Below are 57,671 nucleotides of genomic sequence, written 5' to 3'. Positions count from 1 at the left end.
GACGCTTATCTCGATCTCGATCCGACCTATCGGGACGCTCACGGTCTGCCGCTTCTGCGCATGACGTTCGACTGGCACGACAACGAATACGCCATGCTCGGCTATATCGGCACGCGCATGGAAGAAGTTGCGAAGGCGATGAACCCGGAGAAGTACTTCCGCGCGATCCGCAAGAAGGGGCAGCACTACGACACGCGCGTGTACCAGTCCACGCATACCACCGGCGGCGCGGTGATGGGCAGCTCGCCGGCGACGAGCGTCGTGAACAAGTATCTGCAAAGCTGGGATGTGCCGAACGTGTTCGTGATGGGCGCTTCCGCGTTCCCGCAGAACATGGGCTACAACCCGACCGGTATCGTCGCGGCCCTCGCGTTTCACTCGGCCAAGGCCATTCGCGAGCAATACCTGAAGAACCCGGCTCCGCTGGTCCAGGCATAAGGGAGACGGCAAGCATCATGAGAAAAATCACGTTTGCCATCGCTTCTGCTGTCGTCTTTTCGGCTGCGAGCGCCGGCGTCTTCGCACAATCATCCGCGACGGCATCTCCATCCGCATCGGCCGATACGGACGCGCAGCTGATTCAAAAGGGCCGCTACCTCGCGGCCGCGGGCGACTGCATTGCCTGCCACACGGCAAAGGGCGGCAAGCCGTTCGCGGGTGGCCTCGGCATTGCATCGCCGATCGGCACGATCTACTCGACCAACATCACGCCCGACAAGTCGACCGGCATCGGCAACTACACCTTCGATGACTTCGACCGCGCCGTGCGCCACGGCATCGCGAAGGACGGTTCGACGCTGTATCCCGCCATGCCGTACGTTTCGTATGCGAAGGTCAAGCCCTCGGACGTGAAGGCGCTCTACGCGTATTTCATGCATGGCGTCGAGCCGGTTTCGCAAGGCAACCGCGCGTCCGATATTCCGTGGCCGCTGTCGATGCGCTGGCCGCTGCGCTTCTGGCGCATGGCGTTCGCACCGGAAGCCGTCAGCGACGACAGCCCGCTGCCGAACGACCCGATCGCGCGCGGCCGCTACCTCGTGGAAGGCCTCGCGCACTGCAGCGCATGTCATACGCCCCGCGGCTACGGCCTCGAGGAGAAGTCGCTGACCGATGACGGCAAGCTGTTTCTCTCCGGGGGCGTGGTCGATGGCTACCTTGCGAAGAATCTGCGTGGCGACCGCAAGGACGGTTTGGGCAACTGGAGCGCAGCCGATATCGTTGCGTTCCTGAAGAGCGGCCGCACGGCGCACTCGGCGGCGTTTGGCGGCATGGCGGATGTCGTGCAGGACAGCACACAGCATCTGGGCGACCAGGATCTCGCCGCCATTGCCGCTTACCTCAAGACGCTGGCTCCCGTCGACGCATCCGGCAGCACGCTCTCGCCCGATGCAACCGCGGCAAATGCACTGCGCGCCGGCACGGACCATAGCAACGGCGCGCTGACCTTCGTGGACAACTGCGCGGCGTGCCACCGCACGAGCGGCAGCGGTTACGAGAGCACGTTCCCGACGTTGGCGCTTTCGACGGTCGTGAACACGGACGATCCGACTTCGCTGATTCATATCGTGTTGCAAGGGGGAGAGATGCCGTGGACCAAGGCCGGCCCCACGCACTACGCGATGCCGGGGTTCGCCACGCGGTTGACGGATCGCGACGTAGCGGACGTGCTGACTTTCGTGCGATCCAGTTGGGGCAACCATGCTTCGCCCGTGACGTCCGAGCAGGTCGCCAAGGTGCGCAAGTCGTCCGGGTCTGCTTCTCAGCCTGCACGCGCTGAAAATCCGTAGCGTTTGGCGTTCGCGCTTGCGTGTGGGGTTTATTGGCAGGGTAGCTGGTGTTCTGTTCGTTGTTGACCGATCTATGCTCGCTTGGCATGTTGAGGTCAACGGAACGGGACACCAGTTGCTTTAGACGATTTGAGAAGGCTCGTGCGGTAAGGTTGATGTGTTGGAGTGGGATGGTGAGCCTTGTAAGGCTCGGGCAATCCTGTCAGGGGCGGCTGCGGGTGTCTGACTAATAGAAGTTGGGCCAGGGAATAACGCCGCGATACATTCACATTTACCCGTATTGGCCCGAAAACCGTTCTTCCAGCGATCGACGTAACTCCCCTACACCTGCTCCACCCGCCGGCGAGTCGATATCGCGGAAGCCGTCGAAATCACCAGATCCGCAAATCGCTTCTCATCGCAAACGCAGATTTCGAGCCAAATAACATCGATCAGCTTCCTTGATCTGAAGGCGGGAGGGGCTTGATAAACTGCGGTGATTGTCGACGATTCCTTCGTCGATGCCGCACGACTGCTTCCGACAAAGTGAGCGGAACAAGTACAGTCGGCCAGGAATGGTCATGGCGTTCTTTTCGTGGGATGTCAGTTCCTGGCTCGAGGGCGGCCGGTGAGGTCCGATCGGCGAACAACTGTATTCGTAGGAATGTTGACCTCTGCTCGCCACTCCGCCGAGTCGTTGGGCATCGCAAAATTTGGCGTGGCCTACGGACGGATTTTCATCGAGGCGGGCATCCAATCGCTATGTGCGAAGACTCCCCGATTTCGTCACCGATGTATTTCTGTTTCATGCAGATGCGATTCGCATAAATTCACTGGATATATCGCGATTGAGGCGATCGTATCGCAAGATCTAAAATCGGATGATTATGCTGTCGAATTATAATGGGAGCCATATTGCGAAAGCACGTCAGCAGCCCGCGCATACAGGGAAGGCAAATCCATGAACCCAACTGATCTGCTCCAGATCATCCGTGATGGACTGGTCCAGCAGGATCGTCTGATCAAGGCGGATATTCCTACGCTGCCGGACAACGCGCTCGTGCCGCGTCGTGCAGTGACGTATTCAGAAATCGGTCGCGATTTTAGTGTAACGGTCGATATGGTATCAACCGCCGGCGACATCGAGCTCAAGACGCTCATCGCGAAACCGATGACGTTGTGGATTCAGCAATCGGACAAATCATATCTCCCCATCAACGGATACATCCACACTGCGCGCAGACTTGGCGCCGATGGCAGTTACAGTGGCTATCAGGTCACTTATGCATCGTGGATGCATTTTCTGCGTTTTCGCAGTGATATGCGTTACTGGCAGGACAAGAGTGCGGACGCCATTATTACCGATGTATTCAACATGCATCCGCAGGCGCAGGGACAATTCCAGTTCTCGATTCAAAACCCATTGCTCCAGCGTTCGTACTGCCGTCAGAGCGAAACCGACTGGAACTTTGTCCAGCGCCTGATGGAGGAAGAGGGTCTGTTCGGCTTCTGGCGCCAGACAGAAGACGGCAAATCCCATATATTTGTTGTGACGGACAACATTTACGCCCTTGACGAAGTGGCAACAAATCCGATTCCATTCTCGCGATCGGGAACCGGCAGTGAAGCCGATGCGTTCACGCAATGGTCTGGCATGCGGACGCTACAGAGCACCGTCCACACTACGCGTACTTTCGACTATAAGGCTCCGTCTTCGGTTGCGAATCCCAAAGGCACCACTCTGCCGACGATGTCTGGTCAAGGCGATCTCCCAGAACAAGCGGAGATATACGAATACACGGGCGCCTATACGTATCAGGCTCAAGACCGGGGGGAGCATCTTTCGAAGATGCATCTGGAAGAATGGGAATCGCGGGCCAAGCGATTTTTCGCCGCGGGAAGCGTAAGAGCAATCGACGCCGGGCGGCGCTTCGTTTTGAGCAATCACCCCGAGCATGATCGCGATCAGGCGAGCCAGCGTGAGTTTGCGACAATCCACGTACGCCGGTATATCGAGAACAATCTCCCGGCGTCGACACACGAAGCAACTTTTCCCCATTGTCTCCAGAAAGAACTGGCGCTCGCGAAAACTGAGTACACCAGCAATGCTGCTGCCAGCGTCACGCATCCGGATGGTTCGACTGGCTTCTACATTGTTGAGGTAGAAGCCCAGCGCGTAACCGTTCCATATCGCAGTCCGTTCGAACACAAAAAACCGTCGATGCACTTGGAGACGGCAATCGTTGTCGGCCCTCAGGGTGAGGAGGTCTATACGGACGAACTGAACCGCGTAAAGGTCCTGTTCATCTGGGATCGCCAGAACAGTGGAGATGCGAGCGCTTCCTGCTGGGTCCGTGTTGCACAGTCCGATACAGGCGGGGGTTACGGAAGCGTCCACGTACCCCGCATCGGCGAAGAAGTACTGATTGGCTACGTAGGCGGAGATTGTGACAAGCCAGTTGTCTTGCACCGCGTCTACAACGGAAATGTTCAGCCGCAGTGGCACGGTAACGGCATTTTGTCGGGCTTTCGTTCGAAGGAGTACTCAGGCTCCGGTTATAACGAAATGGTGCTTGATGATGCAACGGGACAGAATCGGGCGAAACTATTCAGCAGTTCGAGCAACAGCCTGTTGCACCTCGGGTATCTGGTCAATCAGAGCGGTAACACCCGGGGTTCGTATCTGGGATCGGGCTTCGACCTAAGAACCGATTCTTACGGCGCGCTGAGAGCAAACAAGGGGCTGCATGTCACTACGCACAGCACGTCCACCGGAAGCCAGCCGTTTGATACATCGAGCACGCAGCAACAGCTATCACGAGCCGAAAGCGTAACGAAAGGCCTTTCCGATGCGGCCAAACAACGAAAGGCCGAAGATCTGCAAGCAGAGGTTGACTCGCTTCGTCAATACTCGGCAGCCGCAAAGCACACCGTATCGGGCGAGTCGTCAGGCGGAAAGACGGCTGGAGGCGGAACCGGTAGCGCGGGTGCACTTCAAGAGCCATTGATCCTGCTAAGCAGCCCTGCGGGTGTTGGCATCTCCTCCGAGAAGTCCACGCGTATTACTACTGATCAGCATCTAAATCTGGTAAGTGGACAAAATACGCACATTGCTTCCGGGAAGTCTCTGATCGCCAGTGTTGCTGAAAAGATCAGTCTGTTTGTCCAGAATGCGGGCATGAAACTCTTCGCCGCCCAAGGGAAAGTCGAAATACAGGCGCAAAGCGACGGGATGGATTTGATCGCGGAGAAGCAATTGCGTGTAACGAGCGCGGATCAAGATGTGCTAATTGCAGCAAGCAAAAAAGTGGTGGTGACCAGTGGTGGTGCCAGCATCACAATTGAAAGTGGCAACGTAGAGATTGTCTGTCCGGGAAAATTCACGGTCAAGGCGGCTTCGCATTCGTTCGAGGGCCCCGCGAGCGTTGATACTCCTCTTCCTGCACTTCCCCAAGGCAATCTGAAGATCAGCAATATCTATAACCTGTCTCGATAACAACGATGATTATCAGCCCCCCTTTCCTGCCCACAGGTGTCAACAACGGGCACGGTCCGGATGACGATGATGATCCGATGATGACTGCTGTGAATGAATTCGAGCTCGCGCACGGCGTCTACCCAATTGCGTTTGACCGGCGTTGGCATACGGGTATCCATCTGATGCCTGCAAACAAAGGCGACCCGGTACGTGCGATTGCTGACGGAGAAGTCGTTGCCTATCGCATTTCGCAGAAAGCCATCGATGGCGGTTCGGGTGCGCTTGATAGCAACACTGGTTTCGTACTTCTGAAGCATCGCACTGAGACGGGTGATGGACGGTCGATCACCTTTTACTCGCTTTATATGCATCTATTAGACTTGGACAGCTATGCCGATGCTGGAGCGACCTCTGTTCTCCAAAGCTTGCCCGGTTTTCTCCAGAGTGCCACGCCCGACGAAGGGGCGGCTGGCAATAGCTCATTGAAGGTGTACCGGAAAGATGTCCTCGGCGTACCAGGCGCTTGTCATGGCCAGCGGCATATTCATTTCGAAATATTTATGTTACAGAATGATTTCAAGGACTATTTCCGAAATACAAAGCTGGGCAATGCGCAGCCCACGACAGCAGTAGGAAATGACTGCTGGGGGCACACTTATTTTGTTATCCCCGCAGGCCAGAATTTCAAGAAATTGCCCGATGGTGCCAATCCAACGACTCACACTCTGAACACGATCAAGTTTGTACCGTTGCAAGATGGAACCAATGACACACCTCTGCACGTTGAAGCTTACTTCCATAGAGGAAACAGATACGTCAAAACGTGGAGCGTTGCTCAAGATGGCACGCGCACGCTGCTCACGTCGCAGTCCGTCGAGGAAAATTCCTTCGAATACGGAATGATTCACCGCGCAATCAAGTTGTACGATAACAATCCCAATAACGGCTACGAACAGCTACGTTTCGGTCGGATTCTGTCCGATGATCCGACTCCGCCGGTTGCTGCTACCGACACGTCGACGACCAGTTCGACCGAGTCGCTGAGCAGTACCGCACAATTGACCAACCAGTTGTACGCAGGTTCGACATGGATGCGTATTGCGTTTTCGCAAGATAGGGAAGGGTACATCGACATCAATCCGAGCAATATCGTCAAGTTGTCGGACGCAGATTTCTCTTTCGTCGCCGGCTGGCAGAAAATCAGTGAAGAAACTTCGCCGTATAGCGATGACGGCATGTGTGACGTCGATCAACTGAACAAGATTTTGGCTGATGCGGCACCTGTGGCGCTCGATTCCAAAGAGTACGTCGACGAGGACGGGTTGTGCCAGTATGTTTTGGGGCACGATGATGTCAGATCGAAGCTCCGGGGATTCATATGTGAAGCGCCCACCGAATGGGACAAGACGGGCAATTCCGAACGCTATAAACGACTGAATGATCCTGACGGCTTTTACGGTAAGCAGCAGACTAATCCAGACGGCTATCACGATTTTTTGCAGCTTCTCGAGAAATTCCAGTTTTGGGATAAAACCGGAATTTCCAGTGAAAAACTATGGTTCTTTCATCCGCTTGAGTTCATCAGGACGTTTAGGAGATGCGGTTGGCTCAGCCAGGAGGAAATGGCAAGGTGTTTTCCACCTAAGTGGCTATACCTGCAGGGAACGCAGTTCGCGCAGACGACCACTAGATGGAGTACTGCGAATAGCCGTGCCCATGAATGGGTTTTACCGTTCAACAAGGGAACCAGAAAATATGGTGTGTCAGCCACGCGCCAGCGCTTGGCCCATTTCTTTGCTCACGTCGTGCCCGAGACAGGCAATCTTCATAGCGTTAAGGAAATTGGTGGGGAGCATAAGCACTATAACCCGTACTACGGACGCGGCCTGATCCAGTTGACGCTTAAGGAAAATTACGAAGCATACGGAAAATTCAGAAAATTTCCAACCGGTAATGCGCCGGCTCAATTTTCCGCAATTGGCTGGGACCCAAACGCCTTGATTGCGCGAAATAACGAAGGCGACCACAATTGCGATAATTGTGTAGACAGTTCCTGCTTCTACGTGGCCAATCGCGCTGGTATGCTTGGCCACATGGATGCGGGCGTCACTCAGAATGATGCGGCCGTGGTCAGCGGGGATGTAAACGGGCACGTAAGCATAGAGAACCTGAATGGCTACGATGTCAGACTTCAGGCTATTCTTTACATGCGAAAGGTATTGCTCGACGACGTATTTCCGGGTAACTCGATTCCTCTGACTTTCGTATGGCGACGTAATAGCGCAAAAGAACCTGTTCTGGATGAGCATGGAAATCCTGTTCCGGAAACGACTGGACATCCGCCACATGTTGTAATGATCGGCAACCCACCTCATCCGAAAATCAAAACGAAATTCTATTCGACGCAACACACGATAACCGCGTCCCTTGAATTGCAAAAACCTTAAAAATAGAGGGCTATATGAAGAGTCTATGCTTTGTGATTTCTTTTCTTTTTTTGCCTGCCATAGGGCACGCGGAAATCAGTCACGACACGTTTTGCTTTAGTTCTGGAGGGGCCAAATCGATAAATTTTGAAATGGGAACGTACTACGATTCTTCCAGCAAGTTGTCGTGGGGATACGTCGAGTACCAGAATGCAAAACAGTCTATTCCCCTGGTACTTGCAGAATCGACTGGGAAAAAGATGGGCGAGGATGTTCCAGATGAAGCCACGACAACATGGATCGAAATCTATGGGAAACAGATCACCGGCGAGTATCAGATGGTGAGCCAGGGGACCATGGTTCCATCGATGGTCTATACCAACAAAAAAAGCGGTAAAAAGGTAGAATTTGGACTCAACCCTGATGCTTCGACTGACAAGGGCGGCTGCGATTGGAAATGACAAGAGCTGCATTCGCGAGAAGACGTTGAGTCGCTATCGCATGTGATCTACAGAATGCTCTCAGATACTAAACGGCAACGAGACTACCGCAAGTGGAACCGTCGTCGCAGCACATACGATGATCCGGTTCGCCGGCAGGGATGTCACTCACGATGGCGTTCGTGTTTGCTGACACGTGAGTGCGATGTCGGAAAACACGAACGAATATCGATCAATAACGACTTTTTCTCTTTCTTCTTTAGTCTTCGTTCACTGCGAATAATCTTTCAATTTGCCGTCGATCAGGCTGGGACGCGGCTGGTGTTTTGGCCCGAAAACCGTTCTTCCAGCGATCGACGTAACCCCCCCACCCCCTACACCTGCTCCACCCGCCGGCGAGTCGATATCGCGGAAGCCGTCGAAATCACCAGATCCGCAAATCGCTTCTCGTCGCGATCCGCCTGCCAGCGCGAACGCGCCACGGCGATATTGACCGCACCGATCCCCCGGCCATGCGCGTTGGTCACGGCCGCCGCCGTGGAGATATCCGCGACAAAGTACTCGTCTTCCGTATGCGCATAACCCTGCTTGCGAATCTGCGTCAAACGCTCCTTGATCTTGCGCGGCTGATACACGGTGGACGACGTGAACGCAACGAGATTCGTGCGCGAGAGGATGTCGTCGACCTCGCCGTCCTGCAAGGTCGCGAGAATCGCGAGACCGGGCGCCGTGCAGTAGGCCGGCAGCCGCGAGCCGGTAATCACGTGAGCATTGAATACGTTGCGGCTGACGATGCGCAGCACGAACACGATATCGGTGTCGTCGAGCACCGTCAGGTTGGTCGCTTCTTCCGTCTCCGAGCCGAGTTGCTGGAGATACGGCGTCGCGCGGCTCACCAGTTCGTTCGAAATCAGATAGTGGTACGTAAAGTCCACCAGTTTCGGCGACAATTCGTATTTGCGGCTGTCCGGGTCTTTGAGCAGGTAGCCGAGCGCCGCGAGCGTGAACGTGAAGCGCTGCGTCGCGCTCATGTCGAAACCGGTTAGCGCGGCGATTTCGGAAAGCGACAGTTGTCGCTTGCTGCCGTCGAACGCGGTCAGCACCTTCATCGCCTTTTCGACGGATTGCACGTACAGTGACGATTCGCTCGGGTCGTCTACTTTTGGGGCGCCACGTGCGGTGCCGGACGTGGCGCCGGATGCGGCACGTTTGCGCGCGGGTTTGGGCTGGGCAGGACTCACGATCGGTAACCGATGTTGCAGACGCTCCCATTATTGCATACCGCTATCAAGCTATCTGATAGCGATAAGTTTGCTTTTCTCCCGCTCCGCACGCGTCAATGCCGCAGACGGTCCCACGCGTCGTCCACCTCGCGCGACAGCAGGTGCTTGCGAATGCGCTCGCTCGCAGTCAGCTCGAACTGCGCGACCGCGCGGTAATAGCGCGGCAACTGAAAACTCGCGAGCCGTTCGCTGGCCCATGCATGCAGCGACTCCCATGGCACCGCGTGGTCCTTGAACTGCACGTTCAGCAGAATGTCCTGTTCGCCGACGGACGATGCCACGCCGATTGCTGCGCTCGCCCGCACCGCCGGATGCGCCGCGAAAATCCGCTCGATTTCCCATGCCGATACGTTCTCGCCGCGCACCCGCATGCTGTCCGTGCGTCGTCCGATGAAGAACAGGTCGCCGTCCGCATCGCGACGCGCGTGGTCGCCGGTATGCAGCTTGCCGTCGCGCAACGCGCTGTGTGTCGCCTCGTCGTTCTTCAGATACATCGGTAGCAGCGCGCCTTCCACCTTGCTGGTCAGCACGATTTCGCCCGGTTTGCCGGGCGCGACCGCGCGCCCCTGCTCGTCGAGCAGTTCGAGATCGAACCACGGCAGCGCCTGGCCGATCGAACCGGGCTTGCCGGTAGAGTTGAGCGTCGCGAAGCTCGAGCATTCGGTCATGCCGTAGCACTCGCGCAACCGCACGCCGAAGCGTTGTTCGATCGCCTGCCACGCCGATGCCGCGATGCCCGCGCCCCATGCGACGCGTAGCGTGTGGTCGTGGGGCTCGCTGCCTGGCGGCAGTTGCATCAGGATATCGAGCATGCCGCCGAGATAATGCAACTGCGTCGCGCCCGCGCGCGCGACTTGCGGCCAGAACTGCGAGGCCGAAAAACGCGCCACGACATGCAGGCTCACCGGCAGCAGGAACGGCACGAGCAGCATCTGCGCACCGCCGATGTGGCACAGCGGCTCCCACATGAAGAGCCGGTCGCTCGCACGCACGTCGGCCACGCGCAATACGGCTTCGCTCGCAATACGCATCATCCGGTGCGTGAAGACAACGCCTTTGGGCGCGCCCGTCGTGCCCGACGTATAGATGATGCAGAGCGGATCGTGAATGCCGATGGCGGGTGTCGCAAGCGAGCGCGGCGCGGCCGTGCCGTCGAACGAGGGTAGCCGCACACGGCGCGCGCCCGCGTAATCGAGGTTCGCGCTGAGCGCGTCGAACTCGGCGTCGATCATGAAGAGTTTCGGCTCCGCGTGTTGCAATACGTATTCGAGGCCAGCCGCGCGCAGCCGCGTATTCACCGGCACCCACACGATGCCGCTAAGCATCAGCGCGTAGATCAGATAGATGTGTTCGGCGGAGTTGCCGAGCATCACGGCCACGCGGTCGCCTTGCACGACACCCTGTTCTTCGAACCATGCCTGCCATTGCGCAATATGCGCGACCGCCTCGCCGCAAGTGATCGCGCGCTCGTCGAATTGAAGGAACGTGCGGAGCGGATCGGCGCTGAGACCGGCCACGAGCAGCGGCACGCAATCGAGTTCGTCGTCGGGATGACGATGCGGAAAATAATTCGGATAGCGATGCATATGTTGTCGTTCTGGAAAGCCGAAAAGCAGCGGGAAATAAACGTGTCAGCGTGAATCCGTCAGCGCGCGCGGCGCTTGAACCATGAAGACACCGCGATCACCAGCGCGATCAGCACGACCAGTGTGGTCGAGACCGCCGCGAGCGTCGGCGTGATCGCCAGTTGAATGTCGTCCCACATCTGCTTGGGCAGCGTGGTATTGATGCCGCCGCTCACGAAGATCGCGATGGTCAGGTCGTCGAACGACACGAGGAAGGCGAACAGAAACGCCGCCGTGACGCTCGCCATCAGCAGCGGCAGCAGCACGGTGCGAATGCGTTGCAATGGCGAGGCGCCCATCACGCGCGCGGCATCGTCGAGCCGCCAGTCGAAACGCTGGAAGCCGGCGGCGAGCGTGACCACTACGTAGGGAATCGCCAGCACCGTATGACCGATGATGAGGCCGGTATTAGTGCCCGTCAGGCCGAAGCGGCTCAGCAGATACAGCAGCCCGACCGCGACCACGATGCGCGGCACGATCAGCGGTGCGACGAGCAGCGCGAAGAGCGGCTTGGTCGCGCGTTGCGGCAGGCGCGTCATCGCGAGCGTCGCGCCGAAACCAAGCGCGAGCGAGAGTACCGCCGTGCCGAAGCCGACTTCGAACGAGCGGATCGTCGCGCTTTGCCACACGGGCGAACCGAGGAACGAGCCGAACCAGCGCAGGCTGAAAAGCTTTGGCGGAAACGCAATGAAGTCGCTCTTCGTGAACGCATACGGCATCACGGAGAGTACCGGCACCACCAGCACGATCAGGATCGCCATCGTGAAGAGGCCGAGCGGGCTGAACACGCGCACGCCGTCGGTGGGCGGCTGCAATCCGCCGCGGCGCCGCACGAGCGGCGCAAAGAGCCGGCCCGCCGACATCAGCACCGCGAGCCGCAGGCCCTGCGCGCGCGAGCCGCGTTGTTTCTCGCTGACTTCGCCGGTCAGCGAGGTCAGGCCAACCACCCGGTCATAGACGAGGAAGATCGCGATCGAGCAGATCAGCAGTACTGTCGACAGCGCGCCCGCGAAGTGCATGTCGAACAGTTCGAGTACCGAAGAGATCACCAGTTGCGCGATCATCGTTTCGCGCGGCGAACCGAGCAACGTGGGCACGATAAAAAAGCCAAGGCTGGAAATGAACACCAGCAGTCCCGCCGCCGCGATGCCTGGAGACGACAGCGGCAGAAACACCGTGAAAAAGCTCGTGCTGCGTTCCGCGCCAAGCGTTTCGGCGGCCTGTGCGAGACGATCGTCGATGCCGCGCATGACCGGCAGCATCGTCATCACGGCGAGCGGCAGCATCGAATGCACCATGCCGATCAGCACGCCGGTCAGCGACGGAATCGTGCCGTTGGTCTCGCGGACCAGACCGAGTGCGAGCGCAAGAGTCGAGAGCACGCCCGTCTTCGAGAGCAGCAGCATCCATGCGTAGGTCTTGACGAGATAGCTGGTCCAGAACGGCAGCATGATCCACAGCAGCCAGCGCTCGCGCACGCGATTCGACACGCGGCTCAGCAGATACGCGACCGGATAGCCGAGCACGATCGAAAACGCGGCGGTGAGAAACGAGATCGCGAACGTGATCCACAATACTTTCGCGTAGACCGGCGTGCGTGCGATGCGCTCGAACTGGGCGAAGCCGATCGAGCCGTCGCTCGACACGAGCCCGCCTTGCAGGATCTCGCCTGCCGGCACGATGAAAAACACCAGCAGGAACAGCAGCGTCGGCACCGCCGGCAGAATGCGCAGCGATGCCGCGAGCCATGCGCCGCGGCGGCCCGAAGCGTCGGCTGGACGGTTCGCGCGTAGAGCGAGAGTCATGAAAAGTCCTTGGCGGCGAAGAGGTCTCGACCGTATATCAGGCCTATATCAGGCGTGCAGCAGCGTCGTGCGATAGGGGTCCCACGTGAGCCCGACCGTGTCGCCCACGCGCGGGCTCAGCGTACGTGCGCAGCGCGCGGTCAGTTCGCTGCCGTCGGGCAGCGACAGTTGCACATGCGTATCGCTGCCGAAGAACACCACGTCGTCGATGCGGCCATCGACGAAGCCGCGGCTCGGTTCGACCAGCTCCAGTGCCTCGGGACGCAGCAGCAGCGTGTGCCGCGCCGCGGCCGCTACCTGCGTCGTGCGCGGCAAGGGGATGCGTGCGCCGGCCGCCAGCAGGATCGGCTCGCCGCCTGCTTCGGTGTCATGCGCGAGCGCGCCTTCCAGCAGGTTCGAATGACCGATGAAGCCGGCTGCGAAGCGCGTCGAGGGCCGGTCGTACAGGTCCGCGGGCGTACCGATCTGTTCGATCTTCGCGTTGTTCATCAGGCAGATGCGATCCGAGAGCGTGAGTGCTTCGTCCTGGTCGTGCGTGACATAGACGAAGGTTGCGCCCAACTCCTTGTGCAGACGACGGATCTCGGCCTGCATATGCTCGCGCAATTTCTTGTCGAGCGCGCCGAGCGGCTCGTCGAGCAGAATCACCGAGGGCCGGTAGGCGAAGCAGCGGGCGAGCGCGATGCGTTGCTGTTGCCCGCCGGAGAGCTCCTTCGGAAAGCGTTTGCCGAACTCGCTCATGCGTACCATCGCGAGCGCACCGTCGACGGCCTCGCGCACTGCGTCGCGCGACTTGCTACGCATGCGCAGGCCGTACGCGACGTTGTCCCATACGCTCATGTGCGGAAACAGCGCATAGCTCTGGAACACCATGCCGATGCCGCGCTTGCCTGGCTCGACGCTCGTGACATCGCGCCCGTCGATCTCGATGCGGCCCGCGCTCGGCGCGACGAGCCCCGAGATCATCTGCAGGAGCGTCGTCTTGCCGGAGCCCGACGGCCCCAGCAGCGTCAGAAACTCGCCCGTTTGCACGGTGAGATCGGTCGGCTCCAGCGCGACGGTTTCGCCGTAACGCTTCGCGAGCCCGATCGCTTCCAGTTTTGCGCTCATGCCAATGCCTCGCGTTTAGTGCGTCATTTAATGCGTCAGGAAATGATCCACGAGTTGAAGCGTTCGGTGACTTTCTGGCGATTGGCCTGCCACCATTGCGGGCTAGGCAGCTTCATCGTCTTGATGTTGTCGGGCGCGGTCGGCAGGAGCGGGGCGCGCTGCGCGGGAATCGATTCGAATGACTTACGATTGGTCGGACCGTACGCGAGCGTTTGCGTGAGCACGGCCTGGCGTTTTGCATCCGCGCAGAAACGCACGAACTGCTTGGCCATTTCCGCGTGCGGCGTGCCCTTCGGAATGCCCCAGCCCTCGATCGAATAGAGGCCCTGATTCCAGACGATTGTCACCGGCGCGCCGGCGTCCTTCGCGGATTGTGCGCGGCCATTCCATAGCGAGATCATGTCGACGTCGCCGCTCTGGATCGCCTGCATCGATTGCGCGCCCGAGGTCCACCAGATCGCGATATGCGGCTTGATCCTGTCGAGACTTTTGAACGCGCGATCGACGTCGAGCGGATAGAGCTTGTCGAGCGGCACGCCGTCGGCGAGCAGCGCCTGTTCGAGCGTGTCGAGCGGACTGCGGCGCAGGCAGCGGCGGCCGGGAAATTTCTTCACGTCCCAGAAGTCGGCCCAGGATTTCGGGCCGTTGTCCTTGAACTTGTCGGCGCGATACGCGAGCACGGTCGAATACACGTCGACGCCGAGCCAGTCGGGCGTAATCGCCTCGGGCATGACGTCGGGGAAGTCCGAGGCCTTCAGGCCGATCGGTTCCATCAGACCTTTTGCTTCGAGGTACGGAATATCGGCGGACAGCGTCAGCGTGGTCACGTCCCACACGTAGTTGTTCGTCTTCACCATCGCTTCGAATTGCGCGACCGGCTGCGATTCGCGCGCCACGCTCACGACCTTGATGCCCGTCGCCTTTTCGAACGGATCGTAGAACGCCTGGCGGTAAGCCGTGGTGTACGGGCCGCCCGGATCGGACACGACAATCTGTTTGTCGTCGGCGCGCACCAGCGCGGGCAGCGTGCCGGCGAGCGCGAGTGCGCCGGCTCCTTGCAACATCCGGCGCCGTTTTTCGTTGAAGTTCTGCGTCATGGCTAAGGTCTCCCGTTCGCTGGCTGGGTCGGTTGGGTACTGGGTGAGGTGGGTGGCGAGCGCGGCTTGCCTGCCGCGCCGGATGGCTTTACTTCGCGCGCTTGCTGAAGAACTCTTCCATCATGCGGGCGGGTTCGCCCGAGTCGTAAGCCTCGCGCTGAATGCGAATACCCGCTTCGATGCAGTCCTGGAAGCCCGGCTCGGTCATTTCGCGGAAGCGCTGCTTGTCGAGGCGCATCGCGACCGGCGGTTTGGCGGCGAGTTCGGTGGCGATCTCCAGCGCCTTTTCGAATACTTTGTCTTGCGCGACGAGGTGATGAATGAGGCCGATGTGCCGGCACTCTTCCGCATCCATCAGACGGCCCGTGAGCGTCAGCTCGATGGTGCGCGACATGCCGAGCATCGCGTTCATGATCCAGGGGCCCGTCGTGCTGGCGATTCCCGCGTTGATTTCCGGCTGCCCCATCCGCACGCCCGGATGGCCGACGCGGATGTCGCCCAGCAGTGCGACCTGGAATGCGGAACCGGCGGCCGTGCCGTTGAGCGCCATCACCAGCGGCTTTTTCAGCCCGCGCAGCACGGCGTAGTAGCGCTGCCACTCCTTGACCCATTCGACCGCGCGCGCGCCGTCGAAATCGTGCGCTTCCGACAGATCCTGCCCCGCCGAGAACGCGCGATCGCCGGCGCCCGTCATGATGATCGCGGCGACGTTGTCGTCGTCGTCGAAGCGCTCGAGTGCTTCGATGATCGCGTTGCGCATCGGCGTGGTCCACGCGTTCAGCTTGTCGGGACGATTCAGCGTAATGACCGCGACGCGGCCGTGATTGGACAACAGGATATCTTCGCTCATTTGTTATTACATAGTAATAGTTAATGGGTGTATTGCAATATAGGTGGGTCAAAAACAGGATGCAAGTAGCAATTGGCCTCATCCACCCCGGTTTTCACGCGGCGTTTACCCCAGGTCGTTTACCCCAGGCTCGGCGGATATGTGTTGTGATGTTTTCGTTGCCGTAGCGTTGATGCGGCGATGGCGGTTTGCAGCGGTTGCCCGGTGGCGGGCGGGAGAGGGCGGAATTCTGGCGCTGGTCTTGCTGTGCGAAGCTTAGGCGAGACCTGTATTGCTGCGAGCCGGCCAAGGCGCTCGGGCCGCGCGGCATGGCGTGATGAGGATCAATGGAGCAGCGACGGCGTTAGTCGTGAGCGAAGGGTTGAGGCAGATCATCAATTTCACGGCCGTTATCGAAAGCGACTGTGGCTTGACGAGCATGGCGAAGTCAGTCGGCGAAAGTCGCTTGCGTGAAATAACGTGTCGTTAGAGCGTGTTAGGCACTGCAAGCAACTGGTCCAATGTATCTACCGCGATGCGGACTTTGCTGCCGCGTTTGCGTTTATAGCCGTCGTAACCGGCGCGAGGCACACTCTCGCAGGTCGATTGCAACATGCCTGAAGTGCCTAACGCGCTCTAACGAGAACGGCATTCCAACCAGCGCGCCGACCCACCGGTTTCACGTCGCCGAATCCTCTTCGCCGCCCAGGCGGTCCGCGATTTCCGCGCCCACGCCGCTCAGCATGCAAGGGGGCACTCCCCCGTCACAAACGGCTTATCGGTCGGTGAAACATCGCAGCTGTGAGCGACGGCTTCAATTCGTCCGCGGTAAGCAGGGGGGATTACTTTTCGTTGGATATGGAGGGGGGCGCGTCCGTAAGCGCGCGCCGGATCCAGGGGGATTCAGAAGAGCCCGATCGATCCTCCGTTCCTCAACCATGCGCGAAACGCCTGCCGGTGCGCTTGTTCCAGCAGCGGGGTGACGGTTTGGCGATCGCCAAACAACATGAAGTTCCCGGTGTTGAGTTGTGGCCAGCGCAACAGGCCCGCACCGTTTGGGTTGCCGGTTTTGATGAAGTTAACCCAATATGCCTGCATCACATGCGAGATCGTTCGATCCTTGTCGGTAAACGGGCGGTTTCCAACATCCAGGGTGGCGAACACGTAAGGGATTTCGCTACTATGGAATGTACCAAATCGCGCTGCTCGCGGTCCGGGTTCAGGGTGGACGAATCGGTAGCCGTAAGCGGGTGCAGCATGCTCGGACCGGCCTTCCGACCACGCAACTACGGCTGCAGTTGACGAATCTGCAAGCAATTCGCGAACCTTCGCGGATGCATCCGCATCATTGCCGACAGGATAGAGCAAAGAAAATTGACTGGCCTGAGATTGATAGCGCTCGTCGAGAAATCGCCGATAAGCTTCTTTAGTTTCTATCATCCAGGCGGGACTAAATGCGCTTGCTTCATCTTGATTGGAACCTAACAGAACGGGTACATTAGAACGCTCAAGTTTTTCCCGAAAAGGGATACCTCCTGCGTCTGCAGGTTGAAAACGTGCGCCCTTCCCCAATCGAGGGTCGGTTTGCAAGGCCACCAACTTGTCGGTCGGCACCTCTCGCAGTGCTTTTACATCGGCAGCATTAGCCAATTCTGCAAGCTTCAAGCCCAAGTCGTCGGCATTCGCTTTCGGAACCAACTCAGTGTCCGACCACGAGTTGCTCTCGGCGATAGCTCCTGAAAAGAGACCCTCCGCAGACGGTGCCGCCAGGAGATGATGCACGGAGATCGCACCCGCTGACTGGCCCTGGACGGTAACCCGAGATGGATCGCCGCCAAAACGCGTAATGTTGGACTTCACCCATCGAAGTGCTGCGACCTGATCCATCAATCCAAAAACGCCCGCGCCATCGTTCTCTGCATCAAGAGAAGGATGTGCGAGGAACCCGAACAGTCCTAAGCGATAGTTTATCGAGACGACAACCACGCCTTGACGGGCCAATTGATCCCCGCGATAAAGAGGGACTTCGCCCGATCCTTGAGCAAATCCGCCTCCATGGATCCAAACCACCACAGGCAGGTTAGCCCGCGCGCTCAACTTCGGTGTCCAGACATTCAGATAAAGGCAGTCCTCGCTAAATGGCGGGTCAGATAGATACTCCGCCGTCCAGGGAATGGCATCTGACGGCTTCCGCTGCGGTTGCGCGCAACTAGACGCAAATTTCGTTGCATCACGCACCCCCTGCCATGACGCAGGCGGGCGTGGCGAATGCCACCTCAGTTCGCCAACCGGAGGTGCAGCATAGGGTATCCCTTTGAAAACGGATACTCCCTGATTTGTTTCGCCACGCAACGCGCCATTGTCAATCTTTACCATGGTAGCGCCCGAAGCAGCCTGAACTGCCATCGCACACGCAAATATTGCGATCATCCTTTTAGGCATCACATCTCCTCCTTTTGAAAGTATTGGCTTGCTTCTCGCCGCGTCTGTGGTGCAATTCCGATGCGCTGATCTGTTACCCTCAACCTTTTGATGATCACGAGCCGATGAGCAAGCTGAAAGACATCGACGGGTTGTTCAATTGACGTCATTTCGACCGCGAAGTGATTATCCTTTGCGTGCGGTAGTACTTGCGCTACAAGCTGAGCTTTCGATATCTCCTCGCGGAAATGATGGCGGAACGCGGTCTTTCCCTGGTCCGCACGACGATCATGCGCTGGGTGAAGCGCTACACGCCGGAGTTCGTCAAACGCTGGAATCGGTTCGCCGTAGCGGCCGGTCAGTCGTGGCGCGTTGACGAAACCTGTGTCAGGGTCCGTGGCAAATGGACCTATCTTTAGCGCGCAGTTGACCGAGCGGGAAAGACGATCGATTTCCGCCTCCGTACCAGGCGCGATGTGGCTGCAGCCAAGGTGTTCTTTGTGAAGGCGATCAAAACTCAAGGGCGTGCTCCTGCGACGATTGCCCTGGACGGCTGCGCGGCATCGCATCGAGTCGTCCGCGAAATGAAGACCGACGAGTCACTGCCCCGACGAACGAAATTGCGGTCCTCGAAATACCTGAACAATCTGATAGAGCAAGATATCCGGGAGACGGCCGGCTTCTCACCCGCCCACCGAATTTGCACCACAACCGCTGTGAGACCCCGACGGCAACCACCTCTCTCAATGCCTAAAAAGTTGACAACACGACCGCGCCTCGACTTCCCAGCTTCGTGAAACTCCGCAAGAATCTGTACGTTACGCCATGGCCATTCAGGACGTTGGCGCCCGACTGTGTCGCCGCTAAAATCGCCTCGCCCAAGGCGCCTGATATCGAACCGCATGCCACCAAAGTCCCGGTCGCGACGCCAGCTTTGCCGACATACAGGGCGAAGGTGCCGAACTGCTCTCGGACCATAAAAAGACTGCCATCTCCGTCCAGAGCGATTTCCAGATACTCGGACAACGTGGCCATTGCCTCTGTTGTTGAAGCATCAGTGTGTTCAGGCATCACTCGGTCACCTTGAGAGAGCTCATTACGTTGTGCGCTACCTGGAGAGAACCCGGGCGTCGTGCCGAAGCCGAGCCACAGGCGAAATACCGCGAGCGAGACGAAATTCCACGACAGACTGGTGGCTGCCGCACCGGCGGTGAACCAGGCAAGCGTAATTAGCAGCGGGATCTTGCGGCCGATCCTGTCGCTCAGGCCGCCGCACGTGAGCCCACCTATCCAGCGCACGCCATAGGTCGCGGCAGCAGAAGGGAGGCTGTGGAGAGGGCGACATTGAACGTGTTCGCGACGTCTTTCAGGACGAACGTGATGGCGGGAAAGTCGAGCGCGTCGTTGACCCCGTCTCCCCACGCAGCGACGAGTACACGCCACTGCGCGCTGGTGATTTCTTGATACCAGCGCTTCGTAGCTTGTCGATTCTGAGTGATGTCCGGGGACATTGTCTCTCCCTGTGCAGATGTGGCGTTGCGGTTAATGTAACCGGTCTCATAACTTGTGATCAAGAGGTTCAGCGCCAAATTGTCACGAACTAGGGAATATACCTAAATGTCTGTATTTACGATAAAAAATGAAGGAAAAATGATAAAAAGTGATTCATCGAAAAATTGAAACCGATTTCAATGAGGTCTGCGAGGGGATCCTGAGTGGGTTCGGGCCTGCGGGTGTTATGTGCAGGGCGGGCCGCTCATCAACGACGTTGCGCGATACGAAGCGGTGCCGGACTGATAGCCGACACCGTGATTTCTACCGGGTTCTTCCTTAACCGATAGCGTTGAGTGAAGTGCTGCTACAGGCATTTGCAAAATGGATTCTTCACGAGCCTCAGGGCTTGGTGCCTTGAAGGCGCGCCTGACTTATCCGCCATCGATCACACCCACAACCGGTACACCCAGAACGATTCGTCCTCTTTGAATCGCCGGGCGAATTCGCTGGGAGAAAAACCCGTGCTGCGTTTTACGGCGCGGCTGAGATGAGCCTGGTCGGCAAAGCCCTCGTCGTGCGCGATCGCCGCCCAATCCAGTGCGTGGCCGGCTTCGGATTGCGCACGCGCATTGAAGAACACGCTTTCCGTTTTGACGAGCGCTTGCCACTCGCGCAACGAGCGCCCGCTATACGCCTTGATACGCCGCTCCACGTGACGTGGGCTATGAGAGCGCCGCCATTCATGAGCTTGCCAGGCAAGCCGCTTGACCCAGTAACGGCCCGCTTCGCGCAGCGACGGCAGAATCGGGCTGGCGCGGTTGACGACGCGCCATCTCGTCGTGAGGTGATGCTGGAGTGCGGCAAGTGCTGCCTCGTCGCTGTCCGAAGCCAGCAGTTCATCGAAAAGCGCGTGCCACTCGTCTCCGAGCAACGCCTTTGCGTCAACGATCACGTCCTGGATCGCGGACAGCTCGATGTCGAAGAGCGCCTGTGCGGCGTGCGCCTCGAAGCAGATCATCCCGGCGCGGCCGCTCGTTTGCGCCCAGCACGTGGAAGGATATGAATGGCTGCCCGAAAGCACGAGCGCCGAATTGAACGGACGCCAGATAAGGCCGCTATCCGTCTGCTCGATACGTCCCGCTTCGACGTCCTGGAACCACGTCAGGTTCACCGTAGGCGTGGCGGGGAAATGCGTCAGACGTTGCGCGTCGTTCAAGGCAAAGCCGCGCGTGTCGCGGCAGAGAACGGCGATAACCGCGCCTTGCAGACCCGGCGGCGCGAGGTGAAGGCGCGTGTGCGGACGCCGGTTGCCCTGCGAAACCCATGGCGCTCGTGCCCGCGGATCGGGACACGTCGAAAGGATAGGCAAGGGCATTGCGTTCATAGCCGCGCAGTATAGGTAAGCTGAATTAGACTGTCGATGTCGTTTGCGTTCAAGCATTGGCGCGGCGACAGGTCCATGATTCGGACAGCCACTGTATTGTTCGAATCCATGCTTATCTAACTCGCCCGACATCATGAACTCGCCATCTCCGCGTCAATGCCCGTTGCATCGGAACCCGTCGCCCGTGACGTCCACTGGCGGCTCACCCGGAGCATGGCCGCCGGGTCCACCGGCCGGTCTCACGGGTTTGCGTCTGCTGGCCACCATGTCGCGCGATTTGCCGCGTGCCTTGGCCACGTGGCAAAAGCAGTATGGCGACATCGTGCATCTGCGCCTCTGGCGAGAACATGATGTGGTCGTGGCCGATCCGCAGCTCGCGCGCGAGTTGCTCGTGTCCCATCACGATGCGCTGGTTCGCTGGGAGCGCGGCATTCGCGTCTTTTCGCAGGTACACGGGCATAGCGTGCTGACTTCCGAGGGAGAGGCCTGGCGTAGCCGCCGTCATGCGCTGGTACCCAGTTTTTCTCCCAAAGCCGTACAAGGTTTTTCGCCGACGATCGTCGAGGCCGCGACGCAGGCATTCTCGACATGGCCAGGCGAAGACGCCAACTGGCCAATAGAAACCGCGCTCACGATGCTGACCATGGAGGTGATTCTCCAGATGGTCTTCTCGAGCAGCATCGGCGAGGACGTGCGCGTGGCCGAGCAGGCCATACGCGTGACGAGCGCGGCGGCCAACGCGGAGTTCTACTGGCCGGCAAGCATGCCGGACTGGATGCCCTGGAAGCGCAGGAAACGGCAGGCGCTAAAGAGTCTGAAGGCGCTGATCGAGCGGCATTTGCAAAGCCGTCTGAATTTACCTCGTGATGCGTGGCCGGACGATCTGCTCACTCGTCTCCTGCAATCCGGCGACGATGGGGCCGCGTTGTCGCTGCAAAACGTGCGCGACGAGTGCATGACTATTTTTCTCGCCGGGCACGAGACCACGGCCGCGACACTGGTGTGGTGGGTATGGTGCATGGCCGCGAATCCGGCATCGCAATGCGCCGCGCGCGATGAAGTTCAGCGCGTCTTGCAAGGCCGCGCTCCCACGGCTGAAACGCTGCCGGCGCTTGGTTATCTGGCGCAAACGATCAAGGAGACGCTGAGGCTTTATCCGGTCGCGCCGCTGCTCATCAGCCGTCGTGCCACGCGTGCGGTGCAACTGGGCAACTGGACATTCCCCGCGCGAACGCTGTTCATGATCCCCGTGCATCTGATGCATCACGACCCGCGCTGGTTTCCTGATCCTCAAGCGTTTCAGCCCGCGCGTTTCGCGTCCGACGCGCCGGAAGTGCCGCGCGGCGCATATATTCCGTTTGGGGTGGGGCCGCGTGTGTGCCTGGGGCAGCATCTGGCAATGAGCGAGATGACGGTGATCGCCGCCATGTTGCTGCAGCGTTTCGCGTTATCGGTCCCGCAAGGCGTGGCGCCGCCACGGCCCGTAATCAACCTGACCCTGCGGCCGGAGCAACCGATGCATCTGGCAATCGCATCGGTCGGTGCATAGGCCACTTGAACGGCGTGTGCAAGTACTCCGTATTGAGAGGAGCAACTCGCTCATCGATTCACGAGTACTTTCACTGGAAATGTTTGTACCAGTCCAGAATATGATTTCGCGCCAGCGACGCGCCGCCGATCGAGTCGCGTCGCCAGTACATATCGAGTATCTCGCGATGATCCTGGTGCGCCTTTTCGCGGCCACCGGCCGAGACGATCTTCGAGCGATAGCGGCTGCTGTTTTTTAAAAGAAGCTCGACGGTCGCGACCGCGCGTTTGCGGCCTGACGGCTCGCACAAAGCGACGTGGAAGCGGCAGTTCAGGTTGGCAAGCCCGCTCATGTCTGAATCGGGAATGGAAGGGAACTCGTCCAGGATGGCGCCGATTTTGCGTATCTGCGCATCGCTGCACTGCTCGATTGCCAGCCGTATCAGGTTCGGTTCGATCCACAGCCGCAAGTCGAGCAAGTCGCGGAGATCATCGGACGATAGTTCGGAAACGCATGCCCGATGATGAGGAAGCAGCGTCACAAGCCCTTCGGCGGCGAGGTGGCGCAGCGCTTCACGAACGGGAATGCGGCTCACCCCCATTTCATTGGCTATCACGTCTTGCCGCAGCACGGCGCCAGCCGGTATCGCTTCCGAGAGAATCCGTTCGCGGATGCGATCGACCACGCTGGCGGCGAGCGTGATGCGCGTCAACGGTTCAACCGGCGCGAAGCTCTTTTCCTCAAGTAACTCTTCCATGTCATCTTGCGCGTGCGCTTGATGTTCCACGTTCAGTCTCCCTTCTCTGGGCCGTCATCCGGGGCCGTTGATCGCTGCGTTTCAAGAATTGTAGTCGATGCGAGTCAGTGGCGTATACGGGATACGGTTTTGATGTCTCAAAATCGACTATTAAAGGTAATAAGGCTAAAAAAAGACAAAATATGGCCATTTATTGCGGGTAAACCACGCCATCAATCCTGATTGACACGGAAATTTTGCATATCCAGTATACGAAAAACGCCTGCTTCAGGGCCAATCCGAGAGGAGAGTTACCTTGCAAGTCGCTACTGTCAATTCGATTGGCCTGTCCAACGATCCGCTTCTGAAGCCGTTTGCGATCAAGGGCGTGACGTTCCGGAATCGGATCATGAGCACGAGCCACGCGTGCGGTCTGGAAAGCGACGGCATGCCCGTCGAGCGTTATCAGCGGTATCACGAAGAGAAAGCCAAAGGCGGACTGGCGCTGACGATGTTTGGCGGCTCGTCCAATGTCTCGCCGGATTCACCGAACGTCTTTCGCCAGTTGAATGTCGGCAACGATGCCATCGTGGCGCACCTGCAGTCTTTCTCGGCGCGTATTCACCAGCACGACACGCGCTTGATGTGCCAGATTACCCATCTCGGGCGGCGCGGCGAATTCTGGGCATCGAACTGGCTGCCGACCATTGGCCCTTCTCCGTTGCGCGAGCCGCTACATCGAAACTTTCCCAAGGAGATGGATCGGCACGATATCGATCGCGTCGTCAAAGACTTCGGCGATGCGGCATGGCGTTGCAAGGAAGGCGGCATCGACGGCATCGAGGTCATGGCCGCCAGCCATCTGATCGGTCAATTCATGTCGCCCTCGACCAATCGAAGGACCGATTCCTTCGGCGGCTCCCTCGAAAATCGCTGCCGCTTCGCACGCATGGTGCTGGAAGAAGTTCGCCGCCGCGTCGGCGATGATTTTCTCGTCGGCATTCGCCACACGGTGGACGAAGGGACCGACGGCTGGCTGACGTTCGACGAATCGCTCGCGGCTATACATCTGCTGGAGCGGGACGGCCTGCTCGATTTCGTCAACGCCATTTATGGCCGGATGGACACCGACGTCGCGCTAACCACGCATAACATGCCGGGCATGGCCTCGCCGATTGCGCCGTGGCTCGAACGAGTGGGCAGTTTCAAGCGCGAAATCGGCGTGCCGGTATTCCATGCCGCGCGTATTTCCGACATCGCCACGGCGCGCCATGCCATTCGGGACGGCCTGCTCGATATGGTAGCCATGACGCGCGCGCACATTGCTGATCCTTATATCGTGCGCAAGCTGGAAGCGGGCGCCGAGCACTCGATCCGACCGTGCGTTGGCGCGACGCAGTGCCAGTCGCCGCTGCGGCCTGCCTGCATTCATAATCCGTCGAGCGGGCGAGAAGCGACGCTGCCTCATCAAATCGAGCGGTCTGCGCAAGCGGGGAAAAAAGTCGTGGTTATCGGTGGCGGGCCGGCGGGATTGGAAGCGGCGCGCGTGAGCGCGTCGCGGGGGCACCGCGTCGTGCTTTTCGAAGCCGGTCCGAAGCTGGGCGGACAGATATTGCTGGCCTCGCGCAGCGGTTGGCGGCGCGACCTCATCGGCATTGTCGACTGGCGCGCGCAGGAACTCGAACGGCTCGAAGTCTCCGTGCGTCTCGATACCTATGCAGACGACGAGGATGTACTTCGTGAGGATCCCGATGTTGTCGTCATCGCGACGGGCGGCACGCCGGATATGGAGTGGATTCCGGGCGCGGATCGTTGCACTTCCGTGTGGGACGTCCTGAGCGGTAACGTTCAGTTGAAGTCCGACGTCGTTATCTATGACGGAACAGGGCGCAATCCCGCTGCACAGGTCGCCGAGATGGCCGCGCTCGCCGGAAGCAAGGTGCGCTTTTTCTCTTCCGACGGCTTTCTCGCGCAGGAGTTGCCCTATGCCGAGCGGGTGATCTGGAAGAAGCGCTTCTACGAGCATGCCATTAGCCCGGTCTTCGACGTCGAGCTGACCGAAGTGTCCAACGCAGGCGGCCGTCTCGCAGGATCGTTTTTCAATATCTATACCGGCGATGTGCAGGTTATCGAGGCCGAGCAATTTATCATCGAACACGGAACGCTGCCATTCGACTCGCTCTACCACGAGTTGCGCGAGTACTCGTCGAATGATGGCGTGACCAGCCTGAATGAACTGCTGGCGGGCAAGCAACAGCCGAACGGCACGGGCGCCGGCAAGTTTCAATTGCACCGGATCGGCGACGCCGTCGCAAGCCGGAATATTCACGCAGCCATCCTCGACGCTGCGCGACTGTGTGGAGCGCTTTGATCGCGGCGCAAGCGCTCGCAACCCACCTGTACGTTTTATCGAAGAGGTGTCTCGATGCTCGACGTCATTGCACGACCGTTTCAGCACATCAGACTTCCGTTAGGACAGTGGGCGGATGCGCTGGTGACCTGGCTCGTGTTGAATTTCCGCTCCGTATTTCAGGAGATTCGTTATCCGGTGCAGTTTCTGCTCGACATGATCCAGCACCAGCTGAGTTCCGTGCATCCGTTCGTCCTGATCGGTGCGCTGATGCTGGTCGGCTGGCAAGTCGCTGGCGGACGGGCAGGAATCGTGATCGGCGTCTGCCTCTTCGCTTTGGGGGCGATAGGCGCATGGGCCGATGCGATGGATACGCTTTCCATTGTCTTCACCGCGATCGTGCTCTGCGCCATGATCGGCATTCCCGTCGGTGTCGTGGCCGGACTCAGCGCGCGATTCAATGCCTGCCTGCGCGTGTTGCTCGACTTCATGCAGAGCATTCCGTCGTTCGTCTATCTGGTTCCTGTCGTGATGCTGTTCGGCATCGGCAATGTTTCGGGGGTACTGGTAACCGTGATCTACGCGATTTCGCCGATCATCCGGCTGACGAGCCTCGGCATCCGCCAGGTGAGACCCGACGTGCTCGAGGCCGGACATGCGTTTGGTTGCTCCCCGCTCAAGATTCTCTTTCGCGTGCGCCTGCCGCTGGCGCGGCCAACCATTATGGCCGGCGTGAACCAGACCGTGATGCTCGCATTGTCGATGGCGGTCGTGGCGGCAATGATCTCCGTCGCCGGGCTCGGGCAGATGGTCTTGCGCGGCATCGGTCAGCTCGACGTCGCGACGGCGACGACGGGCGGTGTCGGTATCGTGCTCCTTGCGATCACGATCGACCGCATCTCGCAGGGCCTCGGCATGTCGTTGCGCGACCACGGAATGCAGCGTTGGTGCGACAGAGGACCGCTCGGTATGTTGAACCGCATTGTCCGGCGTTTCCATCGCGGGAATCGGGATGTACCGCAACCACGAGATCCGCGGCCGACATCATTGGTCGAGCGCGATGCGCAGACCTGAGCACCGCAACGCATCGCCAGCATTCGCGGTAATACCGCGAAAACGCGAACCATCAATAGGAGTATCCCAGGTGTCGACTCGAAATCATGATCCGCGTTTCAAAGAGAAGGCCGACTACTTGACGCAACTCGTCAAAGCACGCCGCACAGGCTACAGTCTCGACGCTCCGTTCTATTTGAGTCAGGACGTGTTCGACCTGGACATGCAACTGATCTTCGGGCGGCACTGGATTTTTGTCGGCGTCGAGGCCGCCATTCCCGAACCCGGCGATTACTTCCTCGCCGATTTCGGACCCTATTCGGTCGTAATAAGCCGAGGGGATGAACTCGAACTCACGGCTTTCCATAACGTATGCCGGCATCGCGGCGCGCGCATCCTGCACGAGCAGCAGGGCGCCTTCGCGAACATTGTGTGTCCGTATCACCAGTGGACATACTCGCCCACGGGCGATCTTCTCCATGCGGAACTGCATGGCGATGTCGACAAGGAATGTTTCCGCCTCAAGCCCGTACACATACGCAGTCTGGGCGGTCTGATTTTCGTCTGCATGGCCGACGAGCCGCCCGGCGATTTCGACGATCTCGTACGCGAGGTCGGTGCCTATGTCGAGCCGCACCGATTGCGCGACTGCAAGGTGGCTTATCAACTCGATATCGTGGAAGAGGGCAACTGGAAGCTCACGATGGAGAACAATCGCGAGTGCTACCACTGCCTCGGGCATCCCGAACTATTGCAGTCCACGTTCGGCGTGTTCGGATATACCGAAGACGACGAAAATCCGAGCCGGCGCGAGGCCGTTCGCGAACACGACGCCGCGCTCGCCGCATTGCGTGAGATCTGGACCAGGCACGGGCTGCCGTACGAACCGGTCGAACATCTCGACGATCGATCCACCGCCTTTCGCATTCAGCGGGTTCCGCTGACGGGGCCAGGGGAATCGATGACGATGGACGGCAAGGCGGCCTCGCGCCGCCTGCTGGCCGACTTTACCGAGGCCCGGCTGGGCCGGCTCCAGTTTCATCTTCAACCCAATTCGTGGCATCACCTGCAGGCGGATCATTCGATTCACTTTTCGGTTCTTCCGATCGACCAGGGCAAGACCCTGGTGCGTACGACCTGGCTCGTTCATCAAGACGCGATCGAGGGGCGCGATTATGACCTCGAGAATCTGCTTCATGTCTGGAAGGCGACGAACGAGCAGGACAAGTTTTATGTCGGCTTGACGCAGCAGGGCGCGGTCAATCCGGCCTACGAACCGGGACCGTATGCGCCATCAGAATGGCAGGTCGAAAAGTTTTGTAGTTGGTATATCGGGCGGCTTACTTCTCAACTGAACCGGCTTTAAGCATTCAATCGGGAGCAAACATGAATCACTCGAAAGGTCGTCGACAGTTCCTGATTCAAGGTGCAATCCTCACCGCCTCGTCATGGGGTGGGCAAAAGCTGTTCGCCGCCGAGTTGCCGGGGACCGGCGTGACGGTCAGGCCGACAGGCCTTACCACGCCGACGGCGCGATTCCAGAGCGTGATTGTCGAGATGGGGCTGCAACAGCTCGGATACACCGTGAAAGACTACGCGCCGGCGGACCCGGCGATCTTTCACGTCGCCGTCGCGCAGGGCGATGCCGATTTCTGCGCGCAGGAGTGGACGCCGCTCTATGAGTCCTATTACCAGAAAGTCGGCGGTGACACCTCGTGCGTGCGCATCGGTAGAACGGTGACGAACTGCGTATTCGGCTATTGCATCGACAGGAAGACGGCCGATAAATACCAGATCAACAACCTCGGTCAGCTGAAGGACCCGAAACTGGCCAGGCTCTTCAACGCCACTGGCGCCGACGGCAAGGCAACGCTGGTGGCCGGCAATCCGGGCTGGGGCGCGGCGCGCGTTATCCAGCATCACATCGAATACTACGGACTGGGTGCGACCGTCTCTCCCACGTTTGGAAACTACGATGCCCTGATGGCCGACGTCATGACGCGCTACAAGGCGGGAGAGCCGGTTCTGTACTACACATGGGTGCCGATGTGGGTCAGCAGCGTGTTGCAGCCCGGGCGCGACGTGGTTTGGCTCAGCGTGCCGTCGCCCGACCCCGCCAATGGAAACAATAATAGCCGCCTGCCGGACGGCCGGGATACCGGATTCCCGATCTACGAAATGAAGGTGCTCGCGAATCGGGAATTCGTTCAGAAGAATCCCGCCGCGAAGAAGTGGTTCGAGCTGGTGACGATTCCGGCAGCCGACATTAGTGCCGAGAATCTTCTCATGCAACAAGGCCAGAACAAGATCGAGGATATTCGCGGGCATGCGAAGCATTGGATTGCGCAAAACCAGAAGCTGTTCGATTCGTGGATTCAGCAATCGATTGCCGCGGCGCATGCCTGAGATTCGAAGCCCAAGACCTGTTCGCTGATCGGCGTTTTATATCAGCGTTTTATGCGAGAGCCCATGATGCCAGAACCGTCCATTCTCCGGCCCGTCCATGCGAATGCGAAACCTGTTATACGGTCCACGCCATCTGCTGTGGCGCAGCAAGGCGAAACCGTCATCGAGTGCCGCGACATCTGGAAATTGTATGGGCGCCGTGCAAAAGAAGCGCTGGCGTCGATAAAACGCGAGGGTATCGACAAGGACGAAGTGAAGCGCCGCTTCGACTGCGTGGTCGGTGTGGCTGGCGTCAGCTTCACGGTCAGCCGGGGGGAAACGCTGTGCATCATGGGCTTGTCCGGATGCGGTAAATCGACTTTGCTGCGCCACATTAACCGCCTGATCGATCCGACCGCTGGGGAAATCTGGATCGAAGGCGAGCAGACGGCCAACCTGAAAGCCAAACCGCTGCGGGAATTGCGCGCGAAGCGCTTTGGCATGGTGTTTCAGAACATGGCGCTCTGGCCGCATTTCACCGTTCTGGAGAACGTGCTGTTCGTTCTTCAGGGCCGGGGACTATCGCGCTCCGCACAACTGGATGCTGCTCGAAGCGCGCTCGCGGCGGTTCGACTGTCGGGCTGGGAACATCACTATCCGGATCAGTTGTCGGGCGGCATGCAGCAACGTGTCGGACTTGCCCGGGCACTCTCGACCGACCCGGACATCCTGCTGATGGACGAGCCTTTCAGCGCATTGGACCCCATCGTACGTCGCGAACTCGCCGAGCAGTTCGTCGAAGTCTCGCGCCGCCTCGGCAAGACCGCGGTTTTCATTACGCACGATCTCGACGAAGCGATTCGTATCGGTGACCGTGTCGCCGTTATGAAGGACGGGAAGATCGTTCAGATCGGCACGCCCTTCGACGTGGTCAACATGCCGGTCAACGACTACGTGAAGGATTTTGCAAAAGGCGTCGGGCGCCTGCAAGTTCTGACGGCGGGCGCGATGATGCGGCAGTTCACGAGCGGCTTGCCACATGACGTCTCGTCACATCGCAGCATCGATCTGGATGCGCGGCTGCCTCAGGTGCTGGACGCGTTCGGCGGCGACTCCCGACCTCTCGCCGTCATGCATGAGAAAGAGGTCGTCGGTGTTATCGACTATGCAACCGCACTGGCGGCGATCCGCTCAAAACTGGATTGATCGCTATCTCTTCGATTTGATTTTCAATCAGGCACACCCTGACGGGACATTCTCATGATCGTACTTGTCGCAGTGAAACGCGTGGTCGACTACAACGTGAAAGTCCGCGTGAAGTCCGATGGTACCGGCGTCGATATCGCGAATGTGAAGATGTCGATGAATCCATTCGACGAGATCGCGGTGGAAGAAGCGGTCAGACTGAAAGAAGCGGGCGTGGCAACGGAAGTCGTTGCCGTTTCCGCCGGCAGTGCCCAGTCGCAGGAAACGCTGCGCACGGCGCTGGCGATCGGCGCCGATCGCGCGATCCTGATCGAATCCGGCGAAGAGTTGCAGCCTCTCGCGGTCGCGAAGTTGCTGAAGGCACTTGTCGATCAGGAGCAGCCGCAACTGGTGATTCTCGGCAAGCAGGCTATTGACGACGATTCGAATCAAACGGGCCAGATGCTTGCCGCATTGGCCGGCATGCCGCAGGCGACATTCGCATCGAAGATCGTCATGGCCGACGGCAAGGCAACGGTCGCGCGCGAAATCGACGGGGGCGCCGAAACGCTGTCGCTGACTTTACCCGCCGTCGTGACGACCGATCTGCGTTTGAACGAGCCGCGCTACGTGACGTTGCCGAATATCATGAAGGCGAAGAAGAAGCCTTTGCAAACAATCAAACCGGAAGACCTGTCGGTCGATGTGCGTCCGCGCCTGAAGACGCTGAAAGTGGCGGAAGCGCCGCAGCGGTCCGCCGGCATCAAGGTGCCGGATGTGAAGACGCTGGTCGAGAAACTCAGAACGGAAGCGAAAATTCTGTAGGGGAAACGGCATCATGACAAATCTGGTTGTCCTCGAACATGACGGCGCCGGCATCAAGGCCGCGACACTCAATACGATTGCCGCCGCGAAGGCGATCGGCGGCGATATCGACGTACTCGTTGCCGGTTATAACGTGGCAGAGGTCGCGGGCGCTGCCGCGAAAATCGCCGGCGTTTCGAAGGTACTCGTGGCGGACGCACCGCAGCTTCAAGCGGGACTCGCGGAAAACATCGAAGCGACGGTGATGTCGATTGCGAAAACGTACTCGCACATACTCGCGCCCGCTACGGCATTCGGCAAGAATATCGCGCCACGTATCGCCGCAAAGCTCGATGTCGCGCAGATCAGCGAGATCACGGCCGTCGTTTCCGGCGATACGTTCGAGCGGCCCATATACGCGGGCAATGCGATAGCGACGGTGCAATCGACCGATGCGATCAAGGTCGTCACGGTGCGTGCCACCGCTTTCGAGCCGGTCGAGCCTGAAGGCAACCATGCTTCGATCGAGAAGATTGACGTTGCGGCCGACGCCGGCACGTCACAGTTCGTGAGCCGGGTCATGACGCGGCTCGACCGGCCCGAGCTGACCAGTGCCGACATCATCGTTTCCGGCGGTCGTGGCCTTGGCAGCGGTGAAAACTACAGGCACACGCTGGAGCCGCTGGCCGATCGACTCGGTGCGGCTCTTGGCGCATCGCGTGCGGCAGTCGATGCGGGGTATGTGCCCAACGATTATCAGGTCGGACAGACCGGCAAGATCGTCGCGCCGCAAGCCTATTTCGCGGTCGGCATCTCCGGTGCGATTCAACATCTGGCCGGCATGAAGGATTCGAAAATCATTGTCGCGATCAACAAGGACCCGGAGGCGCCGATCTTCGGCGTTGCCGATTACGGGATCGTGGGCGATCTGTTCGAGGTAGTACCGGAGCTGGTCGACGCGATCAAAGCCTGAGGCGGTAAATGTGGCCGGCCGCGCGACAGGCGGCCAACCGTCTCGCGCATTCGAACAGGAAGGCAGTCCTGAGATGAATTCCACGCAAATGGTATCCGCTTCCCAGTCGGCCGACAGGTTGGTCGATGCAAAGACCTGGGAGACCGGCGCAAGATTGTGGAGCAGTTCCGAAGAGCAGGTGCTCAATTGCTGTCGTGTGACGCGGGAAACGCATGACGTGAACAGCTTTGAGTTTCAAACCGGCGACGGTTTGCCCGTGCGTTTTGAGCCGGGCCAGTTCCTGACGGTATCTGCCGTCGTGAACGGACAAGCGGTGCAGCGCTGCTATACCCTTTCTTCTCCCCCGACGCGCCCGTATCTGATTTCGATCACCGTCAAGCGGGTGCCGGGCGGTGTCATGTCCAACTGGCTTCACGACAACATGCGGCCGGGGGGCCAGTTGCGTGCGTTCGGGCCGTCCGGCGTATTTACGCCGACGGTATCATCCGCGCCCAAGTCGTTGTATTTGTCGGCGGGTTCTGGCGTGACGCCGCTGATGTCGATGACTCGCGCGAGCATCGACCTCGGGCTCGACCGCGATATCGCGTTCGTTCATAGCGCCAGGACGCCTGCCGATATCGTTTTTCGCGAGGAATTGCATCGGCTCGCGACGCTATCGCCACGTCTTCGTCTTTTCTTCGTTTGCGAGGGCATCGGGGAAGAACAGGACTGGACGGGCGCGACGGGGCGACTGAGTTTGCCGCAACTCGCGCAATGGCTGCCCGACTTCAGGGAACGCGAGGTCTTCACCTGCGGCCCTGCCGGCTATATGAGTGCGGTACGGCACATGCTGCGCGAGGGCGGTCACGACCCGGTGCGGTATCACCAGGAGAGCTTCGATATTAGCGAAGGGGTTGCATCTGCGCCGGTATTTGAGCCTGTATCTGAGCCCGCACCCGAGTCCGTGCCTTCCGAAAGCTCTGTCGAGCAGGACACTTTCACCGTGAGACTGTCCCGCTCTTCGAGATCTTTTACGATGCACGCGTCCGAAACGGTATTGGCCGCGGCGAAGAAGAACGGCGTGATGATTCCATCGTCCTGTAGTCAGGGGCTTTGCGGCACCTGCAAGACAAAACTGCTCGACGGCACCGTCGATATGAAACACAACGGCGGCATTCGCGAACGGGAGATTCAGAAAGGGTTCCGTCTGCTGTGTTGCAGCCGGCCCACGTCGGACCTCGTTCTCGAGTTGTGAGATCGCAAACGCGCCTTGACACCTGGACTGACACCCGCATTGACGTTGTACGGCTTCGAAACCGTGAACGGTTTGGCACACCCAACTGGGAGGCACTATGTCAGGAAATCGTGGAGTTGTTTATATCGGACCGGGGAAAGTCGAGGTTCAGAACATCGCATTCCCCGAATTGATCGACCCGGCCGGTCGCAAGGCCAATCATGGCGTCATTCTGCGTGTCGTCGCGACCAATATCTGCGGCTCGGACCAGCATATGGTTCGTGGACGGACAACGGCACCGGCCGGCCTCGTCCTCGGCCATGAAATTACCGGCGAGGTGATCGAGGTCGGCTCGGATGTCGTGACCCTGCAGAAGGGCGATCTGGTGTCCGTGCCGTTCAATGTGGCATGCGGCCGCTGTCCGATGTGCAAGTCGCAGAACACCGGTGTCTGCCTCACGGTGAATCCCGCGCGTGCCGGCGGGGCCTATGGCTATGTCGACATGGGCGGCTGGATTGGCGGCCAGGCCGAGTTCGTGATGGTGCCGTTCGCCGACTTCAATCTGTTGAAGTTTCCCGACCGCGACCGGGCTATGGCGAAAATCCGCGACCTCACCTGTCTCTCCGACATTCTGCCAACGGGCTACCACGGCGCCGTCACCGCGGGCGTGGGCCCGGGGGCCAGCGTGTATGTGGCGGGCGCGGGGCCGGTGGGCCTGGCCGCGGCGGCGTCAGCGCGTCTTCTCGGCGCGGCGGTGACGATTATCGGAGATGTGAATCCGGTGCGGCTCGCACATGCACGGCGCGTCGGGTTCGAAACCGTCGACCTCTCGAAGGACGCTTCATTGGCGGACCAGATCGCCGGGCTGGTCGGCGAGCCCGAGGTGGATTGCGCGATCGACTGCGTCGGCTTCGAGGCCCGAGGCCACGGTCATGCGGGTTCGCAGGTCGAGGCGCCCGCCACCGTGCTCAATTCGCTGATGGAAGTCACGAGAGTCGCGGGGAACATAGGCATCCCAGGTTTGTACGTCACCGACGACCCGGGTGCCGTCGATGCCGCTGCGCGGCAAGGCAGTCTGTCCGTGAGATTGGGCTTGGGCTGGGCGAAATCGCACTCGTTCTTTACGGGGCAGACTCCGGTCATGAAATACAACCGGAATCTGATGCGGGCAATCTTGTGGGACCGCCTGAACATTGCCGAGGTCGTCAACGTCACGGTCATCAAGCTCGATGATGCGCCGTCCGGTTATGCCGAATTCGACTCGGGGGTGCCGAAGAAATTCGTCATCGATCCGCACGACAGTCTGAAGGCGGCTGCATAAGGACTACCTGAGACTACCTGAGGCAGCGCTTGACAGCCATGCAGGCATGACCGGAAACGAGGGGGCGCGAGCGCGTATAAAGCACGCTCGCGCCCCTCTCGTTTCGCCCGGACCTTAGCGATACACCGGGAAACGCTGCGTCAACTCGGCGACCTGCCCACGCACGCGCTCGATCGTTGCCGCATCTTCCGGGTTGTCCAGCACGTCGGCGATCAGGTTGCCGACCTGCTCGGCTTCCTTCACGCCGAAGCCGCGCGTGGTCATCGCCGGCGAACCGAGGCGCACGCCCGAGGTCACGAACGGTTTTTCCGGATCGTTCGGGATCGCGTTCTTGTTGACCGTGATGTGCGCGGCACCGAGCGCCGCTTCCGCCGCCTTGCCGGTGATCTTCTTCGCGCGCAGATCGACCAGCATCACGTGGCTTTCCGTGCGGCCCGAGACGATACGCAGACCGCGCCTGACCAGCGTTTCAGCGAGCACACGCGCGTTCTCGACGACCTGCTGCTGATACGCCTTGAACTCCGGCGACAGCGCTTCCTTGAACGCGACCGCCTTGGCGGCGATCACGTGCATGAGCGGACCGCCCTGGATGCCCGGGAAGATGGCCGAGTTGATCGGCTTCTCGAACTCGGCCTTCATCAGGATCACGCCGCCGCGCGGGCCGCGCAGGCTCTTGTGCGTGGTGGTCGTGACGAAGTCGGCGTGCGGCACCGGATTCGGGTAGACGCCCGCGGCAATCAGGCCGGCGTAGTGCGCCATGTCGACCATCAGGTACGCGCCGACCGACTTCGCGATCTTCGCGAGGCGCTCGAAGTCGATGCGCAGCGCGAACGCGGACGCGCCCGCCACGATGAGCTTCGGCTTGTGTTCCTGCGCGAGCTTTTCGGCCGCGTCGTAGTCGATGTCTTCGGCTTCGTTCAGGCCGTAGCTGACCACGTTGAACCACTTGCCCGACATGTTGACCGGCGAGCCGTGCGTGAGGTGGCCGCCATGCGCGAGGCTCATGCCCATGATCGTGTCGCCCGGCTTGAGCATGGCGAAGAACACGCCCTGGTTGGCCTGCGAACCGGAGTTCGGCTGCACGTTGGCGGCTTCGGCGCCGAACAGCTGCTTCACGCGGTCGATCGCCAGTTGCTCCACCACGTCCACATATTCGCAGCCGCCGTAGTAGCGCTTGCCCGGATACCCTTCGGCGTACTTGTTCGTGAGTTGCGAGCCCTGTGCGGCCATGACCGCGGGCGAGGTGTAGTTTTCCGACGCGATCAGCTCGATGTGCTCTTCCTGACGGCGGTTCTCGAGTTCGATCGCCTTGAAGAGTTCGGGATCGACGTTTTCTACGGTGCTCGTTGAACGGTTGAACATGTTGAGGTCCGGTTCGTTGAAGGATGCGTTGGAGGAATCTCGTACCGATTGCGTCGCGATGCGCGAGCCTGACGTGATTCTGGTAATTCGAAATTCGTGCGACTAGAAGAATTGCGACAGCGCGCTAGTACGCCGATACCGGCGATGAAAACGACCGACCAGGGCTTTCCCGGAGTGCACACGGCTCAAGCATACGGTCCGCATGTGGCTTGCGTGTGGCCTGCGCGTTGCCTCTGTATACGGCCTGCATGCGGTTTCCCGCGCGCTTCCGGCGGCACACCGGAACGAAGAGCGTCCACGCCACGCGCCCAATCGGGAAAGTTACACGCGCATGTCGTTTTCCTTCTATCGGAAGTCTTTTGGCGTTGGTGTACTACGCACACTGTCATCAACCGCTGAGTCCACGAGGGGAGCGTCGCATGAACGTCAGCGTTTTCGATCTGTTCAAGATCGGCATCGGTCCGTCGAGTTCGCACACGGTCGGCCCGATGATCGCGGCCTGCCGCTTCGTTTCGCACATTGACGAAGCGAATCTGCTGCGCTTCGTCTGCCGCGTGAAAGTCGAGCTGTACGGCTCGCTCGGCGCGACGGGCAAGGGCCACGGCACCGACAAGGCGGTGCTGCTCGGCCTCGAAGGCCATCTGCCCGACACCATCGATCCCGACCAGATCGAACCGCGTCTCGCCGCGATCCGCGCGCAGAAGTCGCTGTCGCTGCTCGGCCGGCAGACGATCCGCTTCGAGGAAAAGGAGTGCATCGGCTTCTACCGCAAGCTGATGAGCGGCACGAGCATCGTGCATCCGAACGGCATGCGCTTCCAGGCCTTCGACGAGAACGGCCAGTTGCTGGTCGAGAAAGAGTATTACTCGGTGGGCGGCGGCTTCGTCGTGAATCGCGACGGCGAGCGCGTGAACGGCCAGCGCGGCGCGCACGACGTGCCCTGGCCGTTTCGCACCGGCGACGATCTGCTGCGCGTGTGCAAGGAGAGCGGCCTGTCGATCGCGCAGATCGCCCACGCGAACGAATGCGCCTCGCGTTCGCCCGAAGCCGTGCGCGAAGGGCTGATGACGCTCTGGCACACGATGGCCGCATGCGTCGAGCGCGGCTGCCGGATGCACGGCGAGTTGCCGGGCCCGATGCACGTGCGCCGCCGCGCCGCCGATCTCTGCGCGCATCTGCGCGCGCGCTCCGAAGAGTCGCTGCGCGATCCGCTCTCGATGCTCGACTGGGTCAATCTCTACGCGATGGCCGTCAACGAGGAGAGCGCGGCGGGCGGGCGCGTCGTCACGGCGCCGACCAACGGCGCGGCCGGCGTGATTCCCGCCGTGCTCCATTACTACGTGAAATTCGTGCCGGGCGCGAACGAACAGGGTATTGCCGACTTCCTGCTGACGGCCGCCGCGATCGGCATCATCTACAAGGAAACGGCCTCGATTTCCGGCGCCGAAGTGGGCTGCCAGGGCGAAGTGGGCGTCGCGTGCTCGATGGCTGCCGCCGCGCTCGCGGCCGTCATGGGCGGTACGCCGTCGCAGGTCGAGAACGCCGCCGAGATCGGCATGGAGCACAACCTCGGCATGACCTGCGATCCGGTGGGCGGCCTCGTGCAGATCCCGTGCATCGAGCGCAACGCGATGGGCGCGATCAAGGCGCTGAACGCGGCGCGCATGGCGCTCAAGGGCAACGGCCAGCACTACGTCACGCTCGACAACGTCATCAAGACCATGCGCGAAACGGGGGCCGACATGAAGACCAAATACAAGGAAACGTCGCGCGGCGGTCTGGCCGTGAACGTCATCGAATGCTAACGAAGGAAACCGCGAAATGAGCCGCTATTCGATATTCAGTCTGTTCCGCAACGGGTTGTCGTATCACGAGAACTGGGAGCGGCAATGGAAGAGCCCGGAGCCGAAGAAGGAATACGACGTGGTGATCGTCGGCGGCGGCGGCCACGGTCTCGCGACCGCGTATTACCTCGCGAAAGAACACGGCGTGAAGAACGTGGCGATTCTGGAGAAAGGCTGGATCGGCGGCGGCAATACCGCACGGAATACGACGATCGTGCGCTCGAACTATCTGTGGGACGAGTCGGCGGCGCTCTATGAAAAGGCCATGAAGCTCTGGGAAGGGCTCGCGCAGGACCTCAACTACAACGTGATGTTCAGCCAGCGCGGCGTGATGAATCTCGCGCATACGCTGCAGGACGTGCGCGATACCGAGCGCCGCGTGAATGCGAACCGCCTGAACGGCGTCGATGCCGAATTCCTCACGCCCGCGCAGATCAAGGAAATCGAGCCGACCATCAATCTCAACAGCCGTTACCCGGTGATGGGCGCGTCGATCCAGCGGCGCGCGGGCGTGGCGCGTCACGATGCGGTCGCGTGGGGCTTCGCGCGCGGCGCGGACCGTCTCGGCGTGGACATCATCCAGAACTGCCAGGTAACCGGCATTCGCCGCGACGGCGCGCGCGTGACGGGCGTCGATACCGTGAAGGGCTTCATCAAGGCGAAGAAGGTCGCCGTGGTGGCCGCCGGCAACACCACGACGCTTGCCGACATGGCCGGCGTGCGCCTGCCGCTCGAAAGCCATCCGCTGCAGGCGCTCGTGTCCGAGCCGATCAAGCCGGTCGTCAATACGGTCATCATGTCGAACGCGGTGCACGCCTATATCAGCCAGTCCGACAAGGGCGATCTCGTGATCGGCGCGGGGGTCGATCAATACACGGGCTTCGGCCAGCGCGGCAGCTTCAACATTATCGAAGGCACCTTGCAGGCGATCGTCGAAATGTTCCCGGTGTTCTCGCGCGTGCGCATGAACCGGCAGTGGGGCGGCATCGTCGACGTGTCGCCGGACGCCTGCCCGATCATCAGCAAGACCGACGTCAAAGGGCTCTATTTCAATTGCGGCTGGGGCACGGGCGGCTTCAAGGCGACGCCGGGTTCGGGCTGGGTGTTCGCGCACACGATCGCGAACGACGAGCCGCATCCGCTGAACGCAGCGTTTTCGCTCGACCGTTTCTATACCGGCCATCTGATCGACGAGCACGGCGCTGCCGCCGTCGCGCACTGAGTGCCGCACGCACCCGCTTACCAGGAGAAAACCACATGTTGCTGATCGAATGTCCGTGGTGCGGCCCGCGCGCCGAAGCGGAATTCACCTGCGGCGGCGAAGCCGAGATCGCGCGCCCGCTGGAGACCGAACAACTCACCGACAAGGAATGGGGCGACTACCTGTTCATGCGCCATAACCCGCGCGGCGTGCACAAGGAGCAATGGCTGCACGCGCAGGGTTGCCGCCGCTGGTTCATGGCGACGCGCGACACCGTCACGTACGAAATTCTCGGCTACGAGACGTTCCGGCGCGGCGGCGCGACGGGCGACTCGACCACGCCGGCGCAAGGAGACAAGGGATGAGCCAGAAGAACCGACTCGGCACGGGCGGGCGCGTCAACCGCGCGATTCCGTTGAACTTCACGTTCAACGGCCGCACGTATCAGGGCTATCAGGGCGACACGCTGGCCTCGGCGCTGCTCGCCAACGACGTGCATTTCGTCGCGCGCAGCTTCAAGTATCACCGGCCGCGCGGCATCGTCACGGCCGACGTCGCCGAGCCGAACGCGGTCGTGCAGCTCGAACGCGGCGCGTATACCGTGCCGAACGCGCGCGCGACCGAGATCGAGCTGTATCAGGGGCTCGTCGCGACCAGCGTGAACGCGGAGCCGTCGCTCGAACAGGATCGCATGGCGGTCAACCAGAAGTTTGCGCGCTTTCTGCCCGCGGGCTTCTACTACAAGACCTTCATGTGGCCGCGCAAATGGTGGCCGAAGTACGAGGAGAAGATTCGCGAGGCGGCGGGCCTCGGCAAGGCGCCCGAGGCGCTCGACGCCGACCGCTACGACAAGTCTTTTGCGCATTGCGACGTGCTGGTGGTCGGCGGCGGACCGAGCGGCCTGCTCGCGGCGCTCACGGCGGCGCGCAGCGGCGCGCGCGTGATGCTCGTCGACGATCAGCGCGAACTGGGCGGCAGCCTGCTCGCGGGCAAGACCGAGATCGACGGGCGCCCCGCGATTCATTGGGTCGAAAAGGTCGAGGCCGAACTCGCCGCGCTGCCCGACGTGACGATTCTGTCGCGCAGCACCGCATTCGGCTATCAGGATCACAACCTCGTGACCGTCACGCAGCGTCTCACCGAGCATCTGCCGGTGTCCGCGCGCCGCGGTTCGCGCGAAGTGCTGTGGAAGATCCGCGCGAAGCGCGTGATTCTCGCCACCGGCGCGCAGGAGCGCCCGCTCGTATTCGGCAACAACGATCTGCCGGGCGTGATGCTGGCCTCGGCGGTGTCGGCGTATATCCACCGTTATGCGGTGCTGCCGGGCCGTAACGCGGTCGTGTTCGCGAACAACGACGCGGGCTATCAGTGCGCGCTCGATCTGAAGGCATGCGGTGCGGCGGTGACGGTCGTCGATCCGCGCGCGCAAGGCGCGAGCGAGCTGCAAGCGGCGGCGCGCCGCCAGGGCATCAAGGTGATGAACGGCGCGGCGGTGGCGAGCGCGCGCGGCAAGCTGCGCGTGTCGTCGGTCGAGGTCGTCGCGTGGGCGAACGGCCGCAGCGGTGCGAAGCAGGCCGAGCTTCCCTGCGATCTGCTCGCGATGTCGGGCGGCTTTAGCCCGGTGCTGCATCTGTTCGCGCAATCGGGCGGCAAGGCGCACTGGAACGAGGCGAAGGCGTGCTTCATGCCCGGCAAGCGCGTGCAGCAAGAGGTGAGCGTGGGCGCGGCCGCCGGCGAATTCGGTTTTGCGCGGGCGCTGGCGCTCGCGATCGACGCGGGCGTCGATGCGGCCAAATCGCTCGGCTTCGCGGTCGAGCGCCCGCCGCTGCTGAAGCTCGTCGATCATGCCGAGGCGCCCATCCAGCCGCTCTGGCTGGTCGGCAGCCGCGAGGCCGCGGCGCGCGGGCCGAAGCAGTTCGTCGATTTCCAGAACGACGTCTCGGCGGCGGACATCCTGCTCGCCGCGCGCGAAGGCTTCGAATCGGTCGAGCACGTCAAGCGCTATACGGCCATGGGCTTCGGCACCGATCAGGGCAAGCTCGGCAACATCAACGGCATGGCGATTCTCGCCGATGCGCTCGGCAAGTCGATTCCCGAAACGGGCACGACGACGTTCCGCCCGAACTACACGCCCGTCACGTTCGGCACGTTCGCGGGGCGCGAGTTGGGCGATCTGCTCGATCCGATCCGCAAGACCTGCATTCACGAATGGCACGTCGAGCATGGCGCGATGTTCGAGGACGTCGGCAACTGGAAGCGGCCCTGGTATTACCCGCAAGGCAGCGAGGACCTGCACGCGGCCGTCAAGCGCGAATGTCTCGCGGTGCGCAACGGCGTCGGCATGCTCGACGCGTCGACGCTCGGCAAGATCGACATTCAGGGACCGGACGCTGCCAAGCTGCTGAACTGGGTCTATACGAACCCGTGGAGCAAGCTCGAAGTCGGCAAGTGCCGCTACGGCCTGATGCTCGACGAAAACGGCATGGTCTTCGACGACGGCGTGACGGTGCGCCTCGGCGAGCAGCACTACATGATGACCACCACGACGGGCGGCGCGGCGCGCGTGCTGACGTGGCTCGAACGCTGGCTGCAAACGGAATGGCCCGACATGAAGGTGCGGCTCGCGTCCGTCACCGACCACTGGGCGACCTTCGCCGTGGTCGGCCCGAAGAGCCGCAAGGTGCTGCAAAAGGTCTGCGCGGACATCGACTTCGCGAATGCCGGGTTTCCGTTCATGTCGTATCGCAACGGCACGGTGGCGGGCGCGAAGGCGCGCGTCATGCGCATCAGCTTCTCGGGCGAGCTGGCCTATGAGGTGAACGTGCCGGCCAACGCGGGCCGCGCGGTCTGGGAAGCGCTGATGCAGGCGGGCGCCGAATTCGGCATCACGCCGTATGGCACGGAAACGATGCACGTGCTGCGCGCGGAGAAGGGCTACATCATCGTCGGCCAGGATACCGACGGCTCGGTGACGCCTTTCGATCTCGGCATGGGCGGGCTCGTTTCGAAGGCGAAGGACTTCCTCGGCAAGCGTTCGCTCTCTCGCTCGGACACGGCGAAGGAAGGCCGCAAGCAGTTCGTCGGCCTGCTCACCGACGACGCGCAGTACGTGCTGCCCGAAGGCGGCCAGATCGTCGCGCCCGATGCGGTGACGCGTGCCGACGGGACGACGCCGATGCTCGGCCACGTCACGTCGAGCTATTACAGCCCGGTTCTCGACCGCTCGATCGCGCTCGCGGTGGTGAAGGGCGGTCTCGGCAAGATGGGCGAGAAAGTCGTGGTGCCGATGGCCGATGGCCGTCGCGTTGCCGCGACGATCGCGAGCCCGGTTTTCTATGACACGGAAGGGGTGCGTCAGCATGTTGAATGAAACGATCGAACCGGTGCCCCTCGGGGAACGCGCGGCGACGGTGCCGCTGGAGTCGCCGTGCGTGGGCGTGGCCGCGCTGCTCGACGCGCATGAAGCGCAAGGCGAGCGCGTGACGAAGGCGTTTGCGCTGCGCGAGCTGCCGTTCCGAGATCTCGTGACGGTGCGCGGCGAGCCCGGCGATGCCGCGTTTGCCGAGGCGTTCGCGCGGGTGGTCGGCTGTGCGGTGCCCGCGCAGCCCAATACGCGGGTGTCCGCCGCGCAGTACGACGTGCTGTGGCTCGGTCCCGACGAATGGCTCGTGCGTTCGCGCGAAGCGGTCAACGCCGGCGTGCTCGAAGACGCGCTCGTGCGGGCGTTGAACGGCATGTGGGCGTCGGCGGTCGATGTCGGCAGCGGCTATACGGTGCTGGAACTGAGCGGCGCGCGCGTGCGCGAAGTGCTCGCGCGCGGCTGTCCGCTCGATCTGCATCCGCGCATGTTTGGCGAAGGTCAATGCGCGCAGAGCTTCTATTTCAAGGCGTCGATCATGCTGATTCCGACCGGCGCGGAGCGCTTCGAAGTGGTCGTGCGGCGCAGTTTCGCCGACTACTTCTGCCGCATCATGCTCGACGCCGCGGCGCCGCTCGTGTCATGAAGCTCGTCGAGGGCGCGTTTGCGCGGCCGTTCGATGCCACATTCGCGCAGACGCGAGGGCGCGGCTGGAGCGTGTTCGTCGAGGCGTTGAGCGTGCCGGTGCACGTGGGCATCCACGCGCACGAACACGGCGCGCCGCAGCCGGTCGTGATCGACGCGCGGCTTGGCTACGGCGGCGCACCCGACGAGTCTGGCGAATGGATCGACTATGACGGCTGGTGCACGCGCATTGCCGACTTCCTCGCGCACAAGCCGCATACGCGGCTGCTCGAAACACTCGCGGTGGACGTGGCCGCGCTTTCGTTTCGCGAGTGGCCCGCGTTGCAGACGCTCGAACTTGCACTGCACAAGCCGAAGATCCGGCCCGGCACGCGCCGCGTGGGTATCGCACTCGACTGGACGCGCGAAGACTGGATCGCGTGGCGCGGTTCGCAAGCGCTCGCGAGCCAATAAAACCGCCGCGCTCGCCGCTTCTCCATGCAGCCGGTACGTAGTCGATATGCAATCGACAAGTAATCGATAAGCAGGCGCACAACTGAAGGTTCAGATTCCCGTGCCCGCGCCGCGTGCACGGATTACGCGTCTTATTGCGCAGGTACTCCCATGATTGGCGAAAACAAAGAGCAATTCATTCTCACCCTGTCGTGCCCGAGCGGGCCGGGACAGGTCGCGGCGATGGTCAGGGTACTGGAAGCGCATCATTGCTATATCGACGCGCTCAATGTTTTCGACGACGATCTGAGTGGCCGCTTTTTCGTACGCTGCGTATTTCATGCGGCCGGCGGCGAGCCGCTGTGCGTCGATAAACTCAAGCAGCAGTTCGCGCCGGTCGCGGCCGACTTCAACATGGAGTGGGCCGTGCATAGCGCCGAGGTGCGTCCCAAGGTGCTCATCATGGTGTCGAAGCTCGAGCACTGCCTCGCCGATCTGCTGTTTCGCTGGCGCATGGGCGAACTGAAAATGGATATCGTCGGCATTGCGTCGAACCATAACGATCTGGCCGCGCTCGCCGAATCGCACAAGCTGCCGTTCCATCATTTTCCGATTACCGGGGCCGGCAAGGAAGCGCAGGAGAAGCAGTGGCTCGACCTCGCGGAGCGCACAGGCGCGGAACTCGTCGTGCTCGCGCGCTATATGCAGGTGCTCACGTCCGACGCCTGCGAGAAGCTCGGCAACCGCGCGATCAATATTCATCATTCGTTTCTGCCCGGCTTCAAGGGCGCGAAGCCTTATCACCAGGCGCATGCGCGCGGCGTGAAACTGATCGGCGCGACCGCGCATTTCGTCACCGACGATCTCGACGAAGGGCCGATCATCGAGCAGTTCGTCGAACGCGTCGATCATGCGCTGCGGCCCGAGCAATTGCTGGCCGTGGGCCGCGACGTCGAATGCATCACGCTGGCGCGCGCGGTCAAGGCGTTTACCGAGCGCCGGGTATTTCTCAACGGCGACCGCACCGTCGTCTTTCAGTGACGATCGTTGCAGCCGGCGCGGCGTGTGGCCGGCTTATTCGACGCTCACGTCCGGCGTCAGCCCCTGCGATCGCGCCACGCGATACGCATGGGGCGTTTCGCCATATTCCTTGCGGAATTCGCGGCCGAGGTGCGATGCATCGGAGAACCCGCATGACGCGGCGATTTCCGTGACCGAGCGGTCGGAACTCGTGAGCATCCACGCGGCCATGCGCACACGCAATTGCCGGCCATAGGCATGCGGCGATTTGCCGGTTTCGGCCGCGAACAGTCTTTCGAGTTGCCGCACTGACAGATCGACCCGATGCGCGATATCAGCGAGCGGCAGAGGATGCCCGACATGCTGCTCCATGATGAGGATCGCGCGCCGCACCTGCGGATGCGTGGTCGGTGCGAGGCCGGCCGGATACGGCTGCGGCGCGTTGCCCTTTTGCGCCTCGTCGACGATCAGGATGCGCTGGGCTTTCTGCACGATGCTCGCGTCGAAATGCCGAAGCAGAATGGCCGCGGCAACGTCGATCGACGCGCGGCCGCCCGAGCAGGTGATGCGCCGCCGGTCCATGACGAAGAGCCGGTCCGCGATCAGGCTCGATTCCGGAATCGACGGGAAGCGCTCGACGAAATCCCAATAGTGAAACCAGCTGACGCAGATGCGGTAGCCGTCCATCACGCCCGCGCGCGCCAGTGAAAAAGCGCCAGTGCAGATGCCGACAAGCGTGGTCGGCCGCGCGGCGTTTTCGCGGATGAAGCGCAAGGTCGCGTCGCTGGCGGACGGGCCGGAGTGCAGCAGTCCGCCCACGACGACCAGATAGTCGAAGGCGCCCGCTTCCTCATAAGTTGCCCACGGTGTGACCTGAATGCCGCAGCTTGCGCGGATCGGCACGAGCGTTTCGCCGATGATGGTCCACGAGCACCGCACGGGGCGGCTCATGTCGCCATCGTCGCCGGCGAGACGCAGCAGATCCACGAAACCGGAGAAGGCGGTCAGCGTGAAATTGGGAAGCAGGACGATGCCGAAGCGTAACGGCGGTTTTTGGCCGTCGCGAGGCGGGACTGTCTGGGGCTGCATGAAAGGCATTCCGAGCGAAAGTGTGTGATGCGTGCTAGCCGTAAGCCCACGGTGAGGACGCAGCTATTTTATTGAATATGGTGGGTTGGAGTGCTTGCGTCGGCGCTGTCACTCCGTTCCGAATCTCCCCCGTAAGAATACACGACCTGCCGTGCGCCGGAGCCTTCCAGCGCGGCTTTAAAGCGGGCCTGGCTCGCTGCCCGACACGCGCCGCGCGTACCCATGACATTTTCAGAATGAAAGGAATCGGGCATACGTCCGAATCCCTGCCCCGCACCTGCTGGCTTTTTGTAAATTGATCGTTCAATCAACTTAAAGTCCTGTCCTGTCGGTATTGGCGGCAACGTTTGTCGCTTCTGCGCAATTGCCCGTCGCAATTGCTACGTTGATCGGCTTTTTGCCGGACAACCATGTGTCATGGGACGCACCCCATGACCGGTGCCCCATTCACGCCGATGAGCCGCACGCCGGATTCGATGCGATTTCCCTACGACGGGCCCGGCGGCGCGGCTTCATGACCCGAATTGCCAAGGAGACAACGATGTGCCGATTCCCCGTGCTTAAAACAGGCGCGCTCGCGTGCGCCGCGGTTCTCTGTGCCAACGCGTATGCCGCCGATCCGCTGGCGTGCAAGGACGTGCGCTTCGCCGACGTGGGCTGGACCGATATCGCGGCGACGACCGGCGTCGCCTCGACGATTCTCGGCGCCCTCGGCTATGCGCCGACGAAGACGATCGCCTCGGTGCCGATCACGTTCGCGGGGCTCAAGAGCAAGCAGATCGACGTGTTCCTCGGCTACTGGTCGCCCACGATGGACCCGATCGTCGAGCCGTTCACGAAGTCGGGCTCGATCAAGGTGCTGCCGACGCCCAATCTCACGGGCGCCAAGTACACGCTCGCGGTGCCCGATTACGTCTTCCAGGGCGGCCTGAAATCGTTCCAGGACATTGCGAAGTATGCGGACAAGCTGCAAGGCCGCATCTATGGCATCGAGCCCGGCAATGACGGCAATGCGCTCATCGAGAAGATGATCGGCGCGAACCAGTATGGGCTCGGCAAATTCAAGCTCGTCGAATCGAGCGAGGCGGGGATGCTTGTGCAGGTCAACCGCGCGATTCGCGACAAGCAGTGGATCGTCTTCCTCGGCTGGGAGCCGCATCCGATGAACGTGCAGATGAAGATCGACTACCTCTCCGGCGGCGACGCCGTATTCGGTCCCGACTACGGCGCGGCGCGCGTGTTGACGGCGCAGCCGCCCGATTATGCGGCGCGCTGCCCGAACGTCGCGAAGTTCATCGCCAATCTGCGCTTCACGACCGACATCGAAAACCATCTGATGGTGCCGATCGCCAACAAGGTGGACCCGAACAAGGCCGCCGCCGACTGGCTGCGCGGCAATCCGCAGGTGCTCGACGCCTGGCTCGCGGGCGTGACGACGCTCGACGGCAAGCCCGGCTTGCCCGCCGTGCGCGCCTCGCTGGGCGTGCACTGACAGGCGTTCACCCCTGCCGTGGGGCGCCATGGGGCGCCCGTGGGTGGCGAGGCGCGACGCGTGCGTCGGATGCGCGTGGCGCTGCCCCTGAACATCCCTATTGGCGCGGCAATTCTGGTCGATTAACGTTCCGGACAGGAGGCGGCAGATGGAGCAGGCGGGAATCGGTGCATGTGGCGCGCAGGAAGAGACCGTACGAGGCGGGCAGGGTCATGGGCTGCAACGCGGCCTGAACTGGAAAGACGCGTTCTGGGTGACGAGCGGCGTGCCCGCCGGCGTGCTGTTCACGATTGGCGGCGTGTGCGCGACGATCGGCCAGCCGGCCTGGGCTATCTGGATCGCCTCGATTACGATGGGTCTCGTGCAAAGCGCGACCTACGCGGAAATCTCCGGGCTCTTTCCGCATAAGTCGGGCGGTGCTTCGGTGTACGGAGCGATCGGCTGGGTCCGCTACGGCAAGATGATCGCGCCCGTTTCCGTATGGTGCAACTGGCTGGCGTGGTCGCCGATGCTCGCGCTCGGCTGCGGGCTTGCCGCCAACTACGCGCTCACGACACTGTTCGCGCCCGACGCGGCCATCGTGCAGTGGCACTGGACGCTCGCCAACCTCGGCTTTATCAAGCCCGGCCTGACCTTGCGCATCAACGCCACGTTTCTGATTGCCGCGGCCTTTCTGCTCGTCACGTTCAGGCTTCAGCATAGCGGCGCTTCGAAGGCGGCGAAGACGCAGAAGATACTCGGCATCGCTTCGCTCACGCCGCTGCTGATCGTCGGCCTCGTGCCGATCATCACGGGCGACGTGCCCGCCGCACATCTCCTGCCGCTGCTGCCGCTCGGGCGCGACGCGCACGGCACTCTCACCGCCGCGTACTTCGGCACCTGGAACGGGCAAGGCGTGGTGATGGCGCTAGGCGCGATGTTCATGGCGGGATGGGCGTCGTATGGATTCGAAACGGCGGTCTGCTATACGCGCGAGTTTCGCGATCCGCGGCGCGATACGGCCAAGGCAATCTTCTGGTCGGGCGCGCTCTGCCTCGTGGTGATGACGCTCGTGCCTCTCGCGTTTCAAGGCGCGCTCGGCACGCCGCTGATGCTCGATCCGCGCATCGGCGACGGCACGGGCGTGGGCACCGCCATGGCCGCGATGGTGGGCGGCGGCGCGTGGGTCGGCAATGCCATCGTGGTGATGCTGATGCTCTCGATCCTGCTGATCGTGATGACCTCGATGATGGGATCGTCGCGCACGCTCTATCAGGCGTCGGTGGACGGCTGGCTGCCGCGCTACCTCTCGCGCGTGAACGGGCACGGCGCGCCGACGGCGGCGATGTGGACCGACCTCTGCTTCAATCTCGTGCTGCTGGCGATGTCGGACTATATGACGGTGCTGTCGATCTCGAACGTCTGCTATATGTTGTTCGTGTTTCTCAACCTGCAGTCGGGATGGATTCATCGCATGGATCGCGGCACGCGCGTGCGCCCGTTTCGCTGCCCGACGTGGCTGCTCGCGCTCGGTGCGCTGTGCGGTTATGCCAACCTGGTGTTCGTCGGCGCCGGCGCCGATCTGCAAGGCGAGGGCACGCTGCGCAATGGTCTTCTCGCAATGCTGCTGATCGTGCCGGTATTCGCTTACCGGCACTACTGGCAGGATCGCGGGCGTTTTCCGGCGGGCAGTGCGTCAGATATGAACGTGAGTGTGCCGGCGCGCAGCCGGTGGTTGAATCTGGCGCCGTATGGGGCGCTTGCCGCAGCCGTGCTTACGGTGGCCGTTTCGCATTGGCTGGCGGCTTCGGTTTGAAGCAGCCGCGGAGTTTGGTGGTCGGCGGCGTCATGCGGGAAACCGTTGCGATCGATCGGGATGCCGACGAACCCCACGTCGGCATTCGGCCTGTAAAGGCTATCGTCTTGTAGTGATCCGGGACGGAGTTGAAGATGAGGAAGACTGGCGCTTTTTTGATCCCGCTTCCGATGCGAAGCACTTCGTGATCGAGGACGGCAAGGTCGATCCCTGGTCTTTGTCGTGACCATGCGCCGTCACACCCGCGCCCGGACGTGCAGCGCGGATCATCACGCGCGCGCCGTGGCAACCTTCACCGCCCGCGCCGGCGCGCCGTTCGCCACGAAGTACGCGGCGTGCGAACGCGCCAGCGGCGCGCGTCCGCGAATCTTGTCCGCAATCTTTTCCGCGAGCATGATCGTCGGCGCATTGAGATTGCCGGTGGTGATGCGCGGCATGATCGACGCATCGACTACGCGCAGGCCGTCGATGCCGTGCACGCGGCCTTCGCCGTCCACCACGGCCATGTTGTCGTAGCCCATCGCGCACGAGCAGGACGGGTGATACGCGGTTTCCGCGCGGCTGCGCACGAATGCGTCGATCTCCGCATCGGACCTGAGCGCCGCGCCGGGGCTCAATTCGCGGCCGCGGAAACGATCGAGCGCCGGCTGGGCGATGATCTCGCGCGTGATGCGGATCGCGTCGCGGAATTCGCGCCAGTCGAGTTCTTCGGCCATGTAGTTGAAGAGAATCGACGGGTGCTCGTGCGGATCGCGCGAGCGCAGCTTCACGCGCCCCCGGCTCGGCGAACGCATGGAGCCTACGTGCGCCTGGAAGCCATGCATTTTGATCGCGTTGGTGCCGTTGTAATTGATCGCGACGGGCAGAAAGTGGTACTGGATATTCGGCCAGGGATCGTCGTCGCGCGTGCGGATAAAGCCGCCCGCCTCGAAGTGATTGCTCGCGCCGATGCCGGTGCCGCGCAGCATCCATTCGAGACCGATAGCCGGCTGATTGCGCATCAGCAGCGCCGGATAGAGCGAGACGGGCTCCCGGCACTCGTACTGCATATACATTTCCAGGTGATCCTGAAGATTCTGCCCGACCCCGGGCAGATCGAGCACGACAGGAATGTCGAGTTCGCGCAGCCACGCGCCGGGGCCCACCCCCGAGCGTTGCAGGATCTGCGGCGAAGCGATCGCGCCCGCGCACAGCAGCACTTCGCGGCGCGCATGGCGGGTGATGCGCGTGGCGCCGTCGAGAAAGACGACGCCGCAGGCGCGCTTGCCATCGAACAGAATGCGATCGGTAACCGCATGCGTGACGATCTCGAGGTTCGGCCGTTGTCTCGCCTGGTCCAGGTAGCCGCGCGCGGTGCTCGCGCGCCGGCCCTTTGCCGTGACGGTGCGATCCATCGGGCCGAAGCCTTCCTGGCGATAGCCGTTCAGATCGTCGGTGCGCGGATAGCCGGCCTGCACACCGGCCTCGATCATCGCCTCGAAGAGCGGATTGACGCCGGGCTTGCTCGTCGTCACATGCACGGGGCCGTTGCCGCCGTGATAGTCGTTCGCGCCGACGTCGCGCGTTTCGGCCTTGCGGAAATAGGGCAGGCAGTCCAGATAGCTCCAGTGCTCCAGCCCCTTGCGTTCGGCCCAGCCGTCGTAGTCGAGCGCATTGCCGCGGATGTAGCACATGCCGTTGATGAGCGACGACCCGCCGAGCCCCTTGCCGCGCCCGCACTCCATGCGCCGGTGGTTCATATGCGGCTCGGGCTCGGTTTCGTAAGCCCAGTTGTAGCGGCGGCCCTGCAGCGGGTAGGCGAGCGCCGCCGGCATTTGCGTGCGGAAATCGAAGCGGTAGTCGGGGCCGCCGGCTTCGAGCAGCAGCACCTTGATGTCGCTATCCTCGGTGAGGCGGGTGGCGAGCACGTTGCCCGCCGATCCCGCACCGATGATGATGTAGTCGTACTCTTGCGCGGCCATGCGGGACTCCCTCAGAAAACGGGCTGATACGGTCCCAGTTCCACCTGGACCGATTTGATGCGCGTGTAGTGCTCGAGTGTCGTGATGCCGTTTTCGCGGCCCACGCCGGATTGCTTGTAGCCGCCCACGGGCATTTCGGCCGGCGACTCGCCCCATGTGTTGATCCAGCAGATGCCCGCTTCGAGCCGATGGATCACGCGATGCGCGCGCGCGAGGTTGTCGGTCACGACGCCGGCGGCGAGGCCGTAAAGCGTTTCGTTGGCGCGCGCGATCACTTCGGCTTCGCTCGCGAACGTGAGAATGCTCATCACCGGGCCGAAGATTTCTTCCTGGACGATCCGCATGTCGTCGCGGCAACCAGAAAACACGGTGGGCTGCACGTATTGACCGCGCGCGAAATCGCCTTGCGTGAGGCGTGCGCCGCCCGCGAGCAGCCGCGCGCCCGCGCGCTTGCCGCCCTCGATATAGCCGAGCACCTTGTCGAGTTGCGCGGCGCTCGCGAGCGGCCCGAAGTTGGTGGCGGGATCGGCGGGATTGCCGACGCGAATGCGCTGCACGCGTTCGAGCACGCGCGCTTCGAACTCGGCGATCACGGCTTGATGCACGAAGACGCGCGTGCCGTTGGTGCACACCTGGCCCGAGCTGAAGAAATTGGCCGTCACGGCGATATCGGCGGCGCGATCGAGGTCGGCGTCTTCGAAGACGATAAGCGGCGATTTGCCGCCTAGCTCCATCGTGACTTCCTTGAGCGTGGAGCCGCCCGCTGTCGCCATGACCTTCTTGCCGGTTTCGACGCCGCCCGTAAACGAAATTTTCTCGATGCCCGAATGTATGGCAAGCATCGCGCCCACGCGCCCGTCGCCGTGAACCACGTTGAAGACGCCCGGCGGCACGCCCGCCTCGATATAGATCTCCGCGAGTTTCGTCGCCGACAGCGGCGTGACCTCGCTCGGCTTGAAGATCATCGCGTTGCCGGCGGCGAGCGCGGGCGCCGATTTCCAGCAGGCGATCTGGATCGGATAGTTCCATGCACCGATGCCGGCCGTGACGCCCAGCGGCTCGCGCCGCGTGTAGACGAACGAGGTCTCGCGCAGCGGAATCTGCTGGCCTTCGAGCGCGGGGGCGAGGCCTGCGTAATACTCGATCACGTCGGCGCCCGTGACGATGTCGACGGCGCGCGTTTCGGCGATGGGCTTGCCCGTGTCGAGGGTTTCGAGGTCCGCGAGTGCGTCGTTGCGCTCGCGTAGCAACTCGACCGCGCGGCGCAGCACGCGCGAACGCTGCATGGCCGTCAGTGCGGCCCAGGCGCGCTGACCGGTGCGCGCCGATTGCACGGCGCGGTCGATATCGGCCGCGCTCGCGTGTTGCACCGTGGCGAGCTTCTCGCCGGTGGCGGGGTTGAAGGTGTCGAACGTTTCGCCACCGGTGGCGTCTGTATAGGCACCGTCGATAAAAAGGCGTTGCACGGGGAAAAGAGGCGTCGAAGAGGGCATCGAAGTGGCTCCGGGACGGGTTATCTGGATGACTTGCCCGGGCGCGCCTTGGCGCGCGCGTCGAGCAGCAGGTCGATGTAGTCGTTGGCGATGCGCAGCGCGGTCTTCGTGTCGAACGGCTCGCCCGTCAGCGCGCCGCGCAGCCAGAGGCCGTCGATCAGCGCGGCGAGGCCGCTCGCGGCACGGCGGGCCGCCGTGTTCGGCAAGACCCGCTCGAATTCCGCGCACAGGTTCGAGTGAAGCCGCCGCGTGTTGATGCGTTGCAGCCGGCGCAGCGCAGGCTGATGCATGCTCTCGGCCCAGAACGCGAGCCATGTCTTCATGACGGGCGAGTTCACCTGCGAGACGTCGAAATTGGCGGCGACGATCGCGCGCAGCCGCGCGCGCGGCTCGTCTTTCGCGGCCTGGCGCCGGCGCATCGTCGCTTCCCACAGGTCGTGCAGCACATGGCGCATGGTGGCTTCGAGCAGGCCATCCTTGCCGCCGAAGTAGTGGCTCACGATGCCGGTGGAAATGTTCGCGTGCTGCGCCACGCTCGCGAGCGTCGTGCCTGAAAGACCCGACTGGTCGATCGATTGCAAGGTGGCGTCGATGAGTTGCGCGCGACGTATGTCGCGCATTCCGATCTTGGGCATGATGGTTCGGGACACTCCTGGAAGGTTCTCACTCTAGGTTTTTTTTATTGATTGTTCAATCAATAAAAACGCAATAAAGGCGGGATCGGCGGATTTTATAAAGTCGATGTCGGATTGCCGATGATCGCGCTGTCGAAGTGCCAGGAAAGCCCGCCGCATAACGTTTTGTGCCTGTTTTGCAGGGGTTTTCGCGTTGCCGGGTGTCGTTCCTGCACCAGTGGATGTCGTGTCCGCGCAAGTCGGCCGAGATTTGGACTTGTACGTTCTGTTCGTCCGCGCCGGACTTTATGGCCGTTTTTCAGGGCTGTTTTTCATGCCGGCCTGGCGCGGCCCGACAACCGTATCGCGAGACAGGAGAGAGACGACACCATGAGAAAAACAGGAAACGCGGTGGCACTGACCGGTATGGCGCTGGCATTAGCCGCCGTCCCGAACGCGAGTTATGCGCAGAGCAGCGTCACCTTGTACGGGATCATCGACGCCGGCGTGACCTACGTGAGCAATGCGGGCGGCTCGCACCAGGTGAAATTCGACGACGGCATTGCTCAGGCGAACCGCTGGGGTCTCAAGGGCACCGAGGATCTCGGCGGCGGCATGAAGGCCGTGTTCGAACTGGAGAGCGGCTTCCATCTCGGCAACGGACAGATCGCCAACGGCGGCTCGCTGTTCGGCCGCGCGGCGTATGTCGGATTGCAAAACGATTGGGGCACGCTCACGCTCGGCAATCAGCCCGACATGACGCAGGAGTTCGTCTATCTCTACAACGCCTCGGCGTGGGCGAGCGGCTACGCGATCAACCAGGGCGACTTCGACCGCATGAATGGCGACCATTTGCAGAACTCGGTGAAGTTCATGTCGAACACGTTCGGCGGATTCCAGTTCGGCGGCATGTACTCGTTCAGCAACAAGGCGGGCGACTTCCATAACGGCAGCGCGTGGAGCGTCGGCGCGCAGTATCAGCACGGCCCGTTCGCGATGGGTACCGCGTACACGCAGTTCAATAACCCGTCGGGCATCTACGGCTTCGACCCCTACGCGATGATCGGCGTGCGGACCTTCTTCGGCCGGCCGACCGTCAGCGTCGATCCGGCTACGGGCACGGTAACGTCGCTCTATGCGGACACGCCGTTTCCGGTGGACAAGCAGGCCACCTTCGGCGCGGGCGCGAGCTATGCGATCGGCAACGTCACGCTGATGGGCGCTTTCACGTACACGCAGATCACCGCATTCGGCGAGAGCCGGCACATGCAGGTAGGCGAAGGCGGCGCCAACTGGCAGATGACGCCTTCGTTCAGTATGACGGGCGGCTACCAGTACACGCACTTCGACGGCCACCACTGGAACCAGCTTTCGGCGGGCATGCATTACCTGCTGTCGAAGCGCACGGACGTTTATCTGTCGGGCGACTGGCTCAGGGCTTCGCAGGGCGTGGACGCGGTGATCGGCTATGGCTTCACGCCTGCGTCGACCACCACGCAGGCCGACGTGCGCATCGGCCTGCGGCATCTGTTCTGAGCGCGGCCTCATGACGGAGCGTGTCGCGGGATGGCGGCGCCGTTCAAGTGCGCGTCGCTTTTTGCACATCGCCGGGTACGGGCGGCACGCTACGCTCGAAACGTCGTTGCGTTGCGCGCTTGGCATGAGGCAACGCGTTCCCATGTACAGCATCGAACAGGAGACAGCGAGATGAGCGGTAATCGAGGCGTCGTGTATCAGGGGCCGGGCAAGGTCGAAGTGCAGAACATCGCGTATCCGAAGATGGTCGATCCGAGCGGGCGCTCGATCGGTCACGGTGTCATTCTCAAGGTGGTCAGCACCAACATCTGCGGCTCGGATCAGCATATGGTGCGCGGGCGCACGACCGCGCCGGTCGGCCTCGTGCTCGGCCACGAAATCACCGGCGAAGTGGTCGAGGTCGGCAAGGACGTCGAGACGCTGAAAATCGGCGACCTCGTTTCCGTGCCGTTCAACGTGGCATGCGGGCGCTGCGCGATGTGCCGCGAACAGCACACGGGCGTGTGCCTGACCGTGAATCCGTCGCGCGCAGGCGGCGCCTATGGTTATGTCGATATGGGCGGCTGGATCGGCGGGCAGGCGGAATACGTGCTCGTGCCGTACGCCGACTTCAATCTGCTGAAATTCCCCGACCGCGACCAGGCGATGGCGAAGATGCGCGATCTCACCTGCCTCTCGGACATTCTGCCGACCGGCTACCACGGCGCGGTAACGGCGGGCGTGAAGCCGGGATCGACCGTCTATATCGCGGGGGCGGGGCCGGTCGGGATGGCGGCCGCGGCGTCGGCGCGCCTGCTCGGTGCGGCCTGCACGATCGTCGGCGATATGAATGCGGAACGGCTCGCGCATGCGAAGGCGATGGGCTTCGAGGTGGTCGATCTGTCGAAGGACGCCTCGCTTGGCGAGCAGATCGAGCAGATTCTCGGCAAGCCGGAAATCGATTGCGCGGTGGATTGCGTGGGCTTCGAGGCGCACGGCCATGGCGCGGCCGGCCATGCCGAGGAAGCGCCCGCCACGGTGCTGAATTCGCTGATGGAAATCACGCGCCCGGCCGGCATGATCGGCATTCCGGGTCTTTACGTCACCGACGACCCCGGCGCCAGCGACGTGGCCGCGCAGCACGGCAGCCTGAGCATCCGCTTCGGCCTCGGCTGGGCGAAGTCGCATTCGTTCCATACGGGGCAAACGCCGGTGCTCCGCTACAACCGCAACCTGATGCAGGCGATCCTGTTCGACCGCCTGCCGATTGCGAAGATCGTCAACGTCTCGGTGATTTCTCTCGACGAAGCGCCGGAAGGCTACAAGAAGTTCGATGGCGGCGCGCCGCGCAAGTTCGTCATCGATCCGCACGGTTTGCTGGCGGCGTAGTCGAGCGTCGTTGAACCGCGCGAGCATGCGAAACGGGCCGCCAGTTTTTCTGGCGGCCCGTTTTGCTGTTGGGCGTGATAAAGCCGGAACGCCGGAATAGCCGAGGCGCTTTTTATCGCGCCTGCTATGTTTATGCGTGCGTCTAGGCGTGCACCGGTGCTATTGCGAGAGGTGCCGCCGGCGTGCCCATGCCCGAAAGCGGTGCAATGCGCTTGCGGCGCTCGCCGGTCGGCGCGCTGCCGAAGGCGTCGCGGTAGCTCTTGCTGAAGTGGCAGGCCGACTGGAAGCCGCACGCCATCGTGATCTGCATGATCGACATGTCGGTTTGCAGCAGCAGTTCGCGCGCACGGCGCAGGCGCAGCGTCAGATAGTAGTGCGTGGGCGTCATGCCGAGATGCTCGTGAAAGATCCGCTGCAATTGCCGCTGCGACAGGTTCGCGAGACGCGCGAGTTCTTCGCGCGAAAGCGGCTCTTCGATGTTGTTCTCCATCAGCGAGATGACTTCGAAGAGCGACTTGTTGGCGGAGCCGAGCCGCGCGACGAGCGGCATGCGCTGCTGGGCGGACGTGTCGCGCACATGCTCGATGACGAATTGCTCGGCGATCTGCGTGATGCGGGCAATGCCGACGCGCGCCGCGATCAGGTGCAGCATCATGTCGAGCGGCGCGACGCCGCCGGTGCAGGTGACGCGGTCGCGGTCGATGACGAACAGTTCCTTGAGAAAGCGCGTAGACGGAAACTCTTCCTTCAGCGCCGACATGTTTTCCCAGTGGATCGCGCAGGCGTAGCCGGCCAGCAGCCCGGCTTTCGCGAGCGCGTAGGTGCCCGTGCACAGGCTGCCCAGCACGATGCCCATGCGCGCGAAGCGGCGCAAGGCGGCGAGATGGGCGGGCGTGGTGGCGCGCTGCACGTCGATACCGCCGCACACGAACACGATGTCGGGCTGCCCCGCGCATTCGGCCGGGCCGGTATCGATGGCAAGACCGTTGCTGGCCGTCACGAGGCCGCCGTCCGGACTGATGACCGACCACCTGTAAAGCGGCTGGCCACTGAGGTAGTTCGCCATGCGAAGGACTTCGATCGCGTTGGTGAACGCGATCATGGTGAAGTCGGGCAGCGGCATGAACGCGAAGTGCGCTAACGACGCCGTGCGATCCGGCAACATGGGGACTATTCCTTTGTGGTCAATCTGGGTCAATCGCCTGCTGGCCGGGGGATGGCTGGCTACGGCTGCCGCAATTCTGGGATCTGGCAGGGCAAGTGTGCCATGCGGCAAAACCCTGAGTCATCTGAACAAAAAGAACGACTTCCACGGGAAAGAACGGCGGCGCGATGCGGCTTGAATTAACGCGGGCCGAACACTTGTGAAAAACGGACGCGAATGGCGGAAAAGGCAAAGAACGCGTCTGAATTCCGACAATGGGCGTTTATTCGAACGACAAGAATAGAGCCGTCGGTTTCGTGCAGGTCGACCGGTGGAAAGCCGGATCGAAATGATCGCGCCGGAAACAATCGTTCCGTGCGTATCTTTCATTTACTGCATTGAATACTTTCAAATTCATGCGATAGTCCTGGAGCGGGTCATGAGCACGCAGAGCACACTGCACGACAACAGCATCATCATCGACGGTCTGAACATTTCGAAATTCGAACGCTCGGTGTTCGAAGACATGCGCAAGGGCGGCGTCACCGCCGTGAACTGCACGGTCTCCGTGTGGGACGACTTCCAGAAGACCATCGACAACATCGCGGAAA

The 57,671-nt window shown here is 61.5% G+C and carries 41 protein-coding genes and 5 pseudogenes (1 of these 46 running past the window's edge); 28 read left to right on the top strand and 18 right to left on the bottom strand.

The features are described from left to right. From G3N58_RS05210 to G3N58_RS05190, 5 genes are all read left to right on the top strand, one after another. Positions 1-438, top strand: partial view of a GMC family oxidoreductase gene (locus G3N58_RS05210; protein WP_167285555.1) — the final stretch only. Its footprint begins 1,338 nt before the window's first position; the window shows 438 of its 1,776 coding nt (coding positions 1,339-1,776); its start codon lies off the left edge, out of view; the stop codon is at positions 436-438. A gap of 17 nt (positions 439-455) precedes the next feature. Next, on the top strand, positions 456-1,787 hold the full coding sequence (locus tag G3N58_RS05205) for a cytochrome c (protein WP_167285554.1): 1,332 nt from the start codon (positions 456-458) through the stop codon (positions 1,785-1,787). A 940-nt stretch (positions 1,788-2,727) separates the two neighbouring features. Further along, complete coding sequence (locus G3N58_RS05200; RefSeq protein ID WP_205998662.1) at positions 2,728-5,262, top strand: type VI secretion system Vgr family protein; 2,535 nt, start codon at positions 2,728-2,730, stop codon at positions 5,260-5,262. A 5-nt stretch (positions 5,263-5,267) separates the two neighbouring features. Then, positions 5,268-7,691 (top strand): M23 family metallopeptidase, encoded by a 2,424-nt coding sequence (locus G3N58_RS05195; RefSeq protein WP_205998661.1) that lies wholly within the window; start codon positions 5,268-5,270, stop codon positions 7,689-7,691. 14 nt (positions 7,692-7,705) lie between these two features. Next, positions 7,706-8,131, top strand: coding sequence for a hypothetical protein (locus G3N58_RS05190; protein WP_205998660.1), 426 nt, complete (start codon positions 7,706-7,708; stop codon positions 8,129-8,131). A gap of 353 nt (positions 8,132-8,484) precedes the next feature. On the opposite strand, the pseudogene G3N58_RS05185 reads toward G3N58_RS05190, so the two are convergent. The 8 genes and pseudogenes from G3N58_RS05185 to G3N58_RS05155 form a co-directional block, all read right to left on the bottom strand. Beyond that, positions 8,485-9,264, bottom strand: a pseudogene (locus G3N58_RS05185) (IclR family transcriptional regulator); the annotation flags it as partial. A 182-nt stretch (positions 9,265-9,446) separates the two neighbouring features. Next, positions 9,447-10,979, bottom strand: a complete 1,533-nt coding sequence (locus tag G3N58_RS05180) for an AMP-binding protein (RefSeq protein ID WP_205998659.1) — start codon at positions 10,977-10,979, stop codon at positions 9,447-9,449. 59 nt (positions 10,980-11,038) lie between these two features. Continuing rightward, entirely contained in the window at positions 11,039-12,823 is a 1,785-nt protein-coding gene (locus G3N58_RS05175) for an ABC transporter permease subunit (protein WP_167285552.1), read from the bottom strand. Positions 12,824-12,871: 48 nt separating this feature from the next. After that, entirely contained in the window at positions 12,872-13,933 is a 1,062-nt protein-coding gene (locus tag G3N58_RS05170) for an ABC transporter ATP-binding protein (RefSeq protein WP_205998658.1), read from the bottom strand. 35 nt (positions 13,934-13,968) lie between these two features. Then, the gene (locus G3N58_RS05165) at positions 13,969-15,030 is read right to left on the bottom strand and encodes an ABC transporter substrate-binding protein (RefSeq protein WP_167285551.1); all 1,062 of its coding nucleotides are present in this window, start codon (positions 15,028-15,030) and stop codon (positions 13,969-13,971) included. 88 nt (positions 15,031-15,118) lie between these two features. Further along, positions 15,119-15,880, bottom strand: a complete 762-nt coding sequence (locus G3N58_RS05160; protein WP_167048174.1) for an enoyl-CoA hydratase/isomerase family protein — start codon at positions 15,878-15,880, stop codon at positions 15,119-15,121. Positions 15,881-16,378: 498 nt separating this feature from the next. Next, positions 16,379-16,471 (bottom strand): annotated as a pseudogene (locus G3N58_RS33995) (IS5/IS1182 family transposase); the annotation flags it as partial. Between the two features lie 291 nt (positions 16,472-16,762). Beyond that, positions 16,763-18,301, bottom strand: coding sequence for a carboxylesterase family protein (locus G3N58_RS05155; RefSeq protein WP_205998657.1), 1,539 nt, complete (start codon positions 18,299-18,301; stop codon positions 16,763-16,765). 161 nt (positions 18,302-18,462) lie between these two features. Here G3N58_RS05155 and G3N58_RS05150 point away from each other — a divergent pair. Next, positions 18,463-18,948 (top strand): annotated as a pseudogene (locus G3N58_RS05150) (IS6 family transposase); the annotation flags it as partial. An 82-nt stretch (positions 18,949-19,030) separates the two neighbouring features. Here the strand turns inward: G3N58_RS05150 and G3N58_RS33990 are convergent. From G3N58_RS33990 to G3N58_RS05135, 3 genes are all read right to left on the bottom strand, one after another. After that, positions 19,031-19,579, bottom strand: coding sequence for a hypothetical protein (locus tag G3N58_RS33990; RefSeq protein WP_346778240.1), 549 nt, complete (start codon positions 19,577-19,579; stop codon positions 19,031-19,033). Further along, entirely contained in the window at positions 19,567-19,791 is a 225-nt protein-coding gene (locus G3N58_RS33985; RefSeq protein ID WP_240162946.1) for a hypothetical protein, read from the bottom strand. Before G3N58_RS33985 ends, G3N58_RS33990 begins: the two co-directional genes overlap by 13 nt. A 428-nt stretch (positions 19,792-20,219) precedes the next feature. Then, positions 20,220-21,158, bottom strand: coding sequence for a helix-turn-helix domain-containing protein (locus G3N58_RS05135; RefSeq protein ID WP_167048180.1), 939 nt, complete (start codon positions 21,156-21,158; stop codon positions 20,220-20,222). A 184-nt stretch (positions 21,159-21,342) separates the two neighbouring features. On the opposite strand from G3N58_RS05135, the gene G3N58_RS05130 reads away from it, so the two are divergent. Continuing rightward, positions 21,343-22,707 (top strand): cytochrome P450, encoded by a 1,365-nt coding sequence (locus G3N58_RS05130; protein ID WP_346777770.1) that lies wholly within the window; start codon positions 21,343-21,345, stop codon positions 22,705-22,707. Between the two features lie 70 nt (positions 22,708-22,777). On the opposite strand, the gene G3N58_RS05125 is transcribed toward G3N58_RS05130, so the two are convergent. Then, the gene (locus G3N58_RS05125; protein WP_167048186.1) at positions 22,778-23,473 is read right to left on the bottom strand and encodes a GntR family transcriptional regulator; all 696 of its coding nucleotides are present in this window, start codon (positions 23,471-23,473) and stop codon (positions 22,778-22,780) included. Positions 23,474-23,738: 265 nt separating this feature from the next. On the opposite strand from G3N58_RS05125, the gene G3N58_RS05120 reads away from it, so the two are divergent. The 9 genes from G3N58_RS05120 (at position 23,739) to fdhA (G3N58_RS05080) (ending at position 34,706) form a co-directional block, all read left to right on the top strand. Then, positions 23,739-25,793 (top strand): FAD-dependent oxidoreductase, encoded by a 2,055-nt coding sequence (locus G3N58_RS05120; protein ID WP_277396960.1) that lies wholly within the window; start codon positions 23,739-23,741, stop codon positions 25,791-25,793. Positions 25,794-25,847: 54 nt separating this feature from the next. Further along, a complete protein-coding gene (locus G3N58_RS05115) occupies positions 25,848-26,846 on the top strand; it encodes an ABC transporter permease subunit (protein WP_205998656.1) in 999 nt (332 codons plus the stop codon). Between the two features lie 70 nt (positions 26,847-26,916). Then, positions 26,917-28,191 carry an aromatic ring-hydroxylating dioxygenase subunit alpha gene (locus G3N58_RS05110; protein WP_346778239.1) on the top strand — a complete coding sequence of 425 codons (1,275 nt, stop codon included), beginning with the start codon at positions 26,917-26,919 and terminating at the stop codon, positions 28,189-28,191. Positions 28,192-28,211: 20 nt separating this feature from the next. After that, positions 28,212-29,231 carry a glycine betaine/L-proline ABC transporter substrate-binding protein ProX gene (gene proX, locus G3N58_RS05105; RefSeq protein WP_205998654.1) on the top strand — a complete coding sequence of 340 codons (1,020 nt, stop codon included), beginning with the start codon at positions 28,212-28,214 and terminating at the stop codon, positions 29,229-29,231. A 63-nt stretch (positions 29,232-29,294) separates the two neighbouring features. Then, positions 29,295-30,416, top strand: a complete 1,122-nt coding sequence (locus tag G3N58_RS05100; protein WP_205998653.1) for a betaine/proline/choline family ABC transporter ATP-binding protein — start codon at positions 29,295-29,297, stop codon at positions 30,414-30,416. A gap of 54 nt (positions 30,417-30,470) precedes the next feature. Beyond that, positions 30,471-31,220, top strand: a complete 750-nt coding sequence (locus G3N58_RS05095; protein WP_205998652.1) for an electron transfer flavoprotein subunit beta/FixA family protein — start codon at positions 30,471-30,473, stop codon at positions 31,218-31,220. 13 nt (positions 31,221-31,233) lie between these two features. Next, positions 31,234-32,172, top strand: coding sequence for an FAD-binding protein (locus G3N58_RS05090; protein WP_205998651.1), 939 nt, complete (start codon positions 31,234-31,236; stop codon positions 32,170-32,172). Positions 32,173-32,245: 73 nt separating this feature from the next. Then, the gene (locus tag G3N58_RS05085) at positions 32,246-33,406 is read left to right on the top strand and encodes a hybrid-cluster NAD(P)-dependent oxidoreductase (RefSeq protein WP_205998650.1); all 1,161 of its coding nucleotides are present in this window, start codon (positions 32,246-32,248) and stop codon (positions 33,404-33,406) included. 97 nt (positions 33,407-33,503) lie between these two features. After that, the gene (gene fdhA, locus G3N58_RS05080; RefSeq protein WP_167048208.1) at positions 33,504-34,706 is read left to right on the top strand and encodes a formaldehyde dehydrogenase, glutathione-independent; all 1,203 of its coding nucleotides are present in this window, start codon (positions 33,504-33,506) and stop codon (positions 34,704-34,706) included. Positions 34,707-34,820: 114 nt separating this feature from the next. On the opposite strand, the gene glyA is transcribed toward fdhA (G3N58_RS05080), so the two are convergent. Next, complete coding sequence (gene glyA / locus G3N58_RS05075) at positions 34,821-36,068, bottom strand: serine hydroxymethyltransferase (RefSeq protein ID WP_205998649.1); 1,248 nt, start codon at positions 36,066-36,068, stop codon at positions 34,821-34,823. A 419-nt stretch (positions 36,069-36,487) separates the two neighbouring features. Here glyA and G3N58_RS05070 point away from each other — a divergent pair, with 419 nt between their 5' ends. The 7 genes from G3N58_RS05070 (at position 36,488) to purU (ending at position 44,589) form a co-directional block, all read left to right on the top strand. After that, positions 36,488-37,873 carry an L-serine ammonia-lyase gene (locus G3N58_RS05070; protein ID WP_205998648.1) on the top strand — a complete coding sequence of 462 codons (1,386 nt, stop codon included), beginning with the start codon at positions 36,488-36,490 and terminating at the stop codon, positions 37,871-37,873. A gap of 16 nt (positions 37,874-37,889) precedes the next feature. Then, a complete protein-coding gene (locus tag G3N58_RS05065) occupies positions 37,890-39,134 on the top strand; it encodes a sarcosine oxidase subunit beta family protein (RefSeq protein ID WP_167048217.1) in 1,245 nt (414 codons plus the stop codon). Between the two features lie 35 nt (positions 39,135-39,169). Continuing rightward, the gene (locus tag G3N58_RS05060) at positions 39,170-39,478 is read left to right on the top strand and encodes a sarcosine oxidase subunit delta (RefSeq protein WP_205998647.1); all 309 of its coding nucleotides are present in this window, start codon (positions 39,170-39,172) and stop codon (positions 39,476-39,478) included. Further along, positions 39,475-42,483, top strand: coding sequence for a sarcosine oxidase subunit alpha family protein (locus tag G3N58_RS05055; RefSeq protein ID WP_167048222.1), 3,009 nt, complete (start codon positions 39,475-39,477; stop codon positions 42,481-42,483). Before G3N58_RS05060 ends, G3N58_RS05055 begins: the two co-directional genes overlap by 4 nt. Next, positions 42,473-43,117 (top strand): sarcosine oxidase subunit gamma, encoded by a 645-nt coding sequence (locus G3N58_RS05050; RefSeq protein ID WP_205998646.1) that lies wholly within the window; start codon positions 42,473-42,475, stop codon positions 43,115-43,117. The genes G3N58_RS05055 and G3N58_RS05050 overlap by 11 nt, the downstream gene beginning before the upstream one ends. After that, the gene (locus tag G3N58_RS05045) at positions 43,114-43,569 is read left to right on the top strand and encodes a dihydroneopterin aldolase (protein ID WP_205998645.1); all 456 of its coding nucleotides are present in this window, start codon (positions 43,114-43,116) and stop codon (positions 43,567-43,569) included. The genes G3N58_RS05050 and G3N58_RS05045 overlap by 4 nt, the downstream gene beginning before the upstream one ends. A gap of 150 nt (positions 43,570-43,719) precedes the next feature. After that, a complete protein-coding gene (purU, locus tag G3N58_RS05040; protein ID WP_167048228.1) occupies positions 43,720-44,589 on the top strand; it encodes a formyltetrahydrofolate deformylase in 870 nt (289 codons plus the stop codon). 33 nt (positions 44,590-44,622) lie between these two features. Here the strand turns inward: purU and G3N58_RS05035 are convergent, their stop codons facing one another. Further along, positions 44,623-45,657 (bottom strand): GlxA family transcriptional regulator, encoded by a 1,035-nt coding sequence (locus G3N58_RS05035; protein ID WP_167285682.1) that lies wholly within the window; start codon positions 45,655-45,657, stop codon positions 44,623-44,625. A 514-nt stretch (positions 45,658-46,171) separates the two neighbouring features. Here G3N58_RS05035 and G3N58_RS05030 point away from each other — a divergent pair. Beyond that, entirely contained in the window at positions 46,172-47,149 is a 978-nt protein-coding gene (locus G3N58_RS05030; RefSeq protein WP_346777767.1) for a choline ABC transporter substrate-binding protein, read from the top strand. Between the two features lie 208 nt (positions 47,150-47,357). After that, positions 47,358-48,944 (top strand): annotated as a pseudogene (locus G3N58_RS05025) (APC family permease); the annotation flags it as partial. Positions 48,945-49,213: 269 nt separating this feature from the next. Here G3N58_RS05025 and betA read toward each other — a convergent pair. Genes betA through betI form a run of 3 tightly spaced genes read right to left on the bottom strand, consistent with a single transcriptional unit; the run spans position 49,214 to position 53,033 of the window. Then, positions 49,214-50,905, bottom strand: coding sequence for a choline dehydrogenase (gene betA / locus G3N58_RS05020; protein WP_205998644.1), 1,692 nt, complete (start codon positions 50,903-50,905; stop codon positions 49,214-49,216). Between the two features lie 11 nt (positions 50,906-50,916). Then, positions 50,917-52,398, bottom strand: coding sequence for a betaine-aldehyde dehydrogenase (gene betB / locus G3N58_RS05015; protein ID WP_205998643.1), 1,482 nt, complete (start codon positions 52,396-52,398; stop codon positions 50,917-50,919). 20 nt (positions 52,399-52,418) lie between these two features. After that, entirely contained in the window at positions 52,419-53,033 is a 615-nt protein-coding gene (gene betI / locus G3N58_RS05010) for a transcriptional regulator BetI (protein ID WP_205998642.1), read from the bottom strand. 369 nt (positions 53,034-53,402) lie between these two features. Here betI and G3N58_RS05005 point away from each other — a divergent pair, with 369 nt between their 5' ends. Continuing rightward, positions 53,403-54,548 carry a porin gene (locus G3N58_RS05005; RefSeq protein ID WP_205998641.1) on the top strand — a complete coding sequence of 382 codons (1,146 nt, stop codon included), beginning with the start codon at positions 53,403-53,405 and terminating at the stop codon, positions 54,546-54,548. Positions 54,549-54,719: 171 nt separating this feature from the next. Further along, entirely contained in the window at positions 54,720-55,916 is a 1,197-nt protein-coding gene (fdhA, locus tag G3N58_RS05000; RefSeq protein ID WP_167048242.1) for a formaldehyde dehydrogenase, glutathione-independent, read from the top strand. A 142-nt stretch (positions 55,917-56,058) separates the two neighbouring features. Here fdhA (G3N58_RS05000) and G3N58_RS04995 read toward each other — a convergent pair whose 3' ends face one another. Continuing rightward, complete coding sequence (locus G3N58_RS04995) at positions 56,059-57,114, bottom strand: GlxA family transcriptional regulator (RefSeq protein ID WP_240162962.1); 1,056 nt, start codon at positions 57,112-57,114, stop codon at positions 56,059-56,061. 385 nt (positions 57,115-57,499) lie between these two features. On the opposite strand from G3N58_RS04995, the pseudogene G3N58_RS04990 reads away from it, so the two are divergent. Beyond that, positions 57,500-57,671: pseudogene (locus G3N58_RS04990) on the top strand (peptidase M19); the annotation flags it as partial.

The sequence above is a fragment of the Paraburkholderia sp. Ac-20342 genome (genome assembly GCF_017104985.1).
In the GTDB taxonomy this organism is placed as follows: Bacteria; Pseudomonadota; Gammaproteobacteria; order Burkholderiales; family Burkholderiaceae; genus Paraburkholderia.
Note: the sequence above shows the minus strand (reverse complement) of the source record. Positions and strands in the feature narration are given on the sequence as shown.

Bases quoted from the DNA above. Each gene is read 5' to 3' on its own strand.
- G3N58_RS05205 (WP_167285554.1), top strand. From the start codon at position 456: ATGAGAAAAATCACGTTTGCCATCGCTTCTGCTGTCGTCTTTTCGGCT.
- G3N58_RS05135 (WP_167048180.1), bottom strand. From the start codon at position 21,158: ATGAACGCAATGCCCTTGCCTATCCTTTCGACGTGTCCCGATCCGCGG.
- G3N58_RS05190 (WP_205998660.1), top strand. From the start codon at position 7,706: ATGAAGAGTCTATGCTTTGTGATTTCTTTTCTTTTTTTGCCTGCCATA.
- G3N58_RS05155 (WP_205998657.1), bottom strand. From the start codon at position 18,301: ATGCCTAAAAGGATGATCGCAATATTTGCGTGTGCGATGGCAGTTCAG.
- G3N58_RS05170 (WP_205998658.1), bottom strand. From the start codon at position 13,933: ATGAGCGCAAAACTGGAAGCGATCGGGCTCGCGAAGCGTTACGGCGAA.
- G3N58_RS05070 (WP_205998648.1), top strand. From the start codon at position 36,488: ATGAACGTCAGCGTTTTCGATCTGTTCAAGATCGGCATCGGTCCGTCG.
- G3N58_RS05115 (WP_205998656.1), top strand. From the start codon at position 25,848: ATGCTCGACGTCATTGCACGACCGTTTCAGCACATCAGACTTCCGTTA.
- G3N58_RS05200 (WP_205998662.1), top strand. From the start codon at position 2,728: ATGAACCCAACTGATCTGCTCCAGATCATCCGTGATGGACTGGTCCAG.
- G3N58_RS33985 (WP_240162946.1), bottom strand. From the start codon at position 19,791: ATGTCCCCGGACATCACTCAGAATCGACAAGCTACGAAGCGCTGGTAT.
- betB (WP_205998643.1), bottom strand. From the start codon at position 52,398: ATGCCCTCTTCGACGCCTCTTTTCCCCGTGCAACGCCTTTTTATCGAC.
- G3N58_RS05055 (WP_167048222.1), top strand. From the start codon at position 39,475: ATGAGCCAGAAGAACCGACTCGGCACGGGCGGGCGCGTCAACCGCGCG.
- G3N58_RS05005 (WP_205998641.1), top strand. From the start codon at position 53,403: ATGAGAAAAACAGGAAACGCGGTGGCACTGACCGGTATGGCGCTGGCA.
- G3N58_RS05090 (WP_205998651.1), top strand. From the start codon at position 31,234: ATGACAAATCTGGTTGTCCTCGAACATGACGGCGCCGGCATCAAGGCC.
- G3N58_RS05175 (WP_167285552.1), bottom strand. From the start codon at position 12,823: ATGACTCTCGCTCTACGCGCGAACCGTCCAGCCGACGCTTCGGGCCGC.
- glyA (WP_205998649.1), bottom strand. From the start codon at position 36,068: ATGTTCAACCGTTCAACGAGCACCGTAGAAAACGTCGATCCCGAACTC.
- fdhA (WP_167048208.1), top strand. From the start codon at position 33,504: ATGTCAGGAAATCGTGGAGTTGTTTATATCGGACCGGGGAAAGTCGAG.
- G3N58_RS05165 (WP_167285551.1), bottom strand. From the start codon at position 15,030: ATGACGCAGAACTTCAACGAAAAACGGCGCCGGATGTTGCAAGGAGCC.
- G3N58_RS05160 (WP_167048174.1), bottom strand. From the start codon at position 15,880: ATGAGCGAAGATATCCTGTTGTCCAATCACGGCCGCGTCGCGGTCATT.
- proX (WP_205998654.1), top strand. From the start codon at position 28,212: ATGAATCACTCGAAAGGTCGTCGACAGTTCCTGATTCAAGGTGCAATC.
- G3N58_RS05180 (WP_205998659.1), bottom strand. From the start codon at position 10,979: ATGCATCGCTATCCGAATTATTTTCCGCATCGTCATCCCGACGACGAA.
- G3N58_RS05195 (WP_205998661.1), top strand. From the start codon at position 5,268: ATGATTATCAGCCCCCCTTTCCTGCCCACAGGTGTCAACAACGGGCAC.
- G3N58_RS05100 (WP_205998653.1), top strand. From the start codon at position 29,295: ATGATGCCAGAACCGTCCATTCTCCGGCCCGTCCATGCGAATGCGAAA.
- purU (WP_167048228.1), top strand. From the start codon at position 43,720: ATGATTGGCGAAAACAAAGAGCAATTCATTCTCACCCTGTCGTGCCCG.
- G3N58_RS05045 (WP_205998645.1), top strand. From the start codon at position 43,114: ATGAAGCTCGTCGAGGGCGCGTTTGCGCGGCCGTTCGATGCCACATTC.
- G3N58_RS05060 (WP_205998647.1), top strand. From the start codon at position 39,170: ATGTTGCTGATCGAATGTCCGTGGTGCGGCCCGCGCGCCGAAGCGGAA.
- G3N58_RS05085 (WP_205998650.1), top strand. From the start codon at position 32,246: ATGAATTCCACGCAAATGGTATCCGCTTCCCAGTCGGCCGACAGGTTG.
- fdhA (WP_167048242.1), top strand. From the start codon at position 54,720: ATGAGCGGTAATCGAGGCGTCGTGTATCAGGGGCCGGGCAAGGTCGAA.
- G3N58_RS05050 (WP_205998646.1), top strand. From the start codon at position 42,473: ATGTTGAATGAAACGATCGAACCGGTGCCCCTCGGGGAACGCGCGGCG.
- betI (WP_205998642.1), bottom strand. From the start codon at position 53,033: ATGCCCAAGATCGGAATGCGCGACATACGTCGCGCGCAACTCATCGAC.
- G3N58_RS05035 (WP_167285682.1), bottom strand. From the start codon at position 45,657: ATGCAGCCCCAGACAGTCCCGCCTCGCGACGGCCAAAAACCGCCGTTA.
- G3N58_RS05030 (WP_346777767.1), top strand. From the start codon at position 46,172: ATGACCCGAATTGCCAAGGAGACAACGATGTGCCGATTCCCCGTGCTT.
- G3N58_RS05095 (WP_205998652.1), top strand. From the start codon at position 30,471: ATGATCGTACTTGTCGCAGTGAAACGCGTGGTCGACTACAACGTGAAA.
- G3N58_RS05065 (WP_167048217.1), top strand. From the start codon at position 37,890: ATGAGCCGCTATTCGATATTCAGTCTGTTCCGCAACGGGTTGTCGTAT.
- betA (WP_205998644.1), bottom strand. From the start codon at position 50,905: ATGGCCGCGCAAGAGTACGACTACATCATCATCGGTGCGGGATCGGCG.